Origin of the sequence: uncultured Marixanthomonas sp. (assembly GCF_963974425.1) — a bacterium.
In the GTDB taxonomy this organism is placed as follows: domain Bacteria; phylum Bacteroidota; class Bacteroidia; order Flavobacteriales; family Flavobacteriaceae; genus Marixanthomonas.
On the sequence record NZ_CAXBCK010000001.1, the window covers coordinates 57,672 to 115,342 of the forward strand.

Sequence of the window (57,671 nt, forward strand, 5' to 3'; positions counted from 1 at the left end):
CTTTTTGAAGGAAAAGAGGTGTTTCTAGATGCTCTTCGGAAAGCTCCTTAATTATTTGAAGCATACAAACACCTGGCATAACTGGGTTTTCAGGAAAATGACCTTTAAAAACTTGATGATTTTTATCAACTTCAACCATTACCGAAATAGTAGTTTCAGCAACCACTTCTTTCTCTAAAACCTGATATAAATTGGGCAATAACATCTTTTTACATTTTAAAAACCGAATTAGAAACCGGCACATTAATCTGTTTGTTCTTAAAAGTAATCAATGTAAAGTCATCTGAGGGTTCAATTAGTTTTAATTGCGTTACTTGATAATTTTTTTCAGAAAAGCTAAGCTGAAACGAGGCTATAAAACGGCTCATTCTCTTTTCCTTTGGAATAAAATGTACTGTAAATCCTTTGTCTGATTTGTAATATGAAATGGAAAACTCTTCGTCATTAAACATATCACCTTTAATACTATTGATAAGCAACGAGTTGAAGCTTTTAAATAATTTATTTGAACTTAAATCAATATTTTTTGTCGAACCTGCATCAAGCACTGTTAATTGATTTCCTTTAAAAATCACTTCGTATGTGTAAGGTTTGGTGTATTCCCAACGAATAGCATCTGGGGATTTAAACGTTAATATCCCTTCTGAAATAGCACCATCATTTAAAAACTCCATTTGTTTTTCCTGTACAAAATCGCTTACAATGGTTTCAGTTTGTTGCGCAGTTTGTTTGACGTGTTGTTTAAATTGGTCAATCTCAGTAGATGTCAAAGGTATTTGCGCAAAACTTTGATGCACAAGTAAACTGAATAGTATGATTATAAAACTTCTCATATTATTTTTTCTTTAGTAACGTATCAATAGCTACCGTTTGATATCCTTCTTTTTTCAGAAATTGCAACAAACGTTCCACAATTTCAGGGCATCGGGAATGTGTATCGTGCAATAAAATAATGGAACCCGGCGAAATACGTTTTTGTATTCGTTTAAGTACTTGGGTTGGGTTTTTTATAACCGTATCGTATGAGCGAACATTCCAACCAATTACCGTATGATTTGTCTCTTTTAAAGCCTTTGCAATCGAGGGATTGGTCACTCCGTAGGGCGGTCTAAATAAAGTATTCTTTTCACCGGTTATTTTTTCAATTAAAGCATCGGTTTTTGAAAGTTCTTCAACAACCCTCTTTTTTCTGAAAAAACCAAAATTTGTGGCGTGTGAATACGAATGATTTCCAATCGTATGCCCTTCGGCAACTATTTGTTGTGTTATTTCAGGATGCTTTTCTATGTGTTTCCCAATGCAAAAGAACGTAGCTTTTGCGTCATACGATTTCAGTAGTTGTAGCATTTGAGGCGTATAAGCTGTATTTGGACCGTCATCAAAGGTAATTGCTACTTGTTTTTTATTTTGGTTACCTTTTATAACGGCAGCAGTGAAAAATCGCCATCGCATCATAAACGAGCCTACTGCTACGATTAAAAGCCAAAGTAACAGTATTGTTATGTACAAAACAGGTGATATCTCATAGAAGAAATCAATTATGCCAATAGTGAGTAAAACAATGGCGGCAAGTATCGTTATCTGATCAAATTTTAGCATTGGGTTAAAAGTACAAAACTGTGTTGGCTTCCTTTAAATTGATTGTACAATAAAACAGTTTTATATGATTTGCTTTCAGCTTTACGAACAAAAAATTGTTTTGGAAGTGTTTTTCCTTCTATTAATTGTGCCCCCATCCAAAAAGCAAATGCGGAAACTGTATAATATTCCCCAACATAATTTTTGTACTGAAGAAGGTCTGTTTTGGAGAATAACTTCTCAATATGTTGGTAATACACATCAAAAGCATCGCCGTTATTTCCTAAAATTACGGCATCGATTTCTGAAGAGTCGACTTTGTTTCTTTTCAGAAAATTATGCATTTCAGAAACTATATTTTCGCCAGCAATTTTTGAGTTAATTTCAACTGCTTTTAAAACCGCTACAGTTCCTTCTTTTCTTTCTGAAGACAACACACAAAAAGTGGCGCCTTCACTTAAAGGTACTTGAATGGGTTGCTTTTGGTTTTGTTCAACTACATGAACATAGTCCACAAACTCAGTTCCCAATTCGTCCACCCCACCGATTAAAATGTTGTTAGCTTCTCCAGCTTCAACTTGTAATTGCGCATCTACCAAAGCCGACTCAAACGAAATCGAACCGTGTGCATAGGTTGTATTATACCCTTTACATTTTAAGCCAAGAGCAATCTGCCCCGCAACCGTATTGTGGGTGGATTGTATAAAAGCCGTTGGTGTTAAAAACTGCTCCTCATTCTCTATCAACGTATTTAAAAAGGTTTCGGTATCGGCTATACAACCCAAACCAGAACCTGTGATAATGGCATCGGGTTGTTCTATGTTAGCTTTTTCTAATGCTTTTTTTGAAGCAACAACACCCATTTTTACAGCTGGTGACATTCTTCGTAATTGAGAAAGCGGAATAAAGTCGCGATACGTTGGATGAACTGCTGAAATTTTATAATCTGAATGTTCTTGTATTTCAAAAATAGTATCGTTTTCAGAAAAACTGTTTTGTACCGAAATGTTCACTACGCTATGGATGTAACACGTTTTCATCGAACTATTCTAGTTAATAAAGCTGAAGTTGTACAGCCTAAAGTATTCATTAATATATAATAATTTCATGATTTTAATGGGCATTTTATGCCTCGGAAAAAATTAGTGATGAACAATTTCCTCCAAATCCGAATGAATTGGATAAGACGTGTTTTAGCTCTATCTTCTGAAGTTGCGTAACCGGAACCAAACCTGTTTCGGGCATAGTCATTTTAAAACCTAAATTGGCGAATATGCTATTTTCTTGCAACGCCAATACAGAAAACACAGCTTCCACCGCTCCAGCAGCAGCTAAAGTATGACCGGTAAATGCTTTAGTAGAACTAAAACTTGGTGGTTTTTCATTAAAAATTCGTTGTAATGCGACGCTTTCAGACAAATCATTATTCTGCGTTGCGGTTCCGTGGGCATTTACGTAATCAACATCTGAAGGTTGTAAACCTGCAATTTTCAATGCTTTCTTCATTGCCAAGTAAGCCCCATCACCCGTTTTTGAAGATGCAGTTTGATGAAAAGCATCATTCGCATTGCCATACCCACTTACATAAGCTAAAGCAGATTTATCTTGCGCTGCAACCACCTCATCAGATTCTAATACTAGATAAGCAGCGGCTTCGCCTAAGTTTAAACCGCTTCGATTAGCATCAAAAGGCGTACAATTGGATTCACTTAAAATCATTAATGATTTAAAACCATTGATGGTGAATTTTGACAATGCATCGGTTCCGCCAACTACAACTCGATCCAGTTTTCCAGCTTTAATGAGTCGTGCGCCTAACATAATGGCATTTGCCGCTGACGAACAGGCGGTGCTAATTGTTGTCACGTAATCGATAATCCCTAAAGAGGTTGCGATTTTTTCAGTGCTATCACCCACATGGTGACTCGAAATATGTTTTTGAACTTCTGGGTTTGAAGCAAATTGCTTCCAGTAATTTTCGGTCATATCCATGCCGCCAACTGTAGTAGCAGAAATGAGTCCCGTTTTGTATTCTGAAATAGATGTAATTCCCGCATTTTGAACTGCTTCTTTCGCAGCCAAACATCCTATTAAAGCAGTTCGAGTATAGTTATTATCTTCTGGAAGGTTTAATTTTTTTTCTATTTCAGCATTGGTAAAAGCCACTTCCCCTACTTTAATAAACTCTTTATGATGGGTTTTAATGTGTTTTGAAATTCCTAATCCACTTTTTGAAGTAAGAAGCGCCTCCAAGTTTTCTTCAACCGAATTGCCAATGGCAGAAACAATGCCCATTCCGGTTATAGCGACTCCTTTTTTCATTCAGGTATTATTTAGTACGATGCTCAGTAATATAGGCTGCCAATACATTGATGGACTGAAAAATTTCTTTGCTTTTTTCAGGGTCGGTTAGTTTTATGCCATAATCTTTATCGAGCATCACAATTAGCTCTAACGCATCGATAGAATCTAGTCCTAAGCCATCGCCAAATAATGCATCGTTATTATCAATATCTTCAACGGCGAATTCTTCGAGGTTTAATTGCTTGATGATATTCTCTTTCAGTTCCTGTTTTAATGCGTTCATCAACTTTGGGTATATAATTTTTTAATTGTTTCTTCCGTATGAGGAAGGGTTCCGTTTGGGGATGCCAAATATAAAAAAGAATTATATCCTTTTTCATCTATTTCGGTCCAACCACACAAAACTTGAGCCGCCTTATTATTCTGAGCTAAACTTTCAGCGTATTGCTTCAAAAAAAGCGGATTAAAATCATCGAATACAAAAAAGGCGTTTTCGCCTTGTATCTTGTGCCGAATACACACTTCGCCCATTCCAATATTAGGTAAAGTATACACAAATACTGCTGGACTGGGATAAAAATTTTCAATACTGTTTATCGAATCTTGATACTTTCTATCGGTATCCAAACTGGCACTTTTATTAGACAACACAACTGCCAGCTGTTCTTTTTCTTCCGAAGAAATTGTTAGTTCATTCAATAAAATTTCAGCCGTTAAAAAAGTAAGTTTACTCAATCGATCCATTTTAAAAAACTTAGGGTATTCCCATTGCTGATTTTTGTAAACCTGCTTCGCAAATTCTGAAAATCCTTGTTCGTTATCAACAGATACAATTTTCTTGCCATTGCAAATAACGGTTCCATTTTGCACGCTGCACCAGGCTTGTATGTTTAGTTTAGTGTTCAAAAGCGACTTTTTTAAAGAGTACGGCGGTGTTACTACCACCAAAACCAGAAGCTGTTTTTAAAAAGGTGTTGATTGTTTTCTTTTCCACTTTTTGAATGATGTTCAAAGGTTTTGAAACTCCTGATTCGTCATATCCTAAAGATGTAAATAATTTGTTTTGCTTCATCGCTTCAAAACCGATAATGGCTTCTACCAACCCAGAGGCCCCTAATGTATGTCCATAATACCCTTTTAAACTATGTAGGGGAACCTTTTGTAAATTCGCTCGATTAAAAGCAATCGCTTCCATTTCGTCATTATAGATTGTTGCGGTACCGTGGGCGGAAATTAAATCGATATCAGTTGCTGAAATGACAGCTTCTTGCATAGCAGATTGAATGCTTTTTAGCAAGCCTTCCCCTGTTCTCGATGGACCTGAAATGTGGTTGGCATCGTTGCATGAGCCATCGCCAATAACCTGAACGGATGTGTTTTTTCTTTTTTCAGAAGAAATAACAACCGATGCTGCCGCTTCGCCAATACTAATGCCATTTCGGTATTTTGAATACGGTTTACAAGGACCATTACTCAACGCTTGAAAGGTATTAAAACCGGTAACCGTAAATTTTGAAACCAAATCGCCTGCAACAACCACAGCGTTTTCATATACGTTATTTTGAATAAGACGCTTGGCGACAGCAACCGCTAAAATCCCTGAAACACACGCGTTAGAAACCACAATCGGTTCTTGTTTAAAACCAAAAAAAGATTGAATTTTCTTCCCTAACATCGGTAAATATGCTCGTTCTCCTGAAAAGGAATTGTCAGGGTCGAGCGCATCGATACTTCCTTTTGTGGTGGCAATAATCAAGGCGGTTTTTTCTGAAATATGAAGCTTTGACTTTTCTAAGGTTTCAGCAACCGAAAGCAACATCATTTTCTCCAACTTCATAAATCTGGATGGATTGCCCAGTTTTTTAAAAGCAGCATCAATTTTTTCTGAAGCAATCATTGCTGCGTAAAAAGGCGTGTCCAAAATATCGTTCTGATGTTGTTCGTGTATTCCAGATTGTTCTTTTTCAATAGCAGACACGTTTTCAGAAACTGAAAATCCCAAAGGTGTAATAAGCGAAGCTTCTTGTATGTAAACAGGCTTTTGCATTAGGGTTTTAACATCGTTTTCATCTCGGTCGTCGCAATCACTTCTTGCTCCAGTTTGGTCGTTGTTTTTACCAAGGTAATTCCTATCGCTTCGTGTATAATTTCTATTTCAGTTTCAATGGTTTCATTGACAGCCGGTGTTTTTAATAGTTCAGCTTTTTTTATAGCGCCAATATACCCTCCTTTGGTCGGTTTTTGCTCTAAATACCCAGTATATCCAGTATGTAAGGCTACGGATTGAGCGATGTGTTCCAGTAACCCGGTTTCGGATAAAAAGCCGTCAGCAACAAATATATTTTCTTCGGAAATGGTCAGTTCTGAAACCAAGGATTTTTTATCATAATACACCAAAGCATCGACCATAATCATAGGTTGACGCTGCGGAAGAAATTCTTCCAATACAAACGGATCGGTAATTGGGAATCGTAATTCTTTCAAAACTCAATTGCATTTAGTCAATATCATCCCAAAAGTCGTAAAAATTAAACCATTGCAGCGGGTATTGATTTAAAATCTCTTCTAAACTTTGGGTGTATTTAGTTAATAAACCACTAGCATCGCGTCGTGTTACCGCCACTTTTCTTGCGTATAAATGGTAATGTCGTTTGGGTTCGCGCATAACATATACAAATAACACGGGTACTTCTAATCGAGTTGCTAAAAGAAAAGGACCTACCGGAAATTTTGCTTCTTTCCCTAACAGCGGAGCTTCTATCGTTTTAGCTACATCCATATATCGATCGCCAGAAATACAAACCATTCTATTTTGAGCTAATGCAGCATTTATTTCAAAAATATGGGACATATCATCTTTTACAATGATAAAATTATCTTGCTTTCGGTTTATCACCGAACCCACATATTCTTTAATATTCTCGTGGTCTTGGTCGGTGATAACAATGCTAATATTCGCTTCTTCATCTAAATCATTAAAAAAGTACTGCGCCATTTCAAAGTTACCAACATGAGCACTAATCAAGATTCCACCTTTATTAAGCGCCAATGTTTCTTTTAAATTATCAATCCCGTCAAACTCATAGGTGTATTTATCACGAAGTCCAGATTGAATGGCGATTCTATCGACCAAGGTTTGTCCAAATTGGTAATAGCCTTTGTAGATATTAATCGAACTTTTTAACCAAGAGTATTGCCTCCGGTTGTGGAAATAATAAAAAAGCCCTCGAACGTTTTTTCTAGAAAACAAACAAAAATATGGAATGGGCAAATGCATTAACGCATACGCAGCACGGATACCAAAGTTTTTGATAAAAAAAACAAACACTTTAAACCCGAAGACCGTACCTCGTGATTTTCCGTCCCACTCTGCCGCCATGTGCGTTTTTAAATTAGTAATCAGATTCGTAGCAAAATTACAGGATTTTTTGGCTTAGGAGTAGATTCCGCCATTTATATTAATGACCTCGCCCGTGATGTACGATGCTTTTTTTGAAGCTAAAAAAGACACCAAATGTGCTACTTCTTCAGGGTTACCAAAACGATTTAACGGAACCAATTTTTTAAGCTCTTTTTCGTCTAAGTCTTCGGTCATCTCACTTTTAATAAATCCTGGCGCGACTGCATTCACAGTAATATTGCGTTTTCCAACTTCCTGAGCGAGCGACTTGGTTGCCGCGACCACTGCTCCTTTCGCTGCAGCATAATTTACTTGTCCAGCATTGCCTTTTACTCCAGCCAACGAAACAATATTGATAATACGACCGTACCGATTCATCAACATTTTTTGAATAAGATGATTGGTTACGTTAAAAAAGCCGTTGAGATTGGTGTTGATTACAGAGCTCCAATCACCTGGCTTCATCCACATAAAGAGTCCGTCTTTTGTAATTCCGGCGTTGTTGACGAGTACTTCAATTATTGCTTCGGGATTATTTTTCTGAAAATCTTCTAACGCATCAACCACGGCTTTTCTGCTTGAAACATCAAAAGGAAGTAAAGAACCTTTCCCTCCCGCTTTTTCGATGGCCTGTAAGGTTTCAAGAGCGGCTGTTTTATTTTGATTGTAGTTTATAAGGATGTGATACTCGCTATCGGCAGCTAATTGTAAGCAAATTGCTTTTCCAATTCCTCGTGAACCTCCTGTAACTAGTGCGAACTTCATATTTCAGAATTAATTAGATGTTCTTTTACTTCTTTCACATACGGGTACATCACTTCATCTTCCTTAAACGCCGGAACAATCGCCCTGATTTCATCATACATCTTCTTCGTTTTTGAAGAAACTTCCCCTTGAATTTTCAGATATTCTATCGCCTGAACCACTGTTATCAATTCAATGGCGACTACTTCAAAAGTGTTTTCAATTACTTTTTTGGTAAGTAACGCTGCATTCGTCCCCATACTCACAATATCCTGATTGTCATTGTTGTTTGGAATGCTATGTACATACATCGGGTTGGAAAGCGTTTGATTTTCAGCTGTAGTGGAAACAGCTGTAAACTGCACGCCTTGCATACCGTAATTTAGTCCTAATTCGCCAAGGTTTACAAACGGCGGAAGGATTCCGTTGAGCTTTGAGTTTAGTAAGTAGTTTAACTGACGTTCGGCAAGCATACTCATTTTAGTGACCACTAATTTTAGCTTATCCATTTCTAACGAAATGTAATCACCGTGAAAATTTCCGCCGTGATATACTTGTTGTTTTTCAACATCGACAATAGGGTTGTCGTTAGCCGAGTTTACTTCTTCCAAAACAATTTTCTCCACATTTTGCAGCGTATCTAACACAGGACCTAAAATCTGCGGCACACAACGTAACGAATAATATTCCTGTACTTTTTCTTCAATCACAGCATCTGTTACTTTTCCATTGTATAAGTGATGTTCGCGTTTTCGGCTCAATGTACTGTCTTGCAAATGATCTCGCATTTGTTTAGCAATTTTCTGTTGTCCGCTGTGCTTTTTAGCTTCATTTAATTCAAGAGACAGGTGATCGTCGTACGCTTTTACAATTTCGTTGATAGCAGAAGAGCACGACACTACCCAATTAAGTAAACGCTTTGTATAAATTGTATTTAGAATACCTACCCCAGACATAATGGATGTACCGTTCATTAATGCCAATCCTTCGCGTAGAGCAACGGTAATCGGTTGTAGGTTTTCAGTTTTAAAAACTTCGGAAGTTGGTTTTTGCTCACCCTTATAGATCACTTCTCCTTCGCCAATCAATACCAATGAAATATGCGCCAACTGAACCAAATCGCCACTTGCCCCTACGCCACCGTGTTCATACACAACCGGGATGATATCTCTATTAACAAGCGTCGTCATTAACTCAATAACCGATGGATGCACCCCAGATTTACCAATCGCCAACGTGTTTAAGCGAGCCAACATAGCTGCTTTTACATATTTTGGTGGAATAAGGTTTCCCGTACCTGAAGCGTGGCTTCGTATTAAATTATACTGAAGTTGAATGCGTTTGGAATCCTCAATTTTATATTGCGCCATCGGACCGAAACCCGTATTGACACCGTAAATAATTTTATTTTCAGAGAATTCCGTTAAAAAGTCAAAACTATCCTGAACGGTCTTTAAAACCGAATCGTCAATGGATATTTCTTTTTCAGAAAAAACCACATCATAAAAATCTTGAAGATTCAAACCTTCTTTATCTATCGTCATTTGAAATAAATTGGAAATTTTAGCAAATTATCCTGCAATAACCAACGTAATGTAGTTATTTTGGGATGTAAAATTATAATAAAAAACTATTCTTTTACCCTTATTGAATGACTGAACAAGAAGTTGACATTTTAATAATTGGCGCTGGACCTTCGGGTTCTGTTGCAGCAGCCTATTTACACCAACAAGGTTTTAATGTAAAAGTAGTAGAAAAAAGTAAGTTTCCTCGGTTTGCTATTGGCGAAAGTTTGTTGCCACGATGTATGGAACATTTTAATGAAGTGGGATTATTAGATTGCCTTACAACGCAGAACTTTCAAATAAAAAAAGGTGCCCGATTTTTAAAAGAAGATAAAAGCTGTCATTTCGATTTTAAAGAAAAACACTCAACCGGTTGGGATTGGACCTGGCAAGTTCCGAGAGCCAAGTTTGATGAGACATTGACCGATGAACTTCAAAAAAGAGGCATTTCTATTTCTTTTGAAACCGAAGTGATACATATTGAATTTGAAAAAGATGGAGTTTCAAAAACAACCATAAAGACCTCAGAAGAGAAAACAGGTTTTATTTCAGCAAAACATATTATTGACGCTAGCGGTCCCGGACGTGTTATTCCACGATTTTTAAATCTTGTAAAACCTACAACATCTCAAGGGAACTCATCAATTTTTACGCATGTTGCAGACATTAATAGACCTGAAGGTGAAGAAGGCACATTAATTACCTTCGATGTGGTTACTGATGAAGCTTGGCTTTGGGTCATTCCTTTTTCGAATGAAACAACCAGTATTGGTTTTGTAGGCCCTTCAGAGTTTATAGATTCTTTTTCGGGTACTCCTTCTGAAAAACTTCGGAAACTTTTAAATCTTTCAAATCACTACTATAACCGGTTTGAAAACATTGACTTTTTATTTAACCCCAAACAATTCAATGACTTTGCAACCCCCATGAATTCTTTATATGGAAACGGTTATACCATCACCGGTAACAGTGCCGGTTTTTTAGACCCTGTTTTTTCTTCAGGTGTAACCTTTGCAACCGAATCTGGTTTATTAGCCGCTAAATTAACTGCCAAAAAACTACAAGGTGAAGCAGTCGATTGGAAAAATGATTATGAAAACCATCTAAAGCAAGGGGTTTCTGTCTTTAAAACTTATGTAGATGAGTGGTATTCTGGCAACCTTCAGAAAATATTTTTTGCCGACACCATAAACCCTGAAATTAAAAAACAAATCTGCGCAGTACTGGCTGGTTATGTGTGGGACACCAGCAATCCCTTTGTAAAAAACCACAAACGTTTGGTTAAAACTCTTGCGAAAGTAATTGAAATTGAACGTAATAGTTAAGACATAAAAAAATCCCGAACTAATGAAAGTTCGGGATTCTTGTTGGCCCACTAGGGCTCCCTTCGACTATTGCCTCGTGCCTCGGCAATGCTCAGGGTAAACTTCTCGCCCGTATATCCTTTAAATAAAAAAAGTCTCAAGCTTTAAAAAGCTTGAGACTTTTGTTGGCCCACTAGGGCTCGAACCTAGACTCTTCTGTACCAAAAACAGACGTGTTGCCAGTTACACCATGGGCCAATACCGTAATGCGGTTGCAAATTTAATACAAACTTTTTCTTTCGCAAATAAAAATACCAAAAAATATTCCTTCAATGTAAAATTTTTAAAAAATCATAAAATAACACATAGTTTCGGGACGTTACATTGTTTTGGTAGTTTGCACTACGTATATTATTAGTAAATTCGCCACAACAAAAACTGTACGAGCTTATGGCTTCTTTCAACTTTAAAAAATGGAACCAGATTTTAGGTTGGTCCGTATTTCTTATATCCCTTATTACTTACTGGCTTACAGTAGAACCCACTGCCAGTTTTTGGGATGCTGGTGAATATATAACTACAGCAAGTAATCTAGAAGTTGGGCACCCACCCGGAGCTCCTCTGTATCAATTATTGGGAGCATTTTTCTCCATTTTTGCTATGGAAGCTTCAAACATTGCACTTACTATTAACCTGATGTCGGTTTTTGCCAGTGCTTTTACCATTTTGTTTATGTTTTGGTCGCTTACTATTTTATTAAGAACAGTGGTCTTAAAGCATAAAGAATTAACCAAAAGCTCTGCCATCGCAATATTAGGGAGTGCTGTGGTAGGATCGCTCAGTTTTGCTTTTACCGATAGTTTTTGGTTTAGTGCTGTGGAAGCCGAAGTATATGCTTCTTCAGCATTTATCACTGCAGTTTTATTTTATTGTGGCCTGCGGTGGGAACGTGAAATGAATACACCAAGAGGCGATAGATGGGTTATTTTAATTTCATTTATCATAGGGCTTTCCTTCGGGATTCACTTTTTAGGACTGCTTACTATTCCAGCTATTGGGTTTTTATACTTTTTCAAAAACTATAAAACAATTTCCGTTAAAAACTTTATAATTGCTAATGTAGTGATGGTAGCGATCTTACTGTTTATCTTTAAGTTATTGTTGCCGATGACCTTGAAGTTTTTCAGTGCTTCGGAACTCTTCTTTATAAACAGTATTGGCTTGCCTTTCCATACCGGGACACTTATTGCTGGTATTTTATTTATTGCATTGTTTTATTTCGGATTACGTTATACCCGCAGAAAAAACCATACACAGTTCAACACTTTGTTGCTTTGTGTGCTGTTCATTTTTATAGGTTTTTCAAGTTGGTTGATGCTACCTATTCGTGCTAATGCGGGAACCGTAATTAATGAAAATAACCCTGACAATGCCCGAGAATTATTAGCTTACTATAATCGAGAACAATACCCACAAACCCATTTATTTTATGGTCCTCTATTTACTGAAGCATATGTAGGTTTAGATCCAGACAATCCATATAAAGATGAGAAGCCAAAATATGAAGAAGATGAACAAGCTGGTAAGTACGTTATTGTAAACGAATATAAAAACGCTGGGCAAAACAGTGATGATTCACAAAAAGCATATCTACCCAGAATGTGGAGTGTAGAGAACAATGCTAATTATCTGGAGTTTACAGGAGGACTCGATTTTACAATAAAACCCGAATACCGAAATGAAAAACGATTGGTACAGGAGGTAAACAAATTTAAACAAGCTTACGACCAAGGTGTCGTAGATAGTAAAGACTACGATGAGTTTTTACGTGAGTTTGGGTTAGCACTCAATATTGAAAAACCATCCTTTGGCCAAAACCTCAAGTTTATGTTTGAGTATCAGTTTGGTTATATGTATTGGCGCTACTTTATGTGGAATTTCGCCGGAAGACAAGATGATGTGCAAGGTCAATATACCGACCTACACGGAAACTGGCTTAGTGGTATCGACTTTATAGACGAACTCCGTTTAGGCTCACAAGACAATCTGCCTAGTGATGTTAAAAACAACAAGGCCCGAAATACCTACTTTTTCTTACCGTTAATATTAGGGGTTTTAGGAGTAATATTTCTCTTTAAAAATGATAAAAAGAAATTCTGGGTCCTACTCGTCTTTTTCCTGTTTACAGGCCTAGCCCTAAAAATATACCTCAACGAACGCCCTTTTGAACCTCGAGAACGGGATTATGCGCTTGTAGGTTCGTTTTACATATTCGCTATGTGGATTGGTTTTGGTGTCTATGCCCTTTTTGAAATGGTAAAAGAATACCTGTCACCCAAAATTGCCATTCCGGTGGTTCTTGGTGCCACGTTATTAGCTTCACCTGTATTATTAGCCTATCAAAATTGGGATGACCATGATCGTTCAGGTCGATATACCGCTAACTCGATGGCAAAAATGTATCTCGATTCGGTTGATGAGAATGCTATTTTGTTTACCATTGGCGATAACGACACATTTGCCCTTTGGTATGCTCAAAATATAGAGGGTTACCGTCGAGATGTTCGTATTATCAATACTAGTCTCTTTCAAACAGATTGGTATATAGACGATATGAAAAAGAAAGCGTTTACTAGCGACCCTATTCCGTCGCAATTAACGCACGATAAATATCGATATGGAACTCGAGATTTTCTTTATTATCAAGAAACCAAGCAAGATACCGTCGATATTAAAACTTGGATGAATTGGGTTGCAAACGATAGTCCTGCTACACGTGTAGAGCTGGAGAGTAACCAAATGGCAAACACCTTCCCTTCAAAAACCATCCGTATTCCGGTTGATAAAGAGGCTGTATTACGCAATGGTATTGTTCCACAGGAAGATGCTGATAAAATTGTAGATGAGATTTTTATTCAGCTAAAAGGAAATGTTATTTACAAAAACCGAATGATGATGTTGGATATTATCGCCAATAACGACTGGGAACGTCCTATTTACTTCAGCGGCGGTGCTTTTGGCGATGACGACTATTTATGGATGAAGGATTACCTTCAATTAGACGGAGTTGTATATAAATTAGTACCTATACGAACACCTGTTAACCCACGTAATCCGTTTGACATGGGCCGTGTTGATACCGATAAAATGTATGATATCGTTATGAACTGGGATTGGGGAAATAGCGGAAGTCCAGATATATATCACGACACCGAAACTAGAAGAAACGGTATCACGTACCGAAGCAACTTAGCGCGTTTAGCCGAAAATTTAATTAATGAAGGCAAAAAAGAAAAAGCTGAAGATGTTTTAGACTTAGCAATGGAAAAAATGCCAGTTAAGTATTTTGAATATTACTCGCTATTAGAACCTTTTGTATTAGGATATTATGAAGTAAACAAACCTGAAAAGGCCCGAGAATTATACGAAGAAGTCGCTAAAAAATATCAAGAAAAGTTGTTGTATTACAGCGGAATGAAAGTAAAAAAACAATACAATATTGCCGATGAAATCATCAGTGATATGGAACGTTATCGCGGCTTAGTCGATATTATAATAGTCTACGATAATGAAACTTTTGCTAAAGATGAAGCTTCTGAATTTAATGACTATTTAAAGCTCTTCCGTCATTTTTATAATGAAAATGAAGGGGTTGATGTTGAGAAAGACCTTCAGGAAAAAGAATCTATCCAGATAATGGCAGATTCAGTTCCGGATGAAGTTCTAAATGAAGCGATAGAAGAATAAAACAGTGAAACTACGTTTGGTAACAGTGCCCAAATTTGTGCAACGGATCTATCCGAAGCGAATTTGGGCATTGCCAAATAATGACAAGAAAGTTTACTTAACTTTTGACGACGGCCCCATCCCCGAAGTGACCCCATGGGTATTAGACACCTTAAAAAAATACAACGCCAAAGCGACTTTCTTTTGCATTGGCGACAACATAAAAAAACATCCTGATATTTTTAAACGAATCCTTGCTGAGGGTCATTCGGTAGGGAATCATACTTTTAACCATTTAAATGGCTGGCAAACGAGTACTCAACGTTATATTAATAATGTGTCACTTTTTGAAAAAGAACTACAAGCACAGAGCTTTCATCATTCGTCGCTCGTATCTCGTACCTCGCTATTCCGTCCACCTTATGGAAAAATCACTTCAAAACAAGCTAACCTGCTTCAAGAAAAAGGATATAAAATTATTATGTGGAGTGTGTTGAGTTATGATTATGATGCTTCGGTTTCTAAAGAACAATGCCTTCATCACGTATCACAAAACATACAACCCGGAAGCATTATCGTGTTTCACGATAGTATAAAAGCACAAAAAAACCTCCGGTATGTGTTGCCGAAGGTTTTGGATAATCAAAAATATGCTTTTGAACCAATATATTTTCTTAATTTACAATAAGATTGTACGAAGTAACTAAGAAATCCTCATTTGGTGCTGATAATTTTCTTACATAAATCTCTATATAATCATCTAAATCTACTGAGACTGTACCGATAATTGATACAGTTTGTCGTTGATTAGTTTGTAAAACATCAACAATTGCCTCAGTCCCTGTAACCAAAGCACCATTTTTATATATAGAAAATCCTAATCTTGTTCCCGTAGTTGCAGTAAAAGAAACTGTTCCAAAAACATTAAGAGCTCTTTCTTTTTCTCCCCTATATATAATTCGGTTTTCACTATTTCCAGCTGTACCCTCAGTAATTCTAAAAAGTCTAATTGCATTTGTATTTACAGGTAATTTAAAAGCAGTATTATTTGTAATACTTACTACACCTGCCGGATTAGTTGTATCATAATATATATTCCCCGTCGCAACATCATCGCTTTCTTTTGGAATACCTGGACAATCTACTACCCAATCATTGGTGAAATTATAACCTGGATAAGAACCACTGCCATAGCCATTAACAGCGACTCCTGTTCCTGTACTCGTGAAAGTTACATTACTAAGCGTTGCTGCTTGTGTAACAGCTGGATTACTGCTTACGTTAAGTCCTGCTTCCCCATTATCGCTTACAATAACACCTCCTTGTTGTTGAATAATATCAAAACTTCCATTCAAGGTTTCAAACGTACCAGTATTTGTTGCATTCCAGTAAATATTTGTAAAAAGCACCTGGTTGACATCTGTTAGCGTAATACCATCTTGATTTCCAACATATTGGATAATGCTACAAAAAACAATGTTGAAATTTGAAAGAGTACCGATGCTACTAGCACCAAAAACACTCAAATTTTGGAAAATAAGGTTATTATTTGCTCCAGGGTTTGTGATATCAAAAACTTGCTGGCCATTGGCATTAATACCAAAACTCCGTATACTGCCACCAGAACCTGTAAATAAACTACCACTGCCTGTAAATTTAAGAATATCTTCCCCTACATCATTACCTATAATATAAGCTCCGTTTAACTCAATACTTGAAGAAACCTCAATTTCTCCATTTAACTCATATAAAGTATCAGTATCTAAAACTATATTCCCTCCTCCAGCATCAGGAAAATCATCTTCACTTTTAACCAAAACATAATTATCTCTTTGATTAGAGCTTGAGTTAATTTTTACCCATACAGAATTAGTGGAATCATAATAATAAAAAGAGTCCTCATCAGTATCGAAAACCAACAAACTTTCTGCAGGTGTTGTAATAGCATTTCTTTGTATTGTGGTCATCCTAGGAGCCAATAATCCTTGCGAGTCAGATTGAATATCCAACATAGAAGAAGGATCTGGTGTTACTGTACCAATCCCTACTTGGGCGTAGGTAATTATGGTAACTAACAAACTTAAGAATAATAGGGATTTTTTTTTCATAGTTGTGTAGGTTTATAAAGTTGAATATACGTATATGATACGTTAATCATATAATATAAGTATTTTGTCGGAAAACTAAACTTTTTTTTCAAGATTTTCGATAATTAGTTAATTTATTTTAACACAATTTTAGAAAATTGACGTTTCGTTACCTTAATACAATTAAAATTAGTTATTCTATTATAAATAATTTAATATTCAATTAATATACAGCCTGTTATAAACATTTAATTTTACCATTGAAAAGAAAACTCTTTTCAACAGCATATAATATTAAAGTCGCTTTTGAGGAGGAGCGGCTTTTTTATTTATTAAAATTTAGAAAAAGTGAAACCAATCTTACAAGCATTCCGTATCTATTAGTAAGTGTGAAGAGTACTTACTATTTGCACTATAAATCACAGGTAAAAGTCGTTTTTGAGGAAGAACGGCTTTTATTTTTTTATGGAAACACCCTATTTCTGAAGTCTTCTTTTTACTTTTGAAGTAAACACAATTTTACATTCCATGTCTGATAAAAAACGTCTGTTCCTTCTCGATGCTTATGCCCTAATATTCCGTGGTTATTATGCACTTATTAAAAATCCACGAATCAACTCGAAAGGGCAAGATACTTCAGCTATTATGGGTTTTACTAACTCCCTGTTTGATGTTATTCGCCGTGAAAAGCCCGATCACATTGCTGTTTGTTTTGATAAGGACGGTAGTAAAGAACGAAAGGAGATGTACCCAGAATACAAAGCCAATCGAGACGAAACTCCAGACGTTATTAGGCAGTCCATCCCGATAATCAAAGACATTATTAAAGCGATGCACATTCCGTGTGTGGAAATTTCAGGGATGGAAGCCGATGACATAATTGGCACCTTGGCTAAACAAGCCGAAAAAGAAAACTACCAAGTGTTTATGGTAACACCCGATAAAGATTTTGGTCAATTAGTTTCAGAAAACATTTTTATGTACCGTCCTGCCAGAATGGGAAATGCCATTGAAATTTGGGGAATCCCTGAAATACAAAAACGTTTTGGGGTAGAACGCCCCGAGCAAGTGATTGATTATTTAGGAATGATGGGCGATGCTAGTGATAACATTCCTGGATTACCTGGCGTGGGTGACAAAACAGCCAAAAAATTTATTAAGCAATTTGACTCCATGGAAGGCTTGTTAGAAAATACCGACCAGCTAAAGGGTAAAATGAAAGAAAAGGTTATTGCCAATGCCGAATTAGGAAGGCTTTCAAGAAAGCTGGCCACTATTTTTACAGATTGCGAGGTTACTTTTAATGAAAAAGATTACGAAATGTCGATGCCTGATTCTGAAAAAGTTCAGGAAATATTTGAAGAGTTAGAATTTAGAAGGCTACGTGATCAATTTTTAAAACTCTTTTCCCCGGAAGGAGCACAAGAAGAGGTGACAAAGGTTTCCAATTCTGAATCTGCTGAAAAGGCTTCAAAAACTGCAGGAACTGGTCAGTTTTCATTATTTGGGGGCGATGGTGAAGCAACTGCAGATGCAGAGGAGTACAACTCTCGAAAAACAATAAAAGATACCGAGCATTTTTACCAAACCATTCAACCAGGAATGGGCACTAAGTTGTTTCTTCAGAACTTAATGAAACAAAAAAGTGTGTGTTTTGATACTGAAACTACAGGTTTAAATCCACTAATAGCTGAGCTCGTTGGAATTGCTTTTTCTTGGGAAACAGGAAAAGGTTTCTATATTCCTTTTCCAGAAGATAAAGACGGAGCACAAAAACTTATTGAAGAATTACGCCCATTCTTTGAAGCCGAAGACATTGAGAAAATAGGTCAGAATTTAAAATATGATATTAAAGTATTGGCCAAGTACAATGTAGAGGTGAAAGGCAAGCTGTTCGATACAATGTTGGCACATTACCTAATCAACCCAGATATGCGGCACAATATGGATGTATTGGCTGAAACCTACCTTAATTACACACCCGTTTCTATTACTGAATTGATTGGCAAAAAAGGGAAAAACCAAAAATCGATGCGTGATGTTCCAGTGGAAGACCAAACGGAATACGCGGTAGAAGATGCCGATATTACGCTCCAACTAAAAGAGCATTTTGCCAAAGAACTAGGCGATGCAAACACCCAAGAGCTATTTGATGACATTGAAATTCCGCTACTTCGTGTATTGGCAGACATGGAATTAGAGGGAATTAAATTGGATAAAGAATATCTTGGCAGTCTTTCCGAAGCGCTTAATAACGATATTAATCGCTTAGAAAAGGACATTTACGAAGAAGCTGGAGAAGAATTCAACATCGCTTCACCAAAACAGTTGGGTGATATTCTCTTCGGAAAAATGAAATTGGTTGATAAACCTAAAAAAACCAAAACGGGACAGTTCTCAACTGCAGAAGACGTACTTTCCTATTTAGCGAAAGACCATAAAATAATTAGAGATGTATTAGAATATCGTGGTTTGGCAAAATTAAAGAGCACGTATGTAGATGCATTACCAGAACAAGTGGAAGAAAGCACCGGTCGCGTCCACACCGATTATATGCAAACGGTTGCCGCCACTGGGCGATTGAGTAGTAACAACCCGAACTTACAGAATATTCCTATTCGTACCGAACGGGGTCGTCAAGTGCGAAAAGCTTTTGTGCCTCGAGATAAAGACTATACATTACTAGCTGCCGATTATTCGCAAATTGAATTACGCATCATTGCTGCTTTAAGTGAAGAAGATACGATGATTGAAGCTTTTAAAAATGGCGAGGATATTCATGCTTCTACTGCTGCTAAAGTATTTAACGTCCCAATTGATGAAGTGACAAGAGAACAGCGTAGCAATGCTAAAACCGTGAATTTTGGAATAATTTACGGTGTTTCAGCATTTGGATTAAGCAATCAAACCGATTTAACCCGAAAAGAATCGAAGGAACTCATCGACACCTATTACAAAACTTATCCAAAACTTCGCAATTATATGAGCGAGTTGGTCGATTTTGCCCGTGATAATGGATATGTACAAACTGTTTTGGGAAGGCGTAGATATTTAAACGGCATTAACGGAAGCAACGCCATAGTACGTGGTGCTGCAGAACGAAACGCTGTAAATGCACCTATACAAGGTAGCGCTGCAGACATTATCAAGTTAGCGATGATTAACATTCACGAAAAAATGACTGAAGCTAAATACAAAAGTAAAATGTTGCTTCAGGTACACGATGAATTGGTGTTCGATGTCTATAAACCAGAATTGGAAGAGCTTCAAAAGCTCATTAAAACCGAAATGGAAAATGCTTATAAAATGAACGTTCCGTTAGATGTTGAAATTGGTTTAGGTGATAATTGGCTAGAAGCGCATTAATAGCGGTAGGCTTCATAGATTATAACTAGCCCTTCGTCATCACCATCATCCAGATACGAATCTACATTTAAAGTAAAACCATCTGCATTAAAAGAGGTTAACGTTGCTGATGTAATTCCATATTGTGATGCACTTGTACTTCCATTTTGGTCTGCATATCGTACTCCAATGCAACGACTATCAGAAGCATATCTAGAAATATCATTAATCGAATTACCAGACCCCCCAATATATATTACTTGCTGAGTTGGAGTAACTCCTCCGTCATCTCTAGCAAACCCCCTCATACTACCAAAAACATTTTCAACCCTATTAACATTATCGCCAACCTCATTATCATTATCAAGGTTATTGGCTTCTACATTGGCATAGCCTGTAAATGTAACTTGTCTCGGTTGAAAAGGTATAGTTGAAACATCAATATTCCCTGCTGCATCCATATTTGAACTATTTATAATAAACGTACCTACATATACACTTGGAGTTGTATCTATTAGTTGTCTCCATTCAGTTCCATTCCAATAATAAAATCCAGCTGGGGATAATCCTCTTGTGCCATCATTATAAACCAATGTACTTACCACAGGATCTCCTCCCCCATCGGGATTTGTAACAGTTGTCACATCACCAGTAGAGGTAAGTGCAACTCTTGGAATCAATATACCGCTATTCGTAGAAGTAACATCTAGCGCAGCTTCAGGACTAGTATTAGAAATTCCAACTTGCGCAAAAGAACTGAACGTTATAATTAAAGAAAAAATAAAAGTGAGGGATTTATTCGAAACATAATTGGGGATTTTCTGCAAAACTTATAATATGTAACGAAATAACCTACAAAACGGTTTTAATTAAGATTTACTTTTCGATGAAATACTCCTTTTATAGCCAACATGCTTTACGATATGGAATATAGATTAATAAAGACCTTTAATCTAAAAGATATCTTGAATCAATTTATTTTATGCTATAAATAGTGTAGTGATATCCAAACTCGCAAACTTATAAAACAACCCTTTTGTAAGTTGCATATTTTTTATGCTTTGATGTGCCTATTTGGTATCTTTAATGTTTAAAATGTTGCTATGCGAAAATTGATTTCAAAAAAGAAACCGGCTTACGAAATTACCGATGCCTTGTCCGAATACCTAACCAAACACGGTCGTAACAGTAAGATCACGATTTATTATGACGATTTGCTACGGTTTCAAGGTTCAGTTTCTATTTATGATAAACACGGAAACGACACCCTTTGGATTAGTGTATATTATTCTGAATTCGAACGCGAAGAAATAGATGCCAGTTTAAAGCGCATGTATTCCATTTTGCATTCCGATGGTAGCGATACCTTATTACCTTATCTTAGTATTGATAGTATCGACTTTTGCACCTTCGGAAATTCAAAACCATTTCGTGTTAAGGTTAGAAACATTTTAAACGACAACTATTTATTCCTCTATATTAAAAAAGCCGATGCTTCACGTATTTATGGACTAGAGCTAGAACACCTACTCTCCCCTAATCATATCAACTTTTTAGTGCACGGCAATACGCTAATTGAAGAACACATTTCAGGAATTCCCGGTGATGACTTTATTGAAAACGAATTGGCGAAATGCTCTGAGCAACAAAAAAAAGAGATCGCCAAAGAGTTTGTAAAATTTAACGAGCGCTGTTTTGTGAGGTTGTTAGGCGATATGCGATCGTACAATTATGTAATGGTCCTTACCCACGATTTTGATAGAATTCAATATAGAATCCGTGCTATCGATTTTGACCAACAAAGTTATGAAGGCAATGCTAAGGTTTATAAACCTCAATTTTTAAAAGAAAACAATGAATTGGTTAAAATGACAATGGGATTATTGCAAGAAGAATCCATTGAACAGTACAAACGAGAAGAACGATCTTTATTAGCAAAAAGAGCGGTAAGTGAGCAAAGTCGATTAAAAGAAATCATGGATTGTATGAATAGTGACACCATCTCACCACCCGAAAAGATAAATCAATTAAAAAAAGACCTTTTTAAACTAACTGGAGATGTAAACTTTAAAAAGTCGAAAAACATGGGCGAGATATTGCAAAGCGCCTTAGATTTCATTATCCGAAATTATAAAAATGAAAACCCATACTATATTTCATAAAAAAATTCAGAAAACTAGTTAAAAATTATTATGCGTGCATAGTATTTTTTATATTTAGCAGCATATTAGTTTTTCAGAAAAAAGCCACACAACATCATGGATATTAAAAAAGTATTAGTTGCCAACAGAGGAGAAATTGCAATTCGTGTTTTTAGAGCATGTACCGAGATAAATTTAACAACCGTTGCCGTTTTCACCTATGAAGACCGCTACTCGCAACATCGTTACAAAGCCGATGAAGCTTATCAAATTGGTAAAGACGACGAGCCGTTAAAACCTTATTTAAACGGTGATGAAATTATTGCTTTGGCAAAAGCGAAAGGCGTAGATGCCATCCACCCTGGTTATGGTTTTTTATCTGAAAATTCTGAATTCGCGCGTAAATGTGCCGAAGCTGGGGTCATATTTATTGGTCCAGACCCAAAAGTGATGGATGCCTTGGGTGATAAAATTACAGCCAAAAAAATTGCTGAAAAGTGCAAAGTGCCTACCATTAAAAGTAACACAAAAGACCTTACTTCTTTAAAGATTGCCCTTTCTGAAGCTTCAACCATCGGATATCCAGTTATGCTAAAAGCTGCCTCAGGAGGCGGTGGTCGTGGTATGCGAATTATTAGAAATGACAACGACTTAAAAAATAATTTTGAGTCGGCTCAAAGTGAAGCCGGAAATGCCTTTGGCGACGACACCATGTTTTTAGAAAAATATGTAGAAGAGCCGAAGCACTTAGAAGTACAAATTGTTGCTGATAATCACGGAAATATCCGTCATTTGTATGAGCGCGATTGTTCCGTACAGCGCCGTCATCAAAAAGTGGTTGAAGTGGCTCCTTCTTATAATGTTTCAGAAAAAGTAAAACAATCGCTTTACAAATATGCCGTTTCTATTGCCGAAGAAGTAAGCTATAATAATGTAGGGACAGTAGAATTTTTAGTAGATAAAAATGACAATGTGTTCTTTATCGAGGTAAACCCACGTATTCAGGTAGAACATACAGTTACCGAAATGGTAACGGGAATTGACTTGATTAAATCTCAAATTTTTATTGCCGGTGGTTATAAACTTTCGGATAAGCAAATTAAAATTTACGATCAAGACTCGCTTAAAACCTACGGTTTTGCACTGCAATGTAGATTAACGACTGAAGATCCTACCAATAATTTTACACCAGATTATGGCACGATTACCACCTACCGAAGTGCTTCGGGGATGGGAATTCGCTTAGATGCTGGAAGTATTTACCAGTCGTACAGTATTAGCCCTTTTTTCGACTCGATGTTGGTAAAAGTTTCAGCACACGGCCGAACGTTAGATGGTGCGGTTCGGAAAATGGTTAGAGCATTAAAAGAATTTAGAATTCGTGGTGTAAAAACCAATATTCACTTTCTTCAAAACGTAATTCAACACGAAACGTTTAAAGAAGGAGCGGCAACGGTTAACTTTATTGGCAACACACCTTCCTTATTCGATGTAAAGTTACCGCAAGATAGAACAACGAAAATCACCAATTATTTAGGGGAAGTCATTGTAAACGGAAATCCCGATGTAAAGTTTATTGACGAGAATAAAAAATTCAGAAACCCTACAATTCCTATTTACAGCCCTGCAGAGAAATTCCCAAAAGGCACAAAAGATATGCTTACCGAAATGGGACCTGAAAAATTCTGTGCGTGGTTAAAAGACGAAAAGAAAATACACTATACCGATACGACTATTCGTGATGCGCACCAATCATTATTGGCAACACGTATGCGAACGTACGATATGCTAAAAGTAGTCGAAAGCTACGCTAAAAACCATCCAAACACCTTCAGTATTGAAATGTGGGGCGGCGCTACCTTCGATGTCTGTATGCGGTTTTTAAACGAAAGTCCGTGGACGCGTTTACGGGAATTACGGGAGCGCATGCCTAATATTCTTTTCCAAATGTTACTTCGAGGCAGTAACGGCGTAGGCTACAAAGCCTATCCAGATAACTTAATCGAAAAATTTGTAGAAAAATCGTGGGAAAACGGTGTAGATCTTTTCCGCATATTCGACTCCTTAAACTGGGTGAAAGCGATGGAACCAAGCATTAACTATGTTCGAAACAAAACTGGCGGAATTGCAGAAGCAGCCATAAGTTATACCGGAGATATTCTAGATCCCGATGAAAGCAAATACACCCTAAAATACTATACACAACTAGCAAAAGACTTAGAAAATGCCGGTGCGCATATGATTGCCATTAAAGATATGGCCGGTTTATTGAAACCGTATGCCGCAACCGAATTGGTTTCTGCCTTAAAAGATACGGTGAACATTCCGCTGCATTTACATACACACGATACTTCTTCAATCCAATCGGCTACCTATTTAAAAGCCATTGAAGCGGGTGTAGATGTAGTTGATGTCGCTTTGGGTGGTTTATCTGGGTTGACATCGCAGCCTAATTTTAACTCAGTAGTCGAAATGATGAAACGCCATGAACGTGCTCACGATTACGATATTAAAAAGCTGAATGAATTTTCTAATTATTGGGAAGATACCCGCGAAGTGTATTATCCATTTGAGTCTGGATTAAAAGCAGGAACGGCCGAAGTGTATCAACACGAAATCCCGGGCGGGCAGTATTCCAATTTACGTCCGCAAGCGGAAGCGTTAGGACTTGCTGACCGGTTCCACGAAGTGACCAAAATGTATGAGCAGGTAAATGAGCTCTTCGGAAATTTGGTAAAAGTAACCCCAAGTAGTAAAGTAGTGGGCGATATGGCCATCTTTATGGTCACGAACGATTTAACACCTGAAGATGTGATGCAACGCGGAAATGAAATTTCGTTCCCAGAGTCGGTTATCAATTTCTTTAAAGGCGATTTGGGGCAACCTTTGGGAGGTTTTCCAAAAGAGCTTCAAAAGATTATTTTAAGAAATGCTGATCCTTACACCGATAGGCCTAACGCACATTTGGAGCCTATTGATTTTGATACAGAATATGCTGCGTTCCGTAAGAAATTTCAGAAAGGATTCAGTCGTCCTATTGAATTTGAAGATTTTCTATCCTATAGCTTATATCCAAGGGTATTTGAAGACGCACATGAGAAGTATAAATTGTATGGAAATTTAGCCATTCTTCCTACGAAAAACTTCTTCTACGGAATGAAGCTACGTGAAGAAGCTATTATTGAACTGGAAGAAGGAAAAACCATCATCGTGAAACTGCTCTCAGTAGGAATACCAAATGATGAAGGTGTACGAATTGTTTTCTTTTCAGTAAATGGAGAAAACCGCTTTGTGGAAATCAAGGACAAATCAATTAAAGTTGAAAAAGAAGTCCACGTACCAGCAGACCCAGAAGATGCTAACCAATACGGTGCGCCGCTTCAAGGAATGTTGTATAAAATGCTCGTTAAAAAAGGTCAGGAAATCGAGGAAAACGAGCCCTTGTTTGTGATTGAAGCCATGAAAATGGAAACTACTGTAACTGCTAATAAAGCTGGAAAAGTAAAATCCATCACCTTAAAACCAGGCACCATGTTGATGAAAGGGGATTTGGTGGTGACGGTAGAGTAAGGTTAAGACAAAACTGAAACGTCGCACTGAGTGGAGTCGAAGTGTTGAAGAAAGGGAAACGACGAATGTCACTCAGCCGACCCGATTGTATTTAGGCGGAAATGGAGCGTAGCGAGTGAAGAGCCCTACCCACCTAGCCAAAAGTTTTTCATTAACATTTTTTTAAGAAATCTCTTCAGAATCTTTGGAATAGTAGAAAAGGTGTGTATTTTGCACGCCTAATTTCTAGAAATATATTTATGAAAAGCACAGTTACTCTATATTGTTTTATTACAAGTTTACTTACCACGATTACCCTTTACGCCCAAGACCCAAATATTATTTGGCAACGGACTATTGGTGGAAATGGAGAAGAATATTTAAAAAGTATTGAAGAAACTTCAGATGGCGGAATGATAATAGGAGGCTATTCAAATTCAAACATCTCTGGCGATAAAGCTGAGGATTCAAGAGGTGCAAATGACTATTGGATTTTAAAATTAGATGGTTCTGGGAGTATTGAATGGCAGAGAACAATTGGAGGAGATGGAGAAGACAAATTAGCTACAATTCATCAAACTTCAGACGAAGGATATATTATAGGTGGATATTCAGAATCAGGAATTTCGGGAGATAAAACGGAAAGCTCAAAAGGTTTTTCAGATTATTGGATCATAAAACTTGACTCAATTGGAAATATCGAATGGCAAAAGACAATTGGAGGTGATAAGGAAGACAAATTAGTAGAAATACACCAAACACCCGAAGATGATTATTTATTAGCAGGTTCTTCTTTATCAAATATTTCTGGAGACAGAACTGAAAGTAGAATAGCCAATCGGGATGCTTGGGTTGTACAGTTAGGTACAAATGGAGATATTCTTTGGCAAGATTCATATGGGATAGAACAGGATGGATTTACGTTATATGATTTTCAATTAACAAACGATAGTGGCATTATAATGGGAGGAACTTGGGGAATAGATATAGCTTATTATTTAATGAAGATTGGGACAGATAATGTATGGACAACTTTTTCTGGAAATGGTGTAACAAATTATTTAAGCAGAGTGAGCAAAACAAGTGATGGAGGCTTTATCGTTAATGGCACTACAAACAATCAGCCTCAATTTAATTATTATGTATGGAAAATTGATTCTGAAGGAAACACTCTTTGGGATAGAAATATTAATGGTGCCCTTTTTGATTTGGGAACTACTACTTTAAACTCTATGGAAGGAGGTTCTTTAGTAGGCGGTTATTCAAATTCTTACATTTCTGGAGATAAAACTGAGGATTCTCAAGGATTGGAGGATTACTGGATTTTAAAATTAAATGACATTGGATTAATTGAATGGCAAAACAGTATTGGAGGAAATCACGAGGACAAATTAACTTGTACCAATCAAAATTCTGATGGAACTTATATTTTTGGCGGAAATTCGAAATCCGATATTTCAGGAGATAAAAATGAAAACTCCCGAGGGGGAACTGATTTTTGGGTGATAAAGCATACCTCCTTATTAAACATTGTGGAAAATGCTTTCAACAAAACCATAACCCTTTACCCCAACCCAGCAAAAAACACCCTACATCTCAACGCTGACAATCAGCAAATAGACCGAGTAAAAATCTTTTCGGTAAAAGGCGATTTAGTACAACAAGTTGAAAGCTTTGAAACATCGAAAACCATAGATGTTTCAATATTGGCAAGTGGCATGTATTATGTTCAATTTACGTCGGGTAGACAGATTGCTACCAAGAAGTTTGTAAAACAATAATTTATGAAATTAAAAAATCACACAACTCTCTTTTTAGTGTTTATAGCAACAACTCTCTACGCCCAAGACCCAAATATTATTTGGCAACGGACTATTGGGGGGAGTGGTAGTGATAAACTATGGTCCATAATTGAAACTAGCGATGGAGGTTTTTTTGTTGGTGGGGATTCAGATTCTAATATTTCTGGAGAGAAGGATGAAAATTCTAGGGGCGGAGATGACTATTGGATTCTAAGATTAGATTCTAATGGCAACATATTGTGGCAAAAAACCTATGGCGGGAGTGCTGAAGAGATGCTATGGTCTGTTCAGCAAACATCTGATGGTGGATTTATTTTAGGTGGATTTTCCAATTCTGACATTTCAGGTGATAAAAGCGAAGAATCACAAGGAGGCTATGATTACTGGATAATAAAGCTTAATTCTTCTGGAGATATTGTTTGGCAAAATACAATTGGAGGCAGTGGCGATGACAATATAAAATCAATAATAGAAACAAATGATGAAGGTTTTTTATTAGGTGGTAATTCTACCTCACCAATTTCTGGAGATAGAACGGTTTTTCAAAATGGCTCTCGTGATTTATGGCTTATAAAGTTAGATTCAACTGGAGCTATTGTATGGCAAAAAGCATTTGGCCATAATCAAGTTACTATTACCGGACTTGCAAAAACAAACGATGGAGGTTTTATATTAAGCTCAACAATATTTGGAATTACTGGTACACATGATGCCTTTTGGGTCTTAAAAATAGATGCCTTTGGGAATTATATATGGGATAAAATTATACAAGGAGATAATTCTGATTGGTTCCCCAAAATTAGCTCGACCCAAGATGGAGGATATATCATGGCGGGAGCCTCAGATTCTGATGCTTTTGGAGACAAGTCTGAAAACTCTCAAGGTTCTTTTGATTATTGGGTTTTAAAATTAGATGAAAATGGTGATATCACTTGGCAAAATACCATTGGGGGCTCAGAAGCAGAACAACCGGATTCTATAATTCAATCTGTAGATGGTGGTTATCTAGTAAGTGGGTATTCGTCATCTAACATTTCTGGAGATAAAACAGAGCCTTCAAATAACGGAGATTACTGGATTATTAAATTAAATAACATAGGAATAATTGAGTGGCAAAATACGATTGGTGGCGGAAATTCCGATGCACGGGCACGTACAATACAGACAAGTGATGAAAATTATGTAATTGGCGGTTATTCCTCCTCAAACATTTCTGGTGATAAAACAGAAAACTCTAGGGGAAATTATGATTTCTGGATTATAAAGCATGCCCAAATTTTAGGCCTAGATGAAAACTCCTTGTTTTCAAACACAACCCTCTACCCCAACCCCGCAAAAAATACTTTACAGCTCAACGCTGAAAACCAGCAAATAGACCGAGTAAAAATCTTTTCGGTAAAAGGCGATTTGGTGCAACAGGTTGAAGGCTTTGAAACATCAAAAACCATTGATGTTTCAAAATTGGCAAGTGGGATGTATTATGTTCAGTTTATGGCGGGCAGGCAGATTGCTACAAAGAAATTTGTAAAACAGTAATTAAGTTATATAAAAATTAAATAGCTATCACTTTGAGGTAGAAAAAATTAAAACCTTGGGTGTTGTTTTTCAAATAAATAATAGTACATTTGCACCCCGATTTATCCAAAAGAAGGAAATGTTTAACCTGTTGGTAGGTGAATGCCAGTAGAAAAAATTATTAAAAGTGGATACACTAAGTTATAAAACAATTTCAGCAAACAGCGCTACTGTAAACAAAGAGTGGTTGCATGTTGATGCTGATGGACAAACGCTTGGCCGCATGGCCAGTGTAGTAGCAAAATTGCTACGTGGTAAGCACAAACCTAATTTTACTCCTCACGTAGATTGTGGAGATAATGTTGTTATTACAAATGCAAGTAAAATTGTATTGACTGGAAACAAGTGGAGCGAAAAACAATACATTCGTCACACAGGGTATCCAGGTGGACAGCGTAGCTTAACTGCAGAAGAATTATACGGAAAGGATCCTGCGAGAGTAGTAGAAAAAGCTGTAAAAGGAATGTTGCCTAAAAATAAATTAGGAGCAAATCTTTTCAGAAATCTTAAAGTATATGCAGGTGCTGAGCACGACCAAGATGCACAAAAACCAAAAACCATTAACCTTAACGATATCAAGTAATGGAAGTTATTCACAAAATAGGAAGAAGAAAAACCGCTGTTGCGCGTGTATATCTTTCTGACGGAAAAGGAAATATCACCATCAATAAACGTGATATGGAAAAGTACTTTACTACAGGTACGTTACAATATAAAGTTAAACAAGCTCTTATGTTAACTGAAAACGACAAAAATTTTGACGTTTCAGTAAATGTATTTGGAGGAGGAATCACCGGACAAGCTGAAGCAATCCGTTTGGCTCTATCTAGAGCTATGTGTGAGCTTAACGAAGAAAACAGAGGTATTTTAAAACCAGAAGGATTGTTAACAAGAGATCCAAGAATGGTGGAGCGTAAGAAATTCGGACAGAAGAAAGCGCGTAAAAAATTCCAATTCTCAAAACGTTAATCTTCGGCTTCGGCCAGATACCGTTTTTACACAGAAAAAATTGGTTCTCTTTCTTATATATATTCGAAAGAGAACCATTCAAATACAAACTATAATTATAAACAAGCTGTTAATTCCGTATGTCGCGGAAGTTAGTTTAGCATCTAAACCAAGTCCTACTATATAGGAAAGGTTGCTATCTAAACAGGAACGTAAACTAAAACAAAATGGCAGACAACAAAGAAGTTAAGTCGTTACTTGACGCAGGTGTACACTTTGGTCACCTAACCCGTAAATGGAATCCGAATATGGCACCATATATCTATATGGAGCGTAACGGAATCCACATTATCAACCTTTACAAAACATCTGCAAAGCTAGAAGAGGCGAATGAAGCCTTAAAGAAGATTGCAGCAAGCGGAAGAAAAATTCTTTTCGTAGCTACCAAAAAACAAGCAAAAGACATCGTTTCAGAAAAAGCAAGCGACGCCAAAATGCCATACATTACTGAAAGATGGCCTGGTGGAATGCTTACTAATTTTGTAACTATCAGAAGAGCTGTTAAAAAAATGGCTTCTATTGATAGAATGAAACAAGATGGTACTTTTAATACACTTTCTAAGAAAGAACGTTTACAAGTAGATCGTCTTCGTGCTAAGCTAGAAAAGAACTTAGGTTCAATTAGTGATATGAGTCGTCTTCCTGGTGCATTGTTCGTAGTAGATACTACTCGCGAGCACATTGCCGTAAAAGAAGCTCAAAAACTAAACATTCCAATTTTTGCGATGGTGGATACTAACAGTGATCCACGTGAAATAGATTATGCAATTCCATCTAACGATGATGCATCTAAATCTATTGAAAAAATCGTAGGTAAAGTATCTGAAGCTATCATAGAAGGCCTTTCAGAGCGTAAAGCTGGAAAAGAGAAGAGCGAAGAAGAGAAAGCAGCTAAAAAAGCCAAAAAAGAGGCTAAGAAAGAAGACGAGGCTAAAGAGAAAAAAGCTGATAAAGAAGTTCCTTCAAAAGATAAAGAAGACAAGAAAGCAATGAAAGAGGCCAAAAAGCCTGTGAAATTGGAATCTAAAGAAGAAACTTTGGAAAAAGCAACTAAAGAAGAAGAATAAAATAACCTGTTGTTAACACAATTTTGCCGTTTGGTTATTTTCTTTGTTGAAAATCAATTAAACGGCTTTTTTTACTAATACATTAAAAACGTAATAAAGATGGCAAAAATAACCGCCGCAGAAGTAAATAAATTAAGAAAATCAACCGGTGCTGGTATGATGGACTGTAAAAAGGCATTGGTCGAAGCAGAGGGTGATTTTGACAAAGCAATTGAAATCCTTCGTAAAAAAGGACAAAAAATTGCTGCTAAAAGAGCTGATCGTGAATCTGGTGAAGGTGCTGTAATCGCAAAAGTAAATAAAGATAACTCTAAAGGTGTTATTGTTTCTCTTAACTGTGAAACTGACTTTGTAGCTAAAAACGATGGCTTTATAAAATTAGCAAACGATTTTGCTGAGTTAGCTTTAAACACATCTTCTAAAGATGAATTTTTAGCTGCAGATTACAATGGTATCACTGTTCAAGAAAAGTTAACAGAACAAACTGGTGTAATTGGTGAAAAAGTTGAAATTGGTGCATTTAAAATTTTAGAAGCTCCTTTTGTAGGTTCTTATATCCACGCAGGTAACAGAATTGCTGTTGTAACAGGACTTTCAAAAAATGTTGATAATGCTGAAGAGGTTGCTAAAGATATTTCTATGCAAGCTGCAGCTATGAATCCAGTTGCTTTAAACGAAGATGGTGTAGATCAATCAACAATCGATAAAGAAATCGAGATTGCTAAAGATCAATTACGTCAAGAAGGTAAGCCAGAAGAAATGTTAGATAATATTGCCAAAGGTAAAATTAAGCGTTTCTTTAAAGACAATACATTAGTAAACCAAGCTTTTATTAAGGACAACAAACAAAGTGTTGCTCAATATGTAAAATCATTTGGTGATGTAGAAGTGGTAGCTTTTGAACGTGTTTCTTTAGACTAAGCACATAACACTACTATTTTAAAAAGAGGTTTCAGTACTACGCTGAAACCTCTTTTTTTTTGGTATTAACCAAAAAATACTTTCCAAAGATTTTCCTAAAAACTAATCCCCTTATAATTACATCTTCTACACTTATAACAAGTGGATTAACTAACGCACGAGTTCATTTTTCTTAAAAAGAAAATTTTAAGCTACTTGCTTATATATCATTGCACTGACAAAAATTTAAGATGCCTGTATAATTTTAGTTTCAATTAAAGATTTGAAACATTTTAACCTTTTTAAATTTCTCTACACCATACAAAATTTTTCATTATTTTTGCTCAGTAAATTACCCTGTGGTAGGCCCACAATATATTTAAAAAACAGTTTGGTTTCGAAGAAAGCCTCGGAGCCTTCAAATCTCGACAATCGAGTAAAACACCACTATGCAATACGAAAGAATCCTTTTAAAATTATCGGGCGAAGCCTTAATGGGAAAACGCCAATACGGAATAGACCCTGAAAGGTTAAAAGAATATGCTGAAGAAATAAAACAACTTATTGACAAAGGAGTTGAAGTAGCTATAGTAATTGGCGGCGGGAATATTTTTAGAGGTGTTGCCGGAGCCAGCCGTGGAATGGATCGCGTACAAGGCGATCATATGGGGATGCTTGCAACAGTGATCAATGGATTGGCATTACAAAGCGCCTTAGAAGATGAAGAAGTACCTACCCGATTGCAAAGTGCCATTAAAATAAATGAAGTAGCAGAACCTTTTATACGAAGAAAAGCCATTCGTCATCTTGAAAAAGGACGCGTAGTGATTTTTGGCGGTGGTACGGGAAATCCTTATTTTACCACTGATAGTGCAGCAGTATTGAGAGCAATCGAAATTCATGCAGATGTAATCTTAAAAGGTACTCGCGTAGATGGAATATATACCAGCGACCCTGAAAAAGACAAAGCTGCTGAAAAATATGATTATATTACTTTTGAAGATGTCCTTAAAAAAGGACTAAAAGTGATGGACACTACTGCATTTACTCTTAGTCAGGAAAATAAATTGCCTATTATTGTTTTCGATATGAACACAAAAGGCAATTTACTGAAAGTCGTTTCAGGTGAAAAAATTGGAACGAAAGTAAATTTATAAAATCGAATAATTTGCCAGCTAATCTCTGGCTTGATTTTTGAAAAACACTTAAAAAAATTAAAAATGGAAGACGAAATTGAATTTTTGATAGACGGCACCCGCGAAGCAATGGACAAAGCTGTTACCCACCTTGAAAAACAATTAGCAAATATTCGTGCCGGTAAAGCCTCTCCTTCTATGGTAGGCAGCGTGATGGTAGATTACTATGGAAGTCCTACTCCACTTAATCAGGTTGCTAATGTAAATACTCCAGATGGGATGACCATTTCTATTCAACCTTGGGAAAAAACACTTATCCCTGAAATTGAAAAAGGGATACAAATAGCCAATCTTGGATTCAATCCTCAAAATAATGGAGAAAGTATTATTATCAATGTACCACCATTAACTGAAGAGCGTCGTAAAGATTTAGCAAAACAAGCAAAAGCTGAAGCTGAAGAAGCAAAGGTTGTGGTTCGAAACGATCGTAAAAATGCTAATAACGATTTGAAAAAATTGGATATTTCAGAAGATTTACAAAAAAATCTTGAAAACGATATTCAAGAAATGACTGACAGTCATATTGTTAAAATTGATCAGGTTTTTGAGAAAAAAGAAAAAGAAATCATGACCGTTTAAATACTCGTTACGTTAAACAAAACAAAAACAAGCGGCTTCTATGCCGCTTTCTTATTATTTTTAAAAAATAAACTTCGGAATCCCTGTATGCGCAACTTTCTTATTATTTTTTCGCTGCTACTTGGTTATGTTGTTGCTGCGCAAGAACCCGCCATCGAGACCGAAAAAGACACAACTGCATCTAAAAAAGAAGAAAAGAAAAATCCTTTTAATACCGGTTTTTACCCTATTGGCTTTTTTGATGTTGATCTACGCTATTTAATAAAATACAATAATTACGAGGGTATCCGATTGGGTATTGGTGGAATTACCAACGACCGCCTTTTAGAAAACTACAAATTTGGTGGGTACATAGCCCACGGTTTTAAAGACCATGATTTTAAGTTTAGTTTAGGTGGAAGCGCACGCATAGACAAAGACACTAAAACATGGATTAACCTTTATTACATTGATGATATTCGGGAGATTGGAACTTTTAAATATCTAACCGATGCTCGCGTGTATTCGGTTTTTGAACCCCGCTTGGTTAACGTGACACAGTTTTTTAAGCATCGAACTTGGCAGGCTAATATTCAAAGTGAATTTGACCCTAAAATTTTATCAGAATTCCGTATTTCTCATAGTAATGTAGAACAAATTGAAAACTACACATTCACTAATGACGGCAAAATATATAATGGTTACGAGTTGGGTGAAATTACCGCTTCGATACGAGTAAGTCCTAAAAAAGATTTCACAACCACTAATGATGGTTTTGTAGAGTACTTTGATGGTTCCCCAAAAATAAGCGCACAAGTTACACAAGGGCTAAAAGGAATTGGAGGTAGTGATTTTAATTATACAAAATTTGGTTTAAAGCTTGACTACTATATTAAACGCACAGACCTCTCCTCTACTAGCATTTTATTGGAAGGTGATTATGCGATTGGTGATGTTCCGTTAACACACTTATTTCACGCCTACCCCAACAGCCCTACTAAAAACACTATATTACAACGCTTCTCGGTTGCGGGACGAAAAAGTTTTGAAACCATGTACTTTGGGGAGTTTTTTTCAGATAAACTTGCTACCTTACAGATTAAGCACAGCTTAAGACGGTTTTATTTTTCCAATCATTTTAAACCCGAATTAGTAATAATTACCCGGCACGCTATTGGTAATATGGAAAGTACCGAAAAGCACGCCGGCATTACCTTTAATACCTTAGACCAATTTTATTCAGAATCGGGGTTTGAGCTCAACAAACTTATTTTTGGCTTTGGGTTGAGCTTTGCATACCGCTACGGATATTATCATTTACCAGAATTAGAAGATAACATTTCGTTTAAATTTACATTTTATGCCACCTTTTAGCCTGTAAAAATTATTAGCAAAACAACTTGCAATCCCTTATATTTTATACCTTTGCGCCTTCTAAAGAACAAATAAATTGAACAAACTTTTCAGTATCGGTTTTTGGAGTGCCGTAGCCCGGTTTATATTACGCAATCGCACTCTTATTCTTATTGCTATTGCAGTAGCTACCGTATTTTTCGCTTTACAGTGGAAAAACATGCGCTTTACGTACACCGAAGCTAATTTGCTACCCGATGAACATGAAATTAACTTAGAGTATAATAAGTTCCTTTCAAAATTTGGGGAAGAAGGTAATTTAATAGTCTTAGGAATAAAGGATTCTACTCTTTTTACTCCTTCTCATTTTAATGCTTGGACACAGCTTTCAAAAAAAATAGGAGGATATGATGAAGTAGACCTTACATTGTCCATTGGTGATCTTCAAAAACTGGAACGAAAAAAAGACACCGTAGGGTTTCAATTAGTGCCTTTTATTAAAGATTCTATTACTACTTCAGAAAATCTTCAGAAATACAAAGAAGACCTTTTCAACAACCTTCCATTTTATAATGGATTGGTATATAGTCCTAATAAAAAATCGGTTAGAACAGCTGTTTACTTAAAAAAAGGAATTGTAAACACTGCCGCACGAAAAGATTTTATTGTTGAAGACCTAATACCGAGTATTGAAGCTTTTGAAAAAGAAACGGGAATCAATGTCCATACCTCGGGTATGCCTTACATACGCACCTTAAACTCACAAAATATAATTGATGAAATCGGGATGTTCATTGGTGCGGCGCTTTTAGTCACTTCATTAATATTTTTCTTTTTCTTCCGCTCTATTCGTGCCACACTTATCTCCATGGCCACAGTTATCATTGGTGTTATGTGGTCCTTTGGTATTTTGGGATTGCTTCATTATGAAATCACGGTACTTACCGCCTTGATCCCACCGCTTATAATTGTGATAGGGATACCCAACTGTATCTTTCTTATTAATAAGTACCAACAGGAAATTAAGCAGCATGGAAATCAGGCAAAATCTCTACAACGTGTTATAAGCAAAGTAGGGAACGCTACCTTAATGACTAATGTTACGACCGCTTCAGGCTTTGCCACTTTTATATTAACAAACAGCAAACTGCTCAGTGAGTTTGGCACTGTTGCTTCTATCAACATAATCGTTATTTTCTTACTGAGTCTGTTCATTATTCCAATAATGTACAGCTATATGGCCATCCCTAAGTACAAACACTTAAAGCACTTAAACAAGCAGTGGATAAGTAAGTTTGTAAAGTGGATGGAGCGTATGGTAAAAGAGCACCGTATTGCAATTTTCATTATTTCTATTATAACGCTTTGTGTAAGCATTATAGGTATTTATACAATTAAAATTTCTGGTAGTTTAATTGAAGATATGCCTAAAAATGCTGAGTTTTTTAAAGACATTCGTTTTTTTGAAGAAGAATATGAAGGCATTATGCCTTTGGAAATATTAGTTGACACCAAACGCAAGAAAGGCGTGATGAAACTCGCGACCCTAAAACGAATGGATGAGTTGCAGGAGTATATTGAAGAAATTCCTGAATTTTCTAAACCACTTTCTGTTGTTGAGTTGGTTAAATACTCTAAACAGGCATACTATAATAACAATCCTGAATATTATCAATTACCGAATAGCCAAGAACGGACGTTTATTCTTTCGCAGGCCAAAAGCAGTGCAGGCAAAACCAATTTATTGGAAAGTTATGTGGATAGTACGGGTCAATTTGCTCGTATTACAACCTTTATTAAAGACACAGAAACTGAACGGTATGAACGAATTGAAGAGGATTTAAAAACCAAGATTGACAAAATTTTTCCTCCAGAACGCTATAATGTTACACTTACAGGAAAAGCATTGGTGTTTCAAAAAGGAACAAAATATTTAGTACACAATTTAATCATTTCTTTATCACTTGCCATCTTATTAATAGCCATATTTATGGCGTGGATGTTCCGTAGTTTCAAAATGATATTGGTTTCATTATTGCCCAATTTACTTCCATTGATAATTACTGCTGGTCTTATGGGCTTTTTAGGTGTGGCTATTAAACCTTCCACCATATTGGTTTTCAGTATTGCTTTTGGTATTTCGGTTGACGATACCATTCACTTTTTAGCAAAGTATCGACAAGAGCTTATGGCTAATAATTGGAAGATTAAAAAATCCGTCTACGCCGCTTTACGTGAAACTGGAGTAAGTATGTTCTATACATCTATTGTGCTCTTTTTCGGTTTTTCGGTATTTACCATTTCCAGTTTTGGAGGTACAGTTGCTTTAGGAGCATTAGTTTCTATAACCTTAGTATTTGCGATGTTGGCCAATTTATTACTATTACCTGCATTACTATTATCTCTTGAAAAAGAAATCGCCAATAAAAAAACTTTTAAAAAGCCTTCATTGAAGATTTTGACAGACGATGAAGACGAAGAAGACATATCTAATTCTAATAAAAAGTAAAGACATTTGCTGTTTCAGAATATATTTTTCTGAAAATTTTAGAAAAAGTATCTTTACCATTCGAAAAAAATAAGCATCATGCAGCATACAGAAATTATAGAACTATTAAAAACAGAACCTTCCTTACACGAAACAACCGTAAAGGGCTGGGTACGTGCTTTTAGAAGCAACCGATTTATTGCATTAAATGATGGTTCTACCATTAAAAACCTACAATGTGTTGTTGATTTTGAGAATTTTGAAGAAGAAACATTAAAGAAAATAAATGTTGGCGCAGCTATTGAAATAAGCGGTGTTTTGGTAGAGAGCCAAGGAAAAGGACAAACTGTAGAAGTTCAGGTTTCAAAAGTTACTGTCTTAGGCGAAGCAGACCCTGAAGATGTAAAATTAACGATACTTTCTCCTAAACGTCATTCCCTTGAAACATTGAGAGAACAAGCTCATTTACGTGTTCGCACAAACACATTTGGAGCGGTGATGCGCACACGATCTAAATTGGCTTTTGCGGTACACGAATACTTTCAGAAAAACGGCTTTAACTATATGCATTCTCCTATTATAACTGGTAGTGATGCAGAAGGCGCCGGCGAAATGTTTCGCGTAAGTAACTTAGACCCAAAAAATCCACCATTAAACGAAGAAGGAAATATTGATTACAAACAAGATTTCTTCGGAAAAGAGACGAATCTAACTGTAAGTGGTCAATTGGAAGGTGAAACGTATGCTATGGGATTGGGGAAAATATACACCTTTGGCCCAACCTTTAGGGCAGAAAACTCTAATACCTCTCGTCATTTAGCAGAATTTTGGATGATAGAACCTGAAATGGCCTTCTGTGATTTAGATGGAAACATGGATCTAGCTGAAGATTTTATAAAATACATTATAAAATACGCATTAGAAAACTGTGCTGACGACCTTGAATTTCTAGAAAACCGATTGTTGCAGGTTGAAAAAAGTAAACCTCAAGCAGAACGTAGTGAGATGGCTCTTCGAGAAAAGATGAAGTTTGTTTTAGAAAATAACTTTAAGCGTGTTACTTACACTGAAGCTATCGAAATCCTTAGAAACTCCAAACCCAACAAAAAGAAAAAGTTTAAATACATAATTGACGAATGGGGGGCAGATTTACAGAGTGAACATGAGCGTTTTTTAGTTGAAAAGCACTTTAAATGTCCCGTAATATTATTTGATTACCCAGCAAAAATTAAAGCCTTCTATATGCGATTGAACGATGACGGCAAAACTGTCCGAGCTATGGATGTGCTATTCCCAGGAATAGGTGAAATTGTTGGCGGTTCGCAACGGGAAGAGCGCTATGACGTTTTAAAACAAAAAATGGAAGCCATGGGTATCGAAGAAAAAGAGCTTTGGTGGTATCTAGAACTTCGTAAGTTCGGTACTTGTGTTCACAGTGGCTTTGGCCTTGGTTTTGAACGCATGGTACAATTTGTAACCGGTATGGGTAACATTCGCGATGTAATACCATATCCTCGCACACCAGGCAACGCAGAATTTTAAACTCTACATATTGGTTAAAATTTCCCAATAGTTTATTAAATCCAGCTACAAAAACTGAATTGTAGCTGGATTTTTTTAACTTTATAAGTCAGTTATAATCTATGTTAAAGCAACAACTTAATTTTAAACTTTCACAAAAGCTATCGCCTCAACAAATTCAGTTGATGAAGTTGATACAATTGCCAACACAAGCTTTTGAACAGCGTCTTTCTCAAGAAATGGAAGAAAATCCAGCTTTAGAAGGTGGCAAGGAAGAACTTAATGAATATGAAGATGAGTTTTCAGACTCATATGAAGATAACTATGAAGACGAAGGCACCGAAGTAATCGAAACTGAAATAAACGTTGACGATTATTTAAGTGATGATGAAGTTCCTAGTTATAAATTATCATCTAATAATTACAGCGCAGATGATGAGGACAAGCAAGTACCTTACGCTTCTGGAAAATCGTTCAATCAGCATTTATTGCAGCAATTAAACACCTATCGTCTTGACGACCAAGAAACGGAAATTGCTAAATTTTTAGTCGGCAGTGTAGACGAAAGTGGGTATATACGCCGTGAGGTATTGGATATTGTAGATGATTTGGCTTTCACTCAAAACATCTACACTACCGAAGAAAAAGTAGAAAAAATCTTGAGCGTTGTACAAGGTTTAGACCCCGCCGGTGTCGCAGCGAGAAGCCTTCAAGAGTGTTTATTAATACAATTAAAAAGAAGAGAAGAAACTGAGTCAGTAGCTTTAGCGATTTCTATTTTAGATGAAGCTTTTGACCAGTTTACAAAAAAGCATTACAAGAAAATACTTCAGAAATTTGATATCTCTGAAGACCAACTACGCAACGCAATTCATGAAATTGAAACATTGAACCCTAAACCAGGGGGAAGTTATTCGGGTAACACCCGGATTGTAGAGCACGTAATACCTGATTTTACTATAAAAATACGCGATAGCGAACTAGAACTTACTCTAAACGGTCGAAATGCACCTGAACTCCACGTATCTCGTGATTATACCAATATGCTTAAAGGGTATAAGGAATCGAAAGAGAAGTCGAAAAAGCAGAAAGATGCTGTGATGTTCATTAAACAAAAATTGGACGCTGCAAAGTGGTTTATCGAAGCCATAAAACAGCGACAACAAACACTTTTTGTTACTATGAGTAGCATTATGAACTATCAAAAAGACTATTTTTTAAGTGGTGACGAACGTAAATTAAGGCCGATGATTTTAAAAGATATCGCCGATGAAATAGATATGGATGTTTCAACCGTTTCACGGGTAGCTAATAGTAAGTATGTAGACACGCCATATGGTACGTTTCTGATAAAGGAATTTTTCAGTGAATCGATGAAAAATGATCAAGGAGAAGATGTTTCTACCAGAGAAATAAAAAAGATTCTTGAAATCACAGTTCAAGAAGAAGATAAGAAAAAGCCGCTAACGGACGATAAATTAGCAAATGTACTCAAAGATAAAGGGTATCCTATTGCACGCCGCACAATAGCAAAATACAGAGAACAGTTGGATATTCCAGTAGCTCGCCTTCGAAAAGAAATTTAATGGATCGTTTTTTACGTCTTGGCGCTTATTTACTGCACCCTTTGCTAATGCCTACCTTGGGCACCATACTCTATTTTATTTTTACACCACGCTACATTGAAATGGATTTAATGCGAGCAAAGTTATTTGCCGTAGCCATTGTTACGCTGCTTATACCTATTATAACTTTTTTCCTTTTAAAAAACCTTGGGATCATAAACTCTATCCATTTAGAAACTATTAAAGAGCGTAAAGTCCCCTTAATGATTCAGTGTATCTTATTATTACTGATTATTAAAATGGTATTTGATGCTTATGATAGCCCCGAACTGTATTACTTTTTTGTCGGCATCCTGTTTTCTGCTATTGCAGCATTGTTAATGGTTATTTTAAAAGTTAAGGTAAGTCTCCACCAAATAGGAATAGCGGGCATTACTATGTTCTTAATTGTGTTAAGCATTCATTTTAAAATAAATGTATTGCCGTGGATAAGTGCTTTCTTTTTCTTTAATGGATGGGTTGCTTCATCAAGGCTACATACTGAATCGCATTCGTATTTAGAGCTTATTATCGGTTTCTTTATAGGCTTGATTCCACAGCTAATTGTGGTGAATTTTTGGTTATAGAATATAAAATATCAACCCTAATTTAATAGCTTTAAAATCTACAGTTTGATTGTCACTTGTAGTTGCGTCCTTAAAAAACGGATTAATACTATAGGAAGCATAAAAGTTAAAGGTGTTATATCCAAAACTTAGGTTTGCTGAAAGACGAACATTGTCAAACTCAGGTATGTCGGTTTGTATTACTTTATTATTGGGTTGTTTAAAGGTAGCTTTGTACCAATAGACATAACCTAATTTCATTCCAGCATAAATACGCCAGAACTTATAATTCTCAGCAGTTGAAGTACGCCATCTAAATTGTACAGGAACTTCTACAGCGGCCATCGTAAAGCGGTTTTGGTCAAAGTCCACTTCATCATCTATTACACTAAAAATTGTGTTTTCATTAGCTTCCTCACCAATAAAGAGATTTTGCCCAAACTGATCGAAAGCCAATCCCGCACCAATTGCTATGGCTATATTTCGCCTTTTATTAATTGGCATATCTCTAAAATAACCGAGTTGAATACCTCCAGAAAGACCTCTAGAATCGACACCACTAGGTACACTGGAGATGATATTATAGTTAAGCCCGATGTAAAATTGATCTTCCCTATATTTTGAATCTAATATGGTATCATTCTCTTTTTCCTGAGAAAAACTGATAAAAGAATATAATAATCCAATTAAAAAAAATACTATTTTTAAGCTATTCAGCATACGTTAAAGATAGGTGTATTTTTAAAATACTAAAATAAAAAAAACCTTGATCTATAGCAGAACAAGGCTTTTTTCTATTATTTATTATGTTTCTGTTTATTGATCAACAGGATTTCCAGGAGCTGTTATGTAAATAATTTTTAACATATTCAAGTCCCTTAATTGTTGCTTAATATCTGTAACAAGTCCAGTATTGGTTTCTTCATCTACTTTAAGTGCAACCATTACTTTGTCTTGTAACTCAGGACGTAATGCTTCCCTAGCTTCTGTTAAGGCAAATTTTACGTTAGAGATATCGGTAAACTTATCTCCAATTTGAATTTTACCTTCAGTACCATACTTGTCTTTATATCGAGAGCTTGGTTTCCCTGCATAAATATATACAGAGCGGTCTTTTTTCAATTTTTCTAACTGATCTGCTTTAGGAAGCGTGTTTTGTACCAACAGATTATTATCTCTTAATACGGTTACAACCATAAAGAAGAATAATAGCATAAACACAATATCGGGTAAGGATGCTGTATTTACTGCTGGGATTTCGCCACCTTTTTTCTTTTTAAATTTTGACATAATACCTTTTTATTTATTGTCCGCTCTTCTTAGGTTCAGCTTCTGATAATTTAAGAGGGAAGAGTTTTTGAATTCGCTCTAATTTTTCTTGAGCATCATCCTCGTTACCATTAAAGCTACCTTCATCTATAGCCTGTTTTACCTCTGTAAATTTCCAACCAAATAATCGTTGTGATTCCCTATTCCGTAAGAAGTTGTATGCTGCAACCAATTCATTTTGAACGGCTATATACATACTGTAGGAGGTTAAACGGTCATTTTGAACCGATATAACAGCCTTTTCAGGATTATCTGATGATTTTGGATCTCTTACTCCTTTACAGTAATTACAATATTCTGGGCTTCCGTTTGGAGCGCCTCCATTGTCTAAAAACTGTATTGCAGCTTCGCGTAAATCTCCTACTTTCATCAATTCATCTTCAACCAATAATTGATCGTCTTTGTTCACACTAACAATAAACAAGTTTTTTTGCTTGATTATTGGTGGATCTTCTATCTCTTCGTCAGGGGGCAATTGTCTCGCAATACCCTTATCTTTTTCAATGGTAGTTGTTACCAAGAAAAATATAAGGAGCAGGAATGCGATGTCTGCCATAGACCCTGCGTTAACCTCGGGTGTTGCTCTTCTTGCCATACTATCTTGTTGTCATTTTTTTAATTCCGCTGAATACCATTGCACCTATTGCTAATACTGCTAAGATGTAAAATACATACAAACCTGTCCCTACCCATCGAGAACCACTTTCAGAAAGCATTTCGCCATCTTGCATTGGTGTTTCTACTCCTTGGGCGAGTACATAGCCAATAGCTACAATAACTAAAAAGCCAAGAATAGATAAGAGTGTTCGTTTTATATTTCCAGCAAAAATCCCTTTCAATACAAATACTGTTACAAATAAAAGCACAATGGCAAATGTAATGTATGCTACATACAAGTATCCATCAACACCTTCACCTGTTGCTTTAACAACATCGTCTCCTTTTGAAATAATTAAACCAAGGAAAATAATGCCAGCCAAGCTAAGGATTACTGCTACAATTTTTAAAATTTTATGTAAAGCCATTATTATGGTGGTTTTATGTTTTTATTTTCTGTTTTTGTAATCTACCAACATATCGATTAATGTGATAGAAGCATCTTCCATACTGTTTACGATACTATCAATCTTAGCGATAATATAGTTATAGAAAATTTGAAGTATAATTGCAACGATCAAACCAAATACAGTTGTTAAAAGTGCTACTTTAATACCACCTGCAACAAGAGAAGGGTTCATATCACCTGCAGCTTGAATTTTATCAAAGGCTTTAATCATACCTATTACCGTACCCATGAAACCAAGCATAGGAGCAAGAGCGATAAATAAGGACACCCAAGAAACATTTTTCTCTAATTGTCCCATTTGTACACCTCCATAAGCTACTACTGCTTTTTCTGCGGCATCAACTCCTTCGTCTGCACGATCAAGACCTTGGTAATAAATAGAAGCTACTGGCCCTTTTGTGTTTCTACACACTTCTTTAGCCGCTTCAATACCACCACTGTTTAGTGCATCTTCAACGTTTGCAGCTAATTTTTGTGTATTGGTAGTTGAAAGATTTAAATAAATAATTCTTTCAATCGCAATTGCTAGTCCAAGGATAAGACATAAAAGTACAATCCCCATAAAAGCAGGACCACCTTCTATAAAACGTTGTTTTAATTCTTGATGCCATCCTTGTTGTTCATCTGTCTCAGCTGCTGCTTCCTCGTCTTGTACAAAGGTCACTGTAGCTGCGGTTGTTAATGTTTGGGCACTACTCTGTACTGTTTGAGCAGTTGCTGCGTTTACGTTACATGTTCCCGCAAAGACCATTGCGGCAATTGCCATAATAGAAAATAATTTTTTCATTGCTATCGACTTAAAGTTTGTTTTTAGTTAAAGGTTTAAAGATATAAAAATAATTAATTAATCTACAATAATAAATTTGTGTATTACCAATAAACAACTGTATTTCAAGACTTATTGATTTTTATTACCCTAAATTTATTTAGTTAAGGCTTTTTTTATGGTTTAATAAGCTATTTAATAGCTTCAAAATACTTTGTTTCTTATACAAATCACATTAATTTAGACAATGTAATAATGCCATGAAAAACGAAAATAACAAGAACTTATCCAAAATCAACCCTTTTGTTATATTTTAACGGTAATTGTTAATTTTCTTAGCAGAGAGGAAGGGATTCGAACCCTCGATACGCTTTTGGCGTATACACACTTTCCAGGCGTGCGCCTTCGACCACTCGGCCACCTCTCTAAATTTTTTTCTTACTAACCCCAAACAAAGCAAAAACCTTATTTTATCAAATAAAGAATCTGATTTTAGTACTGAGGTAAAGGCATTTTATAAACGGAGTGCCAAATAACAAAAAAAATGTTGGTTGATAAAACATTTCACAAGGAAATTTACATCATCTCTCCTCTTAAAGATGTTTCAAATATGGTTTTAAAGCTATTAGCTGATATTTTTTGTCCCAAAACGTACATTAATTTTGCCAAGGCGGCCTCTGTTGTTATGTCTTTACCAGAAATAACCCCCATTTTTTTTAAGGCCGTGCTAGTTTCGTAAAGCCCCATTACTACACTTCCACCTGAACATTGCGTTACATTAATAACTGGAATTCCCTTTGCTGTTATTTTTTTAAGTGCTTTTAAAAACCATTCTTCATTTGTTGTGTTTCCACTTCCGTATGTTTCTATAACCAATCCTTTCATCTCAGGATACGCAAAAATATGTTCTACGGTAGCAATATCGATTCCGGGAAACATTTTTAGCAACACAATATTAGATTCCATCCGTTTGTGCACCTTCAGTTTTTTTCTTCGGTTGGGTTTATAAAGTGCTTCGTGGTTAATAAAAAGATGAACCCCGCTCTCAACCAATGGCGGATAGTTTAAAGAAGCAAATGCTTCAAAATGTTCTGCATTTATTTTTGTGGTACGATTCGCCCGGTACAATTTATATTCAAAATACAGACATACTTCCGATATTTTAGGTCTTCCCTTTTCTTGTAATGCCGCTATTTGTATAGAAGTAATTAAGTTTTCTTTCGCATCAGTCCGCAAATCACCAATAGGTAATTGTGACCCCGTAAACACGACTGGTTTTGCTAAGTTTTCTAACATAAAACTTAAAGCCGAAGCAGTGTAAGACATAGTATCGCTACCATGCAATACTACAAAACCATCAAAATTTGCATAATTCTCTTCAATTATACCTGCTATCATGGTCCAATATTTAGCACTCATATTAGAGCTGTCAATAGGCTCTTCAAAACTTCGGGTACTTATTTCGCAGTCCAACAACTTCAATTCTGGAATATGTTTTAGTAGATCGTCAAAATTGAAATTACGGAGTGCTCCGGTTTCAAAATCTTTAATCATACCAATGGTACCTCCAGTATATATTAAAAGTATGTTGGGTTTTGTATGCATGCTGTTGTATTATTTACTGAATATTTCTTTTGAATTCTGAGTAGTAATTTTGGCTATTTCTTCTTCTGTAACATTATATAATTGCGCCACTTTCTTGCAAATCAACTCTAGGTAACTGCTTTCGTTACGTTTGCCTCGGTATGGTGTTGGTGATAGATACGGTGAATCGGTTTCTAAGACGATATGTTTTAAATCAATTTGATTTAGAAATTGATCTATTTTACCATTTTTAAACGTTACTACACCGCCAATGCCTAATTTCATATTATAAGATAAAGCCTGCTCTGCTTGCTCTTTTGTTCCAGTGAAGCAATGGAAAATTCCGAAGAGGTCATCTCCTTTTTCACTTTCCAAAACCTCAAACACTTCATCAAAAGCATCCCTGCAATGAATCACGATAGGCAACTTGTGCTTTTTAGCCATTTGTAATTGCCTTTTAAATGCATCTTGTTGAATGGCCAAAGTTGAAGTATCCCAATACAGATCAATCCCTATTTCACCTACCGCATAAAAGCTACGTTTTTTAAACTGTTTTTCTATGTGGGCAAGCTCTTCTTCGTAGTTCTCTTTAACCGAAGTTGGGTGCAACCCCATCATTAAGAAAACCTGATCGGGATAGTTTTTTTCCAACTCGTACATTTCTTCTGTATGTCCCGAATCTATTGCTGGAATAAAAAAACGTTTTACTCCAGCATCGATAGCCCGCTGCATCACCTGCTTTCTATCCTCATCAAAAGCATCACTATATAAATGTGTGTGTGTATCTGTTAACATAACGGCAAAGCTACTTAAATTTGTTGGCTATATTTACAAAAAACAAGAGATGCAATTACGTACATTCCTTGAAGGGAAAAAATTTTACAGAATACCATTAAAAAAATTGGCAACGGGACACTATAAATTAACTGCAACAATAAATGGAGTTCAAGGTTTGTTTATTTTAGACACAGGGGCTTCAACAAGTTGTATTGGTTTTGATGAAATCAATTATTTTATAATGGAAAGTGAAGACAGTGAAATTAAGGCTGCCGGTGCTGGAGCTATCAATATGGAAACGAAAATTACTCGAAAAAATAAAATAGCTATAGGAAATTGGAGTTCAAATTCAATGGATTTTGTAGTTTTTGATCTCTCCCATGTAAATCAAGCACTACAACAAGCGGAAGTAGGTTCGGTAAACGGAATTATAGGAGCTGATTTTTTAAAACAATTTCGTGCAGTAATTGACTATGGAAGAAATTGTGTGTATTTAAAATAAGTTTTCTATAAGTATCCAATCACTGATTAATTTTTAGTATTTTTAAATACTCCCTATAACTTATTGGTAGCAATGCAAAAAAAGTTTTTGGTATTCTATACCCTGTTATTATTATACCCTTTTATAGGTAATGGGCAAGATATATCCTTTTATAAAAACAAAGCCCGTATTGCCACTGACACGCTTTCCAAACTAACTGCTATCGACTCTGTTCTCTCAAAAAGCTATGGTGTTGATAATGATGCGTTTGTTGAATACAGCAGCCATTATATTGAGTTGGCTAAAAAAATAGACAGTATATCGTTAGCCGCCAAAAAGGCCATGAATTTGCAGTTAATCCTTTCAGACTATAAAAATGAACCCCGACGAGCCATAGTTATAATCGATGGTGTCCTAGCACATAAGTATAAAATAAAAGACAGTTTTTTATTGGGTGGTCTCTATCTTAAAAGAGGAAAAGCAAACCTGAAACTTAACGTAAAAGAAGCTATAGATGACTATGCAAAAGCGATAGATAATTTTTCTACAAAAGACTCTATTTATATTGCAGATGCCTACTTGTTTAGTGGCCAAGCATATTCAAACATTGGAAAGTTTGTTGCCGCAAGTGATTATTATGAAAAAGCATATCGTTTTTACGAAAAGAGAAAAGAGTATGAATACATGTTACATGCTAGACAAGGTATTATTACCATGTTTAGCATGAATGGTTTTTATGATAAGGCTGAAAAAGAACGTAAAGATCTCATTGAAACCCTTAAAGGGTTGGAAAACAAAAAATACATAATAACCGAGTATTACAATCAAGCTATTGATTATCAAAAAACAGGGAATAAAGAGTTAGAGCTTACATATCTTTTAAAAGCAGATTCACTACTTACTATAACTGACAAAACGCAAGAAGACTATATTAACCGAATAGATGTTAATGCTAAACTTGCCGAATATCATATAAGCAACCATCAATTATTTAAAGCAAAAGAATACATAGAAACACTAGATCAATGGATTGGTAAAGCTAAACAAGATCGCTTAGCCAAAATAAGTTACAACGGTGCCAAGGCGAAGTACTATCACGCTATGGGCCTAGATAATGAAGCATTACAGTTTGCTAAAAAGCAATTGTTGCATGCAAAAGCAGTTGGCCATGAGGATGACATTATGTATTCCCACTTATTACTCTCTAATATTTATTCTGAAACGGGACAGTTTAAAAAAAGTCTTGAAAATAAAAATTCATATTTAAATTTACGAGATTCTTTATATAACAAAGGAACAGCACAATTTTTAGCCTATTACCAGACCTTGTACGAAACTGAAAAAAAAGAAAAAAAATTGGTTGAAAAAAACACCAACATCCAGTTATTGGAGAAAGACAATGAAAACTTCAAAAAAATTGTTTTTTTTTCTAGCTTAGCAGTCGTTCTCCTGTTTGGCCTAATATTATTATATCGTAACCAACGCTACCTTAAAAGCAATAAAGAGGTACAAGAAAAATTTAGCCAAAAACTTTTGGTATCACAAGAAATAGAGCGAAAACGTATCTCTAAAGACCTTCACGATGGACTTGGACAACGCTTATTACTTATTAAAAATAAGATTGTAGCCAATGGCGACAATGACACTAAAAAAATGGTCGATGATGCCATTGATGAAGTTCGTTCCATATCAAGAGACCTTCATCCATTTCAGCTTCAAGAAATGGGGATAACCAAAGCAATAGAATACACATTAACTCAAATAGACGAAAACACAACGCTTTTTATTTCTTCTGAAATAGATAATATTGACAATCTGTTTACCAAAGAACAAGAAGTTAATATATACAGGATTGTACAAGAAGCGCTCAATAATATTTTAAAGCATGCCAAGGCCGAAGCCAGTAAAGTAACCGTAAAAAAACTTACCGGAAACATCATTATTTCAGTTAAGGACAATGGTGTAGGTTTCGATTTTACTGAAAAGTATCAAAACATAAAATCTTTAGGCTTAAAAACACTTCTAGAACGAACCCGATTTTTAAATGGGCAAATGAAGGTGAAATCAATAAAAAATAATGGCACTATAATCATTTTTCAATTTCCGGTCTCATGAACACACAAACAATCATAACAGCAGATGATCATCCCCTTTTATTGAAAGGATTAAATGATTTTTTATTAGAAAAAAAATACAATATCATTGCGAGCGCACATAACGGAAGAGATGCATACAACATTATTGCCAAAGAAAAACCTAGCATTGCTATTTTAGACATACAAATGCCTTTTATGTCTGGAATTGAAATTGCTAGAAAATGCAAAGAGAATTTAATCGCTACCAAAATCGTACTCATAACATTACATAAAGAAAAAGAGCTTTACCTTAAAGCTCAAGAATTGAATATATTTGGTTATGTTTTAAAGGAATTTGCTTTAGAAGAAATTGAAAACTGTATTAATACCGTTACAAGGGGCGATAAGTATTTTAGCCCAAAAATAAAGGAATTACTCGATGAAATTCTTTTTTCTGATAGTGCCTTAAATGCATTGACTCCTTCTGAAAAAAAGATTTTAAAATTAATTGCAAAAGATAAAACCAATAAAGAAATAGCCTCCCTTCTTTTTATTTCCCATCGAACTGTTGAAAAACACAGAAGCAATATAATATCCAAATTAGATTTAGAGCCAAAAACAAACAGCTTACTTATTTGGGCCAAAGAAAATCATGACAAAATGCTATAAAAGCATCATTTTTAGGATAATTACGTGTATACACGTATTTTATAACTGTATTTATTTTCTGACATTTACTTACTGAATATTGACATGGTGTTTAAAGATGATGACAAGAAAAATGAAAAGAATAAGAAAAGGGTTTTTACCCTTTTAGTTGTCATTGTAATTTCTATTGTATTATTGAATATTGTTAATTATTTTGTTTCTTAATTTTTATGTTAATATTTCAACTAACTAATTAAAAAAACACCCAGCCAACGCTGGGTGTTTTTTATATCTAGTAATTGTTATTATTTAAAGCTCTAAAGCTTTTTTAACATCATTGTTCATCAACAACTCTTCAGGACTTTCTAAAGCTTCCTTAATAGCAACCAAAAACCCAACAGATTCTTTTCCGTCGATTATTCTATGATCATACGATAATGCAACGTACATAATTGGTGCAATAGCTATAGCTCCATCTCTTGCAATTGGACGTTCTACAATATTATGCATCCCTAAAATAGCTGATTGCGGAGGATTAATAATCGGTGTTGAAAGCATACTTCCAAAAACACCTCCATTTGAGATGGTAAAAGTACCTCCCGTCATCTCATCCACCGTAATTTTTCCATCACGGGCTCTAAGTGCCAATCGTTTTACTTCATCTTCAACACCTCTAAAACTTAAATTTTCTGCATTTCTAATAACTGGAACCATCAATCCTTTAGGACCAGAAACTGCTATAGAAATATCTTTGTTATCATACTTTATTTGATAGTCGCCATCAATCATAGAGTTAACATCTGGGTACATATCCAAGGCTCTTACCACTGCCAAGGTGAAGAATGACATAAAGCCAAGACTTACACCATGCTTTTCCTTAAAGTCTTCTTTATACTTTTTACGCAACTCAAAAATAGGACTCATATCAACCTCGTTAAAGGTGGTAAGCATAGCCGTTTCATTTTTTGCTGAAACTAAGCGTTCTGCAACTTTACGTCTAAGCATTGAAAGCTTTTTACGCTCAGTGCCTCTGCTGCCAGTTCCAGGAGATCCCATTGATGGATTCGCTTTAACTGCATCATCTTTTGTTATACGTCCATCGCGTCCAGAGCCCTTAACATTTTTGGCATCCACTCCTTTTTCATCCATGATCTTCTTAGCAGAAGGAGATGGTGTTCCAGTAGCATATGTTTTTTTATCCTGCTCTTGCGATTGTGTAGAAGGCTTAGAAGGTTTTTCTGTTTTTGCCTCAGGTTTATCATTGTCTTTATCTTCTGATTTTTTATCATCATCAGAATCATCATCTGAGCCACCTGGCTTTTCTGCTTCAGTATCGATTAAACAAACTACCTCTCCTACAGCTACAGCATCGCCCTCTTCAGCTTTACGGGTAATAACACCGCTTGCTTCAGCAGGTAATTCTAAGGTTGCTTTATCACTGTCAATTTCTGCAATGGCTTGATCTTTTTCTACATAGTCGCCATCCTCAACTAACCATTGTGCTATTTCTACTTCGGTTATGGATTCTCCCGGTGAGGGAACTTTCATTTCTAATGCCATAGTAATTTAATTTACCTGTTACGGATATTATATAATAGTATTATTTTTCGTTAGTATCAAAAACGCTCTCAATTACTTTTTGGTGACGTTGTTTAGAACGCACACTGCTTCCTGAAGCAGGGGCAGCATACATTTTTCGACTACACACTCTAAAGTTACGTGCTTCCTCAAAATGCATTAATATATGTGAGTAAGCACCCATATTTTTAGGCTCTTCTTGTGCCCAAACTACATCTTTAGCGTTTTTATATTTTTTCATTAACTTCTTCATCTGATCAGTTGGTAATGGGAACAATTGCTCTACTCTAACCAACGCAACGTCATCACGCTTCTCTTCTTCTTTTACTTCTAAAAGATCGTAATAAAATTTACCAGTTACAAATACTAGTGTTTTTACTTTTGAAGCTTTTGCATCTGCATCGTCAATAACCATTTGGAAAGTTCCATTTGCTAATTCTTCTTTAGTCGAAACTACTTTTGAATGACGTAACAAGCTTTTTGGCGTAAACACAATTAATGGTTTACGGTAATCAACTTTTATTTGTCTTCTAAGTAAATGGTAAAAGTTTGCCGGCGTGGTACAATCTGCCACAAACATGTTATCTTTTGCACATAATTGAAGGTAGCGTTCCATTCTTGCTGAAGAGTGTTCTGCTCCTTGCCCTTCGTACCCGTGTGGCAATAATAGCACCAATCCGTTTTGCAACTTCCATTTATCCTCTGCTGCTGAGATATATTGATCAATCATTATTTGGGCTCCGTTACTGAAGTCACCAAATTGTGCCTCCCAAATACACAAAGTAATAGGGCTTGCCATTGCATAACCATAATCGAACCCAACTACCGCATATTCCGAAAGTAATGAATTGTAAATATAGAAATGAGCCTGTTCTTCACTCAACTCGTTTAACAATACAACTTCTTCTTCGTTTTCCTCAGCTTTAATTACAGCATGTCTATGTGAAAAAGTACCTCTTTCTACATCTTGTCCAGTTATACGAACATCATGTCCTTCTGCTAATAACGTACCGTAAGCTAACAACTCACCCATAGCCCAATCTAGCTTGTTGTCTTCAAAGTACATTTTATTTCTTGCCTTGATCAGCTTAGTTACTTTACGAAGGAATTTTTTATCTTCCGGAAGTTTCGTGATTACTTCGGCAATTTCTGTCATTTTATCAAGATCGAACGTAGTATCTACGTCTTCCATCATCTTGTCCTCTTCGGCATAAGTAAAACCTTCCCATTCTTCTTGCATAATCGCGCTGATTTCCGTTTTCTCTTCTTTACGGGAATCTTCAAGGTTTTCCTCTAATTTATTTTTGTATTCTTTTTCTAATTTTTTAGTGTACTCTTTATCTATTACACCTTCCTTAATTAACTTTTCAGAATAAAGGTCACGAGGATTTTCGTGTTTTGATATTGCTTTATATAATTGTGGTTGTGTAAACTTAGGCTCATCTCCTTCGTTATGGCCATATTTTCTATATCCTAATAAATCTATAAAAACATCATGCTTAAAGTGCATTCTGAATTCTAACGCAAAGAGCATCGCGTGCACTACAGCTTCTACATCATCTGCATTTACGTGAAGCACTGGCGAAAGCGTTACTTTAGCTACATCGGTACAATAGGTTGAAGAACGACCCGCTAAATAGTTAGTAGTAAAACCAACTTGGTTATTTACTACAATATGTATGGTTCCTTGTGTTTTGTAACCATCTAATTGCGCCATTTGTACAATTTCGTACACAATACCTTGTCCTGCAATTGCTGCATCACCGTGAACGACGATAGGCAATACTTTTTCAGGATGTTCTAGATGGTGATCATCTTGTTTTGCTCGCGCAATACCCTGTACTACAGCTCCAACCGTTTCAAGATGCGAAGGGTTTGGTGCTATATTAAGGTTAATTTCTTTTCCACTATCGGTTTTCCGCTTTGAGGTCCAACCTAAGTGATATTTTACATCACCATCAAAAATAACTTGTTCGTAGTCTTTTCCGTCAAACTCACTAAAAATGTCTTTAGCGCTTTTACCAAAGATATTGGTTAAGGTACTTAATCGGCCTCGGTGAGCCATTCCCATAACGAACTCTTCAACACCTTTTTCGGCAGCACTTTCAATTAAAGCATCCAAACCAGGGATTAAACTTTCTCCACCTTCCAATGAAAACCGTTTTTGACCAACATATTTAGTATGCAAAAAGCTTTCAAAAGCGACGGCTTCATTTAGTTTTTTAAGAATATGTTTCTTTTTTTCTGCTGAAAATTTTGGCTGATTTTCATTTATGTTCAGCTTATCTTGAATCCATTGGATTTCTTCAGGCTTCCGAATATACATATATTCAATCCCAATAGAATCGCAATAGATTTTATTTAGGTGTTTTAAAATTTCTTCAAGCGTTGATTCACCAATACCAAGTATCTCTCCTGCTTTAAAAGAAGTTTGCAAATCGTCTTTTGACAATCCAAAATTCTCAATATCAAGTTTAGGGGTGTATTTTCTTCTCTCACGTACAGGGTTTGTTTTTGTAAACAAATGGCCTCGAGAACGATATGCATCGATCAACTTAATTACCTGAAATTCTTTGAAATAGCCTTCAGGTATATCTCCATTTTTCTCAATACCGAGTGCTTCTAGTGAATCGTTTTCAATTCCAAAGTCAAAACCTTGGAAGAAAGCTCGCCAACTAGGCTCAACACTATCTGGATATTGTAAGTATTTGTCGTAAAGTTCTGCGATGTACGAAGGGTGTACCGCATTTAGAAAAGAATATCTATCCATAATTGGAATACAAGGGTTTCATGTTATAAAACAGTACAAAAATACAACATTTACAATAAATAGGCGATTGTAATACGTATATTTATGGTCCTCTAACTCTTAAATATTTCCTAATGAAAAAACTGTATTTTACCGTATTAACGATTTCATTTATGTTTTTTTCGAATGTAAGTTTTGGGCAAATTGGTGTACAAGCACAACCTGAAAACAATTTTTGGGACCACGTTCGCTTTGGTGGCGGGTTGGGGATAAATGTTGGTAATGGTTATTTTAGCGGTACGATTTCGCCCAGCGCGATTTATGATTTTAACCGCTATTTCAGCGCTGGTCCTGCGCTACAGTTTAGTTATCAATCGGGCGATAATTTCAACACCGTATTATATGGCGCGAGTTTAATTACGCTCTTTAATCCTATTCCTGAAATTCAATTATCTGCTGAAGTAGAACAGCTTCGGGTAAACCAAACTATTGAATTGGAAGGTGGTGATTTTGAAGATAACTTCTGGAATACAGCCCTCTTTGCAGGTGCTGGATATAGAAATGGAAACGTAACAATAGGTGTGCGATACAATGTTTTATACAAGGACAATGAGGACATTTACACCTCTCCTTGGCTGCCCTTTGTACGGTTTTATTTTTAAATTTCTAAAACGTCCGTTTCATTAACCATTCGCCAAATTCTCGAAGCTCGGTTTTCTTTTCTTCTGAAATTTTAATCTGCTCCAACAACTCATTTGCTTTATTGGTATATTTTGAAATTTCTGCTTGAGTAGCTTCCGCTGCACCGGAGTTTTTAAATATACGCGTTACGGTTTCAATCTTACCGGAAGGCTCCCGCGGGTTTATGGTATATAAATGCTCTAACTCTTCAGCTTGTGTCGTCTCACTTTTATTAAGGGCTGTTAAGTATAAAAACGTTTTTTTATTTTCAATAATATCACCTCCCACCTGCTTTCCAAAAGATTCAGGGTTTCCAAAAACATCTAAATAATCATCTTGCAACTGAAACGCTATCCCTAAGTTTCTTCCAAACTTATATATGTTTTCTTTACAATCTTCAGAAGCACCCGCAACAATTGCTCCCATTTTCATAGCCGCTCCTAATAAAACAGCTGTTTTATAGTCTATCATTTTAATATACTCATCGATCGTTACATCGTCGCGGTCTTCAAAATCGACATCATATTGTTGCCCTTCACAAACTTCAATAGCCGTTTTACTGAATAGTTTTGCTAACTCTCTAAAAAGTTCGGGTTCGTATTCTTCAAATAATTGATAGGCGAGAATCAACATAGCATCGCCAGACAAAATACCGGTATTTAAGTCCCATTTTTCATGAACAGTCTCTTTCCCTCGGCGCAAAGGAGCTTTATCCATAATATCGTCATGGATTAATGAAAAGTTATGAAACAACTCAATAGCCAAGGCTGCAGGCATCGCTTTTTCAAAGTCAGTACCAAAAAAATCGCAAGTTAATAAAGTAAGAATTGGACGTAAACGCTTACCTCCAATATTAACAATATATTGAATAGGCTCATATAACTGCTCAGGCTCTTTTGTTTGCACTGTTTTTTTCAATTCATCGGCGAGCGCGACGTTATATTTTTTGAGTAATTCCATGATGCTAAAAATTTGCCGCTAAAATACAAGTTGCCAAATAAACCGCTGTCTTAAATTGTAAAAAAGTTGACATCTTCTTTTTTTTATTTAACTGATATGTTAAATAATAGTAAAACTTTGGAAACTTATTTTGTTCCTAGAGTTTCCTTTATATACCTTTGTGCCAAATTATGAAAGAAAAAATTACTATAAAAGCAGCAGAAATGTTTCTCTCTCTTGGTTTTAAGAGTGTGACAATGGATGATATATCCAATGAAATGGGTATTTCTAAAAAAACTATTTATACCCATTTTAAAAACAAGACAGAACTTGTTAAGGAATCTGTATTAAAAGTTTTTGAAGGTATTTCTTGCGGTATTGATAACATCCGCATAGAAGAGAAAGATCCGATTGAAGAGTTATATGAAATTAAAAAATTCGTAATGCTTCGATTAAAAGATGAAAAATCATCACCACAATACCAACTTCAAAAGTACTATCCCGAGATATACACGATGATAAAGGCCAAAAAGTACAAGAATATGGCAGAATGTACGGTAGAGAACTTAAAACGTGGGGTTGAAAAAGGAGTTTACAGAAAAAATATCGATGTTGATTTTATTTCAAAGCTCTATTTTTTAGGGATAGACGGCATTAATGATGAGACTCTTTTTCCAGCTTCTCAATTTTCAAAAATCCAATTAATGGAAGATTATTTAGAATATCACTTACGCGGAATTGTAACTCCTAAAGGATTACAAACACTTAATAAATTTATTAACGAGAATTCAAATTAATGAAAAAACATATTTTTTTAATTGCTTTTTCCCTTTGTGCCATTTTGGTAAATGCACAAGACTCAACTCAAGTTGAAAAGCGAGCCTTCACACTAGAAGAAGCTATTTTGTATGGCCTTGACAATGGTTATAACTCACGCATCGCTAAAAAAGACGTTGCTATTGCATTAAAACAAAAGTGGGAAATTATTGCGCAAGGTCTTCCTCAAATTAGTGGAGATGCCAATTATACCAATAACCTTAAACAACCTGTAACTTTAATACCTGGAGAAGTTGCTGGAGGAGAGCCCGGAACTTTTGTCCCTGTTACATTTGGAACCCAACATAGCGTAAATGCAACCGGAACGTGGAACCAATTAATTTTTGACGGCTCATACATTGTGGGAATTCAATCAGCCAAAACCTTATTGCAAATTTCAGAAAATGCAAAAGTGAAAACAGATTTGGAAGTTAAAAAAGCCATTACCGATGCTTACGGAAATGTACTATTAGCAACTGAAAGCGTTGAAATTTTAAAGAAAAACGTTGCTACTGTTGAAAAAAACCTCAGCGACACCCAAAAGATCTTTGAAAATGGGCTAGCCGAAGAAGAAGATGCAGAGCAACTGGAAATCACCCTTTTAAATTTAAAAACAAATCTAAATAATTCCATACGCATGCAAGCTATTGCCTACGATATGTTAAAAGTAACTATGGGCATTCCAGTAGAAGAAGAGGTTGTGGCGACAGATGATTTAAATAAATTGAGTAAGGAAAACTTCAACTTATTGTTACTTTCTAAAGAAATTAATGTTGAAGAAAACATCGACTATCGCATTGC

General features: G+C 35.9%; 49 protein-coding genes and 2 tRNA genes (2 of these 51 cut by a window edge). 25 read left to right on the forward strand and 26 right to left on the reverse strand.

Annotation, left to right across the window (positions count from 1 at the left end; genetic code table 11):
* The 12 genes from AACZ92_RS00230 to AACZ92_RS00285 all read right to left on the reverse strand — a co-directional run.
* A protein-coding gene (locus AACZ92_RS00230) for a 3-hydroxyacyl-ACP dehydratase (RefSeq protein ID WP_339695489.1) crosses the window boundary here: on the reverse strand, positions 1-205 show its 5' portion. It extends 188 nt beyond the left edge of the window; only the first 205 of its 393 coding nucleotides appear in the window; its start codon is at positions 203-205; the stop codon falls past the left edge of the window.
* A gap of 4 nt (positions 206-209) precedes the next feature.
* The gene (locus AACZ92_RS00235) at positions 210-833 is read right to left on the reverse strand and encodes an outer membrane lipoprotein carrier protein LolA (protein ID WP_339695491.1); all 624 of its coding nucleotides are present in this window, start codon (positions 831-833) and stop codon (positions 210-212) included.
* A gap of 1 nt (position 834) precedes the next feature.
* On the reverse strand, positions 835-1,599 hold the full coding sequence (locus AACZ92_RS00240; RefSeq protein WP_339695492.1) for a polysaccharide deacetylase family protein: 765 nt from the start codon (positions 1,597-1,599) through the stop codon (positions 835-837).
* Positions 1,593-2,618: a beta-ketoacyl synthase chain length factor gene (locus AACZ92_RS00245; RefSeq protein ID WP_339695495.1), complete on the reverse strand. Its 1,026-nt coding sequence runs from the start codon at positions 2,616-2,618 to the stop codon at positions 1,593-1,595. Before AACZ92_RS00245 ends, AACZ92_RS00240 begins: the two co-directional genes overlap by 7 nt.
* An 85-nt stretch (positions 2,619-2,703) precedes the next feature.
* Positions 2,704-3,900 carry a beta-ketoacyl-[acyl-carrier-protein] synthase family protein gene (locus tag AACZ92_RS00250; RefSeq protein ID WP_339695498.1) on the reverse strand — a complete coding sequence of 399 codons (1,197 nt, stop codon included), beginning with the start codon at positions 3,898-3,900 and terminating at the stop codon, positions 2,704-2,706.
* A 7-nt stretch (positions 3,901-3,907) separates the two neighbouring features.
* A complete protein-coding gene (locus tag AACZ92_RS00255; protein ID WP_339695501.1) occupies positions 3,908-4,165 on the reverse strand; it encodes a phosphopantetheine-binding protein in 258 nt (85 codons plus the stop codon).
* Positions 4,165-4,788 carry a 3-oxoacyl-ACP synthase gene (locus tag AACZ92_RS00260; RefSeq protein WP_339695503.1) on the reverse strand — a complete coding sequence of 208 codons (624 nt, stop codon included), beginning with the start codon at positions 4,786-4,788 and terminating at the stop codon, positions 4,165-4,167. Before AACZ92_RS00260 ends, AACZ92_RS00255 begins: the two co-directional genes overlap by 1 nt.
* Positions 4,778-5,929 carry a beta-ketoacyl synthase N-terminal-like domain-containing protein gene (locus AACZ92_RS00265; RefSeq protein WP_339695506.1) on the reverse strand — a complete coding sequence of 384 codons (1,152 nt, stop codon included), beginning with the start codon at positions 5,927-5,929 and terminating at the stop codon, positions 4,778-4,780. The genes AACZ92_RS00260 and AACZ92_RS00265 overlap by 11 nt, the downstream gene beginning before the upstream one ends.
* A complete protein-coding gene (locus AACZ92_RS00270) occupies positions 5,929-6,366 on the reverse strand; it encodes a hypothetical protein (protein WP_339695509.1) in 438 nt (145 codons plus the stop codon). The genes AACZ92_RS00265 and AACZ92_RS00270 overlap by 1 nt, the downstream gene beginning before the upstream one ends.
* A 13-nt stretch (positions 6,367-6,379) precedes the next feature.
* The gene (locus AACZ92_RS00275) at positions 6,380-7,261 is read right to left on the reverse strand and encodes a lipid A biosynthesis acyltransferase (protein WP_339695511.1); all 882 of its coding nucleotides are present in this window, start codon (positions 7,259-7,261) and stop codon (positions 6,380-6,382) included.
* Positions 7,262-7,315: 54 nt separating this feature from the next.
* Positions 7,316-8,047, reverse strand: a complete 732-nt coding sequence (gene fabG, locus AACZ92_RS00280; protein ID WP_339695514.1) for a 3-oxoacyl-ACP reductase FabG — start codon at positions 8,045-8,047, stop codon at positions 7,316-7,318.
* Positions 8,044-9,570 carry an aromatic amino acid ammonia-lyase gene (locus AACZ92_RS00285; protein WP_339695517.1) on the reverse strand — a complete coding sequence of 509 codons (1,527 nt, stop codon included), beginning with the start codon at positions 9,568-9,570 and terminating at the stop codon, positions 8,044-8,046. The genes fabG and AACZ92_RS00285 overlap by 4 nt, the downstream gene beginning before the upstream one ends.
* A 107-nt stretch (positions 9,571-9,677) precedes the next feature.
* Here AACZ92_RS00285 and AACZ92_RS00290 point away from each other — a divergent pair, with 107 nt between their 5' ends.
* A complete protein-coding gene (locus tag AACZ92_RS00290; RefSeq protein WP_339695519.1) occupies positions 9,678-10,916 on the forward strand; it encodes an NAD(P)/FAD-dependent oxidoreductase in 1,239 nt (412 codons plus the stop codon).
* 164 nt (positions 10,917-11,080) lie between these two features.
* On the opposite strand, the gene AACZ92_RS00295 is transcribed toward AACZ92_RS00290, so the two are convergent.
* Positions 11,081-11,153, reverse strand: a tRNA-Gln gene (locus AACZ92_RS00295).
* 192 nt (positions 11,154-11,345) lie between these two features.
* On the opposite strand from AACZ92_RS00295, the gene AACZ92_RS00300 reads away from it, so the two are divergent.
* Both AACZ92_RS00300 and AACZ92_RS00305 read left to right on the forward strand, forming a co-directional pair.
* Positions 11,346-14,642, forward strand: a complete 3,297-nt coding sequence (locus AACZ92_RS00300; RefSeq protein ID WP_339695521.1) for a DUF2723 domain-containing protein — start codon at positions 11,346-11,348, stop codon at positions 14,640-14,642.
* Positions 14,643-14,646: 4 nt separating this feature from the next.
* A complete protein-coding gene (locus AACZ92_RS00305) occupies positions 14,647-15,309 on the forward strand; it encodes a polysaccharide deacetylase family protein (protein ID WP_339695524.1) in 663 nt (220 codons plus the stop codon).
* Here the strand turns inward: AACZ92_RS00305 and AACZ92_RS00310 are convergent.
* The gene (locus AACZ92_RS00310) at positions 15,296-16,729 is read right to left on the reverse strand and encodes a hypothetical protein (protein ID WP_339695527.1); all 1,434 of its coding nucleotides are present in this window, start codon (positions 16,727-16,729) and stop codon (positions 15,296-15,298) included. The genes AACZ92_RS00305 and AACZ92_RS00310 overlap by 14 nt on opposite strands.
* Positions 16,730-17,236: 507 nt before the next feature.
* On the opposite strand from AACZ92_RS00310, the gene polA reads away from it, so the two are divergent.
* Positions 17,237-20,074: a DNA polymerase I gene (gene polA, locus AACZ92_RS00315; RefSeq protein ID WP_339695530.1), complete on the forward strand. Its 2,838-nt coding sequence runs from the start codon at positions 17,237-17,239 to the stop codon at positions 20,072-20,074.
* On the opposite strand, the gene AACZ92_RS00320 is transcribed toward polA, so the two are convergent.
* Positions 20,071-20,880: a hypothetical protein gene (locus AACZ92_RS00320; RefSeq protein ID WP_339695533.1), complete on the reverse strand. Its 810-nt coding sequence runs from the start codon at positions 20,878-20,880 to the stop codon at positions 20,071-20,073. The two genes, polA and AACZ92_RS00320, sit on opposite strands and share 4 nt — an antisense overlap.
* A 276-nt stretch (positions 20,881-21,156) precedes the next feature.
* Here AACZ92_RS00320 and AACZ92_RS00325 point away from each other — a divergent pair, with 276 nt between their 5' ends.
* From AACZ92_RS00325 to AACZ92_RS00395, 15 genes are all read left to right on the forward strand, one after another.
* Positions 21,157-22,215 carry a hypothetical protein gene (locus tag AACZ92_RS00325; RefSeq protein WP_339695536.1) on the forward strand — a complete coding sequence of 353 codons (1,059 nt, stop codon included), beginning with the start codon at positions 21,157-21,159 and terminating at the stop codon, positions 22,213-22,215.
* A gap of 96 nt (positions 22,216-22,311) precedes the next feature.
* A complete protein-coding gene (locus AACZ92_RS00330; RefSeq protein WP_339695539.1) occupies positions 22,312-25,764 on the forward strand; it encodes a pyruvate carboxylase in 3,453 nt (1,150 codons plus the stop codon).
* 239 nt (positions 25,765-26,003) lie between these two features.
* Positions 26,004-27,524 carry a T9SS type A sorting domain-containing protein gene (locus tag AACZ92_RS00335; RefSeq protein ID WP_339695542.1) on the forward strand — a complete coding sequence of 507 codons (1,521 nt, stop codon included), beginning with the start codon at positions 26,004-26,006 and terminating at the stop codon, positions 27,522-27,524.
* A 3-nt stretch (positions 27,525-27,527) separates the two neighbouring features.
* Positions 27,528-29,081, forward strand: a complete 1,554-nt coding sequence (locus tag AACZ92_RS00340) for a T9SS type A sorting domain-containing protein (protein ID WP_339695544.1) — start codon at positions 27,528-27,530, stop codon at positions 29,079-29,081.
* Between the two features lie 166 nt (positions 29,082-29,247).
* The gene (gene rplM / locus AACZ92_RS00345; RefSeq protein WP_339695547.1) at positions 29,248-29,703 is read left to right on the forward strand and encodes a 50S ribosomal protein L13; all 456 of its coding nucleotides are present in this window, start codon (positions 29,248-29,250) and stop codon (positions 29,701-29,703) included.
* Entirely contained in the window at positions 29,703-30,089 is a 387-nt protein-coding gene (rpsI, locus tag AACZ92_RS00350; protein ID WP_117158601.1) for a 30S ribosomal protein S9, read from the forward strand. The genes rplM and rpsI overlap by 1 nt, the downstream gene beginning before the upstream one ends.
* Positions 30,090-30,295: 206 nt before the next feature.
* Complete coding sequence (gene rpsB, locus AACZ92_RS00355) at positions 30,296-31,195, forward strand: 30S ribosomal protein S2 (RefSeq protein ID WP_339695553.1); 900 nt, start codon at positions 30,296-30,298, stop codon at positions 31,193-31,195.
* Between the two features lie 99 nt (positions 31,196-31,294).
* Positions 31,295-32,116, forward strand: a complete 822-nt coding sequence (gene tsf, locus AACZ92_RS00360) for a translation elongation factor Ts (protein WP_339695556.1) — start codon at positions 31,295-31,297, stop codon at positions 32,114-32,116.
* Positions 32,117-32,544: 428 nt separating this feature from the next.
* Complete coding sequence (gene pyrH, locus AACZ92_RS00365) at positions 32,545-33,252, forward strand: UMP kinase (protein WP_117158593.1); 708 nt, start codon at positions 32,545-32,547, stop codon at positions 33,250-33,252.
* 63 nt (positions 33,253-33,315) lie between these two features.
* Complete coding sequence (gene frr, locus AACZ92_RS00370; protein ID WP_339695559.1) at positions 33,316-33,870, forward strand: ribosome recycling factor; 555 nt, start codon at positions 33,316-33,318, stop codon at positions 33,868-33,870.
* Between the two features lie 87 nt (positions 33,871-33,957).
* Complete coding sequence (locus AACZ92_RS00375) at positions 33,958-35,223, forward strand: hypothetical protein (RefSeq protein WP_339695562.1); 1,266 nt, start codon at positions 33,958-33,960, stop codon at positions 35,221-35,223.
* Positions 35,224-35,299: 76 nt separating this feature from the next.
* Positions 35,300-37,711 carry an MMPL family transporter gene (locus AACZ92_RS00380; RefSeq protein WP_339695565.1) on the forward strand — a complete coding sequence of 804 codons (2,412 nt, stop codon included), beginning with the start codon at positions 35,300-35,302 and terminating at the stop codon, positions 37,709-37,711.
* Between the two features lie 78 nt (positions 37,712-37,789).
* Complete coding sequence (asnS, locus tag AACZ92_RS00385; protein ID WP_339695568.1) at positions 37,790-39,232, forward strand: asparagine--tRNA ligase; 1,443 nt, start codon at positions 37,790-37,792, stop codon at positions 39,230-39,232.
* Between the two features lie 101 nt (positions 39,233-39,333).
* On the forward strand, positions 39,334-40,797 hold the full coding sequence (gene rpoN, locus AACZ92_RS00390) for an RNA polymerase factor sigma-54 (RefSeq protein ID WP_339695571.1): 1,464 nt from the start codon (positions 39,334-39,336) through the stop codon (positions 40,795-40,797).
* A complete protein-coding gene (locus AACZ92_RS00395) occupies positions 40,797-41,402 on the forward strand; it encodes a hypothetical protein (protein ID WP_339695574.1) in 606 nt (201 codons plus the stop codon). The genes rpoN and AACZ92_RS00395 overlap by 1 nt, the downstream gene beginning before the upstream one ends.
* Here AACZ92_RS00395 and AACZ92_RS00400 read toward each other — a convergent pair.
* The 8 genes from AACZ92_RS00400 to AACZ92_RS00435 all read right to left on the reverse strand — a co-directional run bounded on the left by AACZ92_RS00400 (position 41,397) and on the right by AACZ92_RS00435 (position 46,921).
* The gene (locus AACZ92_RS00400) at positions 41,397-42,101 is read right to left on the reverse strand and encodes a porin family protein (protein ID WP_339695576.1); all 705 of its coding nucleotides are present in this window, start codon (positions 42,099-42,101) and stop codon (positions 41,397-41,399) included. The two genes, AACZ92_RS00395 and AACZ92_RS00400, sit on opposite strands and share 6 nt — an antisense overlap.
* Positions 42,102-42,197: 96 nt before the next feature.
* Entirely contained in the window at positions 42,198-42,671 is a 474-nt protein-coding gene (locus AACZ92_RS00405) for a biopolymer transporter ExbD (RefSeq protein ID WP_339695579.1), read from the reverse strand.
* A 13-nt stretch (positions 42,672-42,684) separates the two neighbouring features.
* Positions 42,685-43,305, reverse strand: a complete 621-nt coding sequence (locus AACZ92_RS00410) for a biopolymer transporter ExbD (protein WP_339695582.1) — start codon at positions 43,303-43,305, stop codon at positions 42,685-42,687.
* Between the two features lies 1 nt (position 43,306).
* Positions 43,307-43,735, reverse strand: a complete 429-nt coding sequence (locus AACZ92_RS00415) for a hypothetical protein (protein WP_339695585.1) — start codon at positions 43,733-43,735, stop codon at positions 43,307-43,309.
* A gap of 21 nt (positions 43,736-43,756) precedes the next feature.
* Entirely contained in the window at positions 43,757-44,563 is an 807-nt protein-coding gene (locus AACZ92_RS00420; protein WP_339695588.1) for a MotA/TolQ/ExbB proton channel family protein, read from the reverse strand.
* Positions 44,564-44,881: 318 nt separating this feature from the next.
* Positions 44,882-44,969: transfer RNA gene (locus AACZ92_RS00425), tRNA-Ser, on the reverse strand.
* 149 nt (positions 44,970-45,118) lie between these two features.
* Positions 45,119-46,147 (reverse strand): asparaginase, encoded by a 1,029-nt coding sequence (locus tag AACZ92_RS00430; RefSeq protein WP_339695591.1) that lies wholly within the window; start codon positions 46,145-46,147, stop codon positions 45,119-45,121.
* Positions 46,148-46,156: 9 nt separating this feature from the next.
* Positions 46,157-46,921: a TatD family hydrolase gene (locus AACZ92_RS00435; RefSeq protein ID WP_339695593.1), complete on the reverse strand. Its 765-nt coding sequence runs from the start codon at positions 46,919-46,921 to the stop codon at positions 46,157-46,159.
* Positions 46,922-46,970: 49 nt separating this feature from the next.
* On the opposite strand from AACZ92_RS00435, the gene AACZ92_RS00440 reads away from it, so the two are divergent.
* From AACZ92_RS00440 to AACZ92_RS00450, 3 genes are all read left to right on the forward strand, one after another.
* Positions 46,971-47,405 carry a retropepsin-like aspartic protease gene (locus AACZ92_RS00440; RefSeq protein ID WP_339695595.1) on the forward strand — a complete coding sequence of 145 codons (435 nt, stop codon included), beginning with the start codon at positions 46,971-46,973 and terminating at the stop codon, positions 47,403-47,405.
* Positions 47,406-47,477: 72 nt separating this feature from the next.
* Positions 47,478-49,499, forward strand: coding sequence for an ATP-binding protein (locus tag AACZ92_RS00445; RefSeq protein WP_339695598.1), 2,022 nt, complete (start codon positions 47,478-47,480; stop codon positions 49,497-49,499).
* A complete protein-coding gene (locus tag AACZ92_RS00450) occupies positions 49,496-50,128 on the forward strand; it encodes a response regulator transcription factor (protein WP_339695601.1) in 633 nt (210 codons plus the stop codon). Before AACZ92_RS00445 ends, AACZ92_RS00450 begins: the two co-directional genes overlap by 4 nt.
* 288 nt (positions 50,129-50,416) lie before the next feature.
* Here AACZ92_RS00450 and odhB read toward each other — a convergent pair whose 3' ends face one another.
* Positions 50,417-51,667, reverse strand: coding sequence for a 2-oxoglutarate dehydrogenase complex dihydrolipoyllysine-residue succinyltransferase (odhB, locus tag AACZ92_RS00455; protein WP_339695604.1), 1,251 nt, complete (start codon positions 51,665-51,667; stop codon positions 50,417-50,419).
* 40 nt (positions 51,668-51,707) lie between these two features.
* Positions 51,708-54,455 carry a 2-oxoglutarate dehydrogenase E1 component gene (locus tag AACZ92_RS00460; RefSeq protein ID WP_339695606.1) on the reverse strand — a complete coding sequence of 916 codons (2,748 nt, stop codon included), beginning with the start codon at positions 54,453-54,455 and terminating at the stop codon, positions 51,708-51,710.
* Between the two features lie 113 nt (positions 54,456-54,568).
* On the opposite strand from AACZ92_RS00460, the gene AACZ92_RS00465 reads away from it, so the two are divergent.
* Positions 54,569-55,096 (forward strand): hypothetical protein, encoded by a 528-nt coding sequence (locus AACZ92_RS00465; protein ID WP_339695609.1) that lies wholly within the window; start codon positions 54,569-54,571, stop codon positions 55,094-55,096.
* A 4-nt stretch (positions 55,097-55,100) separates the two neighbouring features.
* Here the strand turns inward: AACZ92_RS00465 and AACZ92_RS00470 are convergent, their stop codons facing one another.
* Positions 55,101-56,075 carry a polyprenyl synthetase family protein gene (locus tag AACZ92_RS00470; protein ID WP_339695612.1) on the reverse strand — a complete coding sequence of 325 codons (975 nt, stop codon included), beginning with the start codon at positions 56,073-56,075 and terminating at the stop codon, positions 55,101-55,103.
* Positions 56,076-56,245: 170 nt separating this feature from the next.
* On the opposite strand from AACZ92_RS00470, the gene AACZ92_RS00475 reads away from it, so the two are divergent.
* Together AACZ92_RS00475 and AACZ92_RS00480 are read left to right on the forward strand one after the other, a co-directional pair.
* Positions 56,246-56,851: a TetR/AcrR family transcriptional regulator gene (locus tag AACZ92_RS00475; protein WP_339695615.1), complete on the forward strand. Its 606-nt coding sequence runs from the start codon at positions 56,246-56,248 to the stop codon at positions 56,849-56,851.
* A protein-coding gene (locus tag AACZ92_RS00480; RefSeq protein ID WP_339695618.1) for a TolC family protein crosses the window boundary here: on the forward strand, positions 56,851-57,671 show its 5' portion. It continues 553 nt past the right edge of the window; 821 of the gene's 1,374 nt are visible here — the first part of the coding sequence; its start codon is at positions 56,851-56,853; its stop codon lies off the right edge, out of view. Before AACZ92_RS00475 ends, AACZ92_RS00480 begins: the two co-directional genes overlap by 1 nt.

Excerpts from the sequence above, each read along its gene's own strand:
- AACZ92_RS00235 (WP_339695491.1), bottom strand. The coding sequence starts at position 833 with ATGAGAAGTTTTATAATCATACTATTCAGTTTACTTGTGCATCAAAGT.
- AACZ92_RS00240 (WP_339695492.1), bottom strand. The coding sequence starts at position 1,599 with ATGCTAAAATTTGATCAGATAACGATACTTGCCGCCATTGTTTTACTC.
- AACZ92_RS00245 (WP_339695495.1), bottom strand. The coding sequence starts at position 2,618 with ATGAAAACGTGTTACATCCATAGCGTAGTGAACATTTCGGTACAAAAC.
- AACZ92_RS00250 (WP_339695498.1), bottom strand. The coding sequence starts at position 3,900 with ATGAAAAAAGGAGTCGCTATAACCGGAATGGGCATTGTTTCTGCCATT.
- AACZ92_RS00255 (WP_339695501.1), bottom strand. The coding sequence starts at position 4,165 with ATGAACGCATTAAAACAGGAACTGAAAGAGAATATCATCAAGCAATTA.
- AACZ92_RS00265 (WP_339695506.1), bottom strand. The coding sequence starts at position 5,929 with ATGCAAAAGCCTGTTTACATACAAGAAGCTTCGCTTATTACACCTTTG.
- AACZ92_RS00275 (WP_339695511.1), bottom strand. The coding sequence starts at position 7,261 with ATGGCGGCAGAGTGGGACGGAAAATCACGAGGTACGGTCTTCGGGTTT.
- fabG (WP_339695514.1), bottom strand. The coding sequence starts at position 8,047 with ATGAAGTTCGCACTAGTTACAGGAGGTTCACGAGGAATTGGAAAAGCA.
- AACZ92_RS00285 (WP_339695517.1), bottom strand. The coding sequence starts at position 9,570 with ATGACGATAGATAAAGAAGGTTTGAATCTTCAAGATTTTTATGATGTG.
- AACZ92_RS00290 (WP_339695519.1), top strand. The coding sequence starts at position 9,678 with ATGACTGAACAAGAAGTTGACATTTTAATAATTGGCGCTGGACCTTCG.
- AACZ92_RS00300 (WP_339695521.1), top strand. The coding sequence starts at position 11,346 with ATGGCTTCTTTCAACTTTAAAAAATGGAACCAGATTTTAGGTTGGTCC.
- AACZ92_RS00310 (WP_339695527.1), bottom strand. The coding sequence starts at position 16,729 with ATGAAAAAAAAATCCCTATTATTCTTAAGTTTGTTAGTTACCATAATT.
- polA (WP_339695530.1), top strand. The coding sequence starts at position 17,237 with ATGTCTGATAAAAAACGTCTGTTCCTTCTCGATGCTTATGCCCTAATA.
- AACZ92_RS00325 (WP_339695536.1), top strand. The coding sequence starts at position 21,157 with ATGCGAAAATTGATTTCAAAAAAGAAACCGGCTTACGAAATTACCGAT.
- AACZ92_RS00330 (WP_339695539.1), top strand. The coding sequence starts at position 22,312 with ATGGATATTAAAAAAGTATTAGTTGCCAACAGAGGAGAAATTGCAATT.
- AACZ92_RS00335 (WP_339695542.1), top strand. The coding sequence starts at position 26,004 with ATGAAAAGCACAGTTACTCTATATTGTTTTATTACAAGTTTACTTACC.
- AACZ92_RS00340 (WP_339695544.1), top strand. The coding sequence starts at position 27,528 with ATGAAATTAAAAAATCACACAACTCTCTTTTTAGTGTTTATAGCAACA.
- rpsI (WP_117158601.1), top strand. The coding sequence starts at position 29,703 with ATGGAAGTTATTCACAAAATAGGAAGAAGAAAAACCGCTGTTGCGCGT.
- rpsB (WP_339695553.1), top strand. The coding sequence starts at position 30,296 with ATGGCAGACAACAAAGAAGTTAAGTCGTTACTTGACGCAGGTGTACAC.
- tsf (WP_339695556.1), top strand. The coding sequence starts at position 31,295 with ATGGCAAAAATAACCGCCGCAGAAGTAAATAAATTAAGAAAATCAACC.
- pyrH (WP_117158593.1), top strand. The coding sequence starts at position 32,545 with ATGCAATACGAAAGAATCCTTTTAAAATTATCGGGCGAAGCCTTAATG.
- frr (WP_339695559.1), top strand. The coding sequence starts at position 33,316 with ATGGAAGACGAAATTGAATTTTTGATAGACGGCACCCGCGAAGCAATG.
- AACZ92_RS00375 (WP_339695562.1), top strand. The coding sequence starts at position 33,958 with ATGCGCAACTTTCTTATTATTTTTTCGCTGCTACTTGGTTATGTTGTT.
- asnS (WP_339695568.1), top strand. The coding sequence starts at position 37,790 with ATGCAGCATACAGAAATTATAGAACTATTAAAAACAGAACCTTCCTTA.
- rpoN (WP_339695571.1), top strand. The coding sequence starts at position 39,334 with ATGTTAAAGCAACAACTTAATTTTAAACTTTCACAAAAGCTATCGCCT.
- AACZ92_RS00395 (WP_339695574.1), top strand. The coding sequence starts at position 40,797 with ATGGATCGTTTTTTACGTCTTGGCGCTTATTTACTGCACCCTTTGCTA.
- AACZ92_RS00400 (WP_339695576.1), bottom strand. The coding sequence starts at position 42,101 with ATGCTGAATAGCTTAAAAATAGTATTTTTTTTAATTGGATTATTATAT.
- AACZ92_RS00405 (WP_339695579.1), bottom strand. The coding sequence starts at position 42,671 with ATGTCAAAATTTAAAAAGAAAAAAGGTGGCGAAATCCCAGCAGTAAAT.
- AACZ92_RS00410 (WP_339695582.1), bottom strand. The coding sequence starts at position 43,305 with ATGGCAAGAAGAGCAACACCCGAGGTTAACGCAGGGTCTATGGCAGAC.
- AACZ92_RS00415 (WP_339695585.1), bottom strand. The coding sequence starts at position 43,735 with ATGGCTTTACATAAAATTTTAAAAATTGTAGCAGTAATCCTTAGCTTG.
- AACZ92_RS00420 (WP_339695588.1), bottom strand. The coding sequence starts at position 44,563 with ATGAAAAAATTATTTTCTATTATGGCAATTGCCGCAATGGTCTTTGCG.
- AACZ92_RS00430 (WP_339695591.1), bottom strand. The coding sequence starts at position 46,147 with ATGCATACAAAACCCAACATACTTTTAATATATACTGGAGGTACCATT.
- AACZ92_RS00435 (WP_339695593.1), bottom strand. The coding sequence starts at position 46,921 with ATGTTAACAGATACACACACACATTTATATAGTGATGCTTTTGATGAG.
- AACZ92_RS00440 (WP_339695595.1), top strand. The coding sequence starts at position 46,971 with ATGCAATTACGTACATTCCTTGAAGGGAAAAAATTTTACAGAATACCA.
- AACZ92_RS00445 (WP_339695598.1), top strand. The coding sequence starts at position 47,478 with ATGCAAAAAAAGTTTTTGGTATTCTATACCCTGTTATTATTATACCCT.
- AACZ92_RS00450 (WP_339695601.1), top strand. The coding sequence starts at position 49,496 with ATGAACACACAAACAATCATAACAGCAGATGATCATCCCCTTTTATTG.
- odhB (WP_339695604.1), bottom strand. The coding sequence starts at position 51,667 with ATGGCATTAGAAATGAAAGTTCCCTCACCGGGAGAATCCATAACCGAA.
- AACZ92_RS00460 (WP_339695606.1), bottom strand. The coding sequence starts at position 54,455 with ATGGATAGATATTCTTTTCTAAATGCGGTACACCCTTCGTACATCGCA.
- AACZ92_RS00465 (WP_339695609.1), top strand. The coding sequence starts at position 54,569 with ATGAAAAAACTGTATTTTACCGTATTAACGATTTCATTTATGTTTTTT.
- AACZ92_RS00470 (WP_339695612.1), bottom strand. The coding sequence starts at position 56,075 with ATGGAATTACTCAAAAAATATAACGTCGCGCTCGCCGATGAATTGAAA.
- AACZ92_RS00475 (WP_339695615.1), top strand. The coding sequence starts at position 56,246 with ATGAAAGAAAAAATTACTATAAAAGCAGCAGAAATGTTTCTCTCTCTT.